General features: G+C 46.0%; 34 protein-coding genes and 2 pseudogenes (1 of these 36 running past the window's edge). 18 read left to right on the top strand and 18 right to left on the bottom strand.

The features are described 5' to 3' along the window. Together AACR11_RS03560 and AACR11_RS03555 are read left to right on the top strand one after the other, a co-directional pair. Window positions 1–1,224 carry the 3' portion of a fatty acid cis/trans isomerase gene (locus tag AACR11_RS03560; protein WP_029789917.1) on the top strand. It extends 1,134 nt beyond the left edge of the window, so only the last 1,224 of its 2,358 coding nucleotides appear in the window; its start codon lies beyond the left edge, outside the window; its stop codon occupies window positions 1,222–1,224. Between the two features lie 18 nt (window positions 1,225–1,242). Continuing rightward, window positions 1,243–1,434: a hypothetical protein gene (locus tag AACR11_RS03555; RefSeq protein ID WP_005447215.1), complete on the top strand. Its 192-nt coding sequence runs from the start codon at window positions 1,243–1,245 to the stop codon at window positions 1,432–1,434. Between the two features lie 98 nt (window positions 1,435–1,532). Here AACR11_RS03555 and torS read toward each other — a convergent pair whose 3' ends face one another. Then, on the bottom strand, window positions 1,533–4,496 hold the full coding sequence (torS, locus tag AACR11_RS03550; RefSeq protein ID WP_029789918.1) for a TMAO reductase system sensor histidine kinase/response regulator TorS: 2,964 nt from the start codon (window positions 4,494–4,496) through the stop codon (window positions 1,533–1,535). A 43-nt stretch (window positions 4,497–4,539) separates the two neighbouring features. Between torS and torT the strand changes: the two genes are divergently transcribed. Then, window positions 4,540–5,589 (top strand): TMAO reductase system periplasmic protein TorT, encoded by a 1,050-nt coding sequence (gene torT / locus AACR11_RS03545; RefSeq protein ID WP_079325537.1) that lies wholly within the window; start codon window positions 4,540–4,542, stop codon window positions 5,587–5,589. Between the two features lie 64 nt (window positions 5,590–5,653). After that, window positions 5,654–6,109: a methylglyoxal synthase gene (locus tag AACR11_RS03540; RefSeq protein WP_005447220.1), complete on the top strand. Its 456-nt coding sequence runs from the start codon at window positions 5,654–5,656 to the stop codon at window positions 6,107–6,109. Window positions 6,110–6,210: 101 nt separating this feature from the next. On the opposite strand, the gene helD is transcribed toward AACR11_RS03540, so the two are convergent. Then, the gene (gene helD / locus AACR11_RS03535) at window positions 6,211–8,280 is read right to left on the bottom strand and encodes a DNA helicase IV (protein ID WP_029789921.1); all 2,070 of its coding nucleotides are present in this window, start codon (window positions 8,278–8,280) and stop codon (window positions 6,211–6,213) included. 292 nt (window positions 8,281–8,572) lie between these two features. Between helD and yccS the strand changes: the two genes are divergently transcribed. The 3 genes from yccS (at window position 8,573) to AACR11_RS03520 (ending at window position 11,496) form a co-directional block, all read left to right on the top strand. Further along, window positions 8,573–10,726: a YccS family putative transporter gene (gene yccS, locus AACR11_RS03530; protein WP_017188884.1), complete on the top strand. Its 2,154-nt coding sequence runs from the start codon at window positions 8,573–8,575 to the stop codon at window positions 10,724–10,726. 230 nt (window positions 10,727–10,956) lie between these two features. Then, window positions 10,957–11,118 (top strand): hypothetical protein, encoded by a 162-nt coding sequence (locus AACR11_RS03525; RefSeq protein WP_009697258.1) that lies wholly within the window; start codon window positions 10,957–10,959, stop codon window positions 11,116–11,118. Window positions 11,119–11,232: 114 nt separating this feature from the next. Continuing rightward, the gene (locus AACR11_RS03520) at window positions 11,233–11,496 is read left to right on the top strand and encodes a hypothetical protein (RefSeq protein ID WP_005447226.1); all 264 of its coding nucleotides are present in this window, start codon (window positions 11,233–11,235) and stop codon (window positions 11,494–11,496) included. A 126-nt stretch (window positions 11,497–11,622) separates the two neighbouring features. On the opposite strand, the pseudogene AACR11_RS03515 reads toward AACR11_RS03520, so the two are convergent. The 3 genes and pseudogenes from AACR11_RS03515 to AACR11_RS03510 form a co-directional block, all read right to left on the bottom strand. Further along, window positions 11,623–26,364 (bottom strand): annotated as a pseudogene (locus AACR11_RS03515) (T1SS-143 repeat domain-containing protein). Continuing rightward, window positions 26,351–32,158 (bottom strand): retention module-containing protein, encoded by a 5,808-nt coding sequence (locus AACR11_RS29840; protein WP_416316089.1) that lies wholly within the window; start codon window positions 32,156–32,158, stop codon window positions 26,351–26,353. The pseudogene AACR11_RS03515 and the gene AACR11_RS29840 overlap by 14 nt, the downstream one beginning before the upstream one ends. A 281-nt stretch (window positions 32,159–32,439) precedes the next feature. Further along, window positions 32,440–32,703 (bottom strand): hypothetical protein, encoded by a 264-nt coding sequence (locus AACR11_RS03510; RefSeq protein WP_005453751.1) that lies wholly within the window; start codon window positions 32,701–32,703, stop codon window positions 32,440–32,442. A gap of 322 nt (window positions 32,704–33,025) precedes the next feature. Here AACR11_RS03510 and AACR11_RS03505 point away from each other — a divergent pair, with 322 nt between their 5' ends. Continuing rightward, window positions 33,026–33,274, top strand: coding sequence for a YgjV family protein (locus AACR11_RS03505; protein ID WP_009696088.1), 249 nt, complete (start codon window positions 33,026–33,028; stop codon window positions 33,272–33,274). A 127-nt stretch (window positions 33,275–33,401) separates the two neighbouring features. On the opposite strand, the gene AACR11_RS03500 is transcribed toward AACR11_RS03505, so the two are convergent. Genes AACR11_RS03500 through AACR11_RS03490 form a run of 3 tightly spaced genes read right to left on the bottom strand, consistent with a single transcriptional unit; the run spans window position 33,402 to window position 34,600 of the window. Beyond that, complete coding sequence (locus AACR11_RS03500) at window positions 33,402–33,644, bottom strand: hypothetical protein (protein WP_005453747.1); 243 nt, start codon at window positions 33,642–33,644, stop codon at window positions 33,402–33,404. Window positions 33,645–33,685: 41 nt separating this feature from the next. Beyond that, entirely contained in the window at window positions 33,686–33,901 is a 216-nt protein-coding gene (locus tag AACR11_RS03495; protein WP_005433583.1) for a DUF3820 family protein, read from the bottom strand. Between the two features lie 18 nt (window positions 33,902–33,919). Next, window positions 33,920–34,600, bottom strand: a complete 681-nt coding sequence (locus AACR11_RS03490) for a DUF3313 domain-containing protein (RefSeq protein WP_005442584.1) — start codon at window positions 34,598–34,600, stop codon at window positions 33,920–33,922. Between the two features lie 159 nt (window positions 34,601–34,759). Between AACR11_RS03490 and AACR11_RS03485 the strand changes: the two genes are divergently transcribed. Beyond that, the gene (locus AACR11_RS03485) at window positions 34,760–35,068 is read left to right on the top strand and encodes a cysteine-rich CWC family protein (protein ID WP_029789925.1); all 309 of its coding nucleotides are present in this window, start codon (window positions 34,760–34,762) and stop codon (window positions 35,066–35,068) included. Window positions 35,069–35,128: 60 nt separating this feature from the next. On the opposite strand, the gene AACR11_RS03480 is transcribed toward AACR11_RS03485, so the two are convergent. Continuing rightward, window positions 35,129–35,473: a HopJ type III effector protein gene (locus tag AACR11_RS03480; RefSeq protein ID WP_029789927.1), complete on the bottom strand. Its 345-nt coding sequence runs from the start codon at window positions 35,471–35,473 to the stop codon at window positions 35,129–35,131. Between the two features lie 232 nt (window positions 35,474–35,705). Between AACR11_RS03480 and AACR11_RS03475 the strand changes: the two genes are divergently transcribed. Next, window positions 35,706–37,475 (top strand): choice-of-anchor I family protein, encoded by a 1,770-nt coding sequence (locus AACR11_RS03475; protein WP_029789928.1) that lies wholly within the window; start codon window positions 35,706–35,708, stop codon window positions 37,473–37,475. Window positions 37,476–37,569: 94 nt separating this feature from the next. On the opposite strand, the gene AACR11_RS03470 is transcribed toward AACR11_RS03475, so the two are convergent. Continuing rightward, a complete protein-coding gene (locus AACR11_RS03470) occupies window positions 37,570–37,908 on the bottom strand; it encodes a 4a-hydroxytetrahydrobiopterin dehydratase (RefSeq protein WP_009704713.1) in 339 nt (112 codons plus the stop codon). Beyond that, entirely contained in the window at window positions 37,898–38,692 is a 795-nt protein-coding gene (gene phhA / locus AACR11_RS03465) for a phenylalanine 4-monooxygenase (RefSeq protein WP_029789929.1), read from the bottom strand. The genes AACR11_RS03470 and phhA overlap by 11 nt, the downstream gene beginning before the upstream one ends. A gap of 221 nt (window positions 38,693–38,913) precedes the next feature. Between phhA and AACR11_RS03460 the strand changes: the two genes are divergently transcribed. Beyond that, complete coding sequence (locus AACR11_RS03460; protein ID WP_079325535.1) at window positions 38,914–40,884, top strand: acetoacetate--CoA ligase; 1,971 nt, start codon at window positions 38,914–38,916, stop codon at window positions 40,882–40,884. Between the two features lie 65 nt (window positions 40,885–40,949). On the opposite strand, the gene AACR11_RS03455 is transcribed toward AACR11_RS03460, so the two are convergent. Continuing rightward, window positions 40,950–41,648, bottom strand: coding sequence for a class I SAM-dependent DNA methyltransferase (locus tag AACR11_RS03455; RefSeq protein WP_029789931.1), 699 nt, complete (start codon window positions 41,646–41,648; stop codon window positions 40,950–40,952). A gap of 49 nt (window positions 41,649–41,697) precedes the next feature. Here AACR11_RS03455 and AACR11_RS03450 point away from each other — a divergent pair, with 49 nt between their 5' ends. Both AACR11_RS03450 and AACR11_RS03445 read left to right on the top strand, forming a co-directional pair. Beyond that, the gene (locus AACR11_RS03450; protein ID WP_005453726.1) at window positions 41,698–42,576 is read left to right on the top strand and encodes a LysR family transcriptional regulator; all 879 of its coding nucleotides are present in this window, start codon (window positions 41,698–41,700) and stop codon (window positions 42,574–42,576) included. 175 nt (window positions 42,577–42,751) lie between these two features. Continuing rightward, on the top strand, window positions 42,752–43,645 hold the full coding sequence (locus AACR11_RS03445; RefSeq protein ID WP_020195313.1) for a cation diffusion facilitator family transporter: 894 nt from the start codon (window positions 42,752–42,754) through the stop codon (window positions 43,643–43,645). Window positions 43,646–43,766: 121 nt separating this feature from the next. Here AACR11_RS03445 and yddG read toward each other — a convergent pair whose 3' ends face one another. Then, complete coding sequence (gene yddG / locus AACR11_RS03440) at window positions 43,767–44,669, bottom strand: aromatic amino acid DMT transporter YddG (RefSeq protein ID WP_079325533.1); 903 nt, start codon at window positions 44,667–44,669, stop codon at window positions 43,767–43,769. Between the two features lie 129 nt (window positions 44,670–44,798). On the opposite strand from yddG, the gene AACR11_RS03435 reads away from it, so the two are divergent. From AACR11_RS03435 to AACR11_RS03420, 4 genes are all read left to right on the top strand, one after another. Next, window positions 44,799–44,945, top strand: coding sequence for a hypothetical protein (locus tag AACR11_RS03435; protein ID WP_005453721.1), 147 nt, complete (start codon window positions 44,799–44,801; stop codon window positions 44,943–44,945). Between the two features lie 12 nt (window positions 44,946–44,957). Then, a complete protein-coding gene (gene elbB / locus AACR11_RS03430) occupies window positions 44,958–45,608 on the top strand; it encodes an isoprenoid biosynthesis glyoxalase ElbB (RefSeq protein ID WP_005442612.1) in 651 nt (216 codons plus the stop codon). A 334-nt stretch (window positions 45,609–45,942) separates the two neighbouring features. After that, entirely contained in the window at window positions 45,943–47,091 is a 1,149-nt protein-coding gene (yiaY, locus tag AACR11_RS03425; protein WP_005442614.1) for an L-threonine dehydrogenase, read from the top strand. A gap of 149 nt (window positions 47,092–47,240) precedes the next feature. Next, the gene (locus AACR11_RS03420; RefSeq protein ID WP_029789933.1) at window positions 47,241–48,317 is read left to right on the top strand and encodes a PQQ-dependent sugar dehydrogenase; all 1,077 of its coding nucleotides are present in this window, start codon (window positions 47,241–47,243) and stop codon (window positions 48,315–48,317) included. Between the two features lie 27 nt (window positions 48,318–48,344). On the opposite strand, the gene AACR11_RS03415 is transcribed toward AACR11_RS03420, so the two are convergent. After that, the gene (locus tag AACR11_RS03415; RefSeq protein ID WP_029789934.1) at window positions 48,345–49,340 is read right to left on the bottom strand and encodes a S66 family peptidase; all 996 of its coding nucleotides are present in this window, start codon (window positions 49,338–49,340) and stop codon (window positions 48,345–48,347) included. A 124-nt stretch (window positions 49,341–49,464) separates the two neighbouring features. On the opposite strand from AACR11_RS03415, the gene AACR11_RS03410 reads away from it, so the two are divergent. Further along, the gene (locus AACR11_RS03410; RefSeq protein ID WP_005388252.1) at window positions 49,465–50,079 is read left to right on the top strand and encodes an HAD family hydrolase; all 615 of its coding nucleotides are present in this window, start codon (window positions 49,465–49,467) and stop codon (window positions 50,077–50,079) included. Between the two features lie 108 nt (window positions 50,080–50,187). Here AACR11_RS03410 and AACR11_RS03405 read toward each other — a convergent pair whose 3' ends face one another. The 4 genes and pseudogenes from AACR11_RS03405 to AACR11_RS03390 form a co-directional block, all read right to left on the bottom strand. Then, a complete protein-coding gene (locus AACR11_RS03405) occupies window positions 50,188–50,667 on the bottom strand; it encodes a Dps family protein (protein WP_005388254.1) in 480 nt (159 codons plus the stop codon). A 300-nt stretch (window positions 50,668–50,967) separates the two neighbouring features. Continuing rightward, complete coding sequence (locus tag AACR11_RS03400; protein ID WP_029789935.1) at window positions 50,968–52,968, bottom strand: HAMP domain-containing methyl-accepting chemotaxis protein; 2,001 nt, start codon at window positions 52,966–52,968, stop codon at window positions 50,968–50,970. A gap of 121 nt (window positions 52,969–53,089) precedes the next feature. Next, window positions 53,090–53,443, bottom strand: a complete 354-nt coding sequence (locus AACR11_RS03395; protein ID WP_005375589.1) for a hypothetical protein — start codon at window positions 53,441–53,443, stop codon at window positions 53,090–53,092. Window positions 53,444–53,609: 166 nt separating this feature from the next. Further along, window positions 53,610–57,671: pseudogene (locus AACR11_RS03390) on the bottom strand (tandem-95 repeat protein); the annotation flags it as partial.

Raw genomic sequence — 57,671 nt, 5'->3', positions numbered from 1 at the left:
ACCATTATGGCTTACATCAAAGGTCCGGTGTGTCGCGGTCAATTAGCATTGAATGTAATTAACGACCGTTTTTGGGTGTTCTTCCTCGATCCAGACAAAGCAGATATTCCCGAGGTGAATGAGTTTTATCGTTCACAAGCAGACAATTTGAAGCTTCCGGGCGAGTTAGAAAGCAATACCGTACCAGTAACAAACTGGGTGAAATACTCACGCCAGCAAGCTCGTTACCTAGAGGCTAAATCAGACTTCATCAACAAATGGTTCAAAAACGGCGAGCATCTTTCTACGGATGTGATTTGGGATGGTAACGGCACCAATCCGAATGCAGCGCTAACGGTATTCCGCCACTTTGACAGTGCATCTGTCGTGCAGGGTTTAGTCGGAGAACAACCAAAAACAGCTTGGGTGCTGGACTATGCCCTACTTGAGCGAATTCACTACCTTCTCGTTGCTGGGTTTGATGTTTACGGCAACTTTGGTCATCAGTTGATCACTCGTATGTTCATGGACTTCCTTCGTCTTGAAGGGGAGAGTAATTTTATTGCCCTATTGCCTGCCGATATGCGTCATCAAGAGCATTCAAGTTGGTACCAAGATCAACCGCGTCAGCTAAGCGACTTCTTGCAGCGTAATGTCGCACCATTTAGCCAACCGACTAGCGTTGTGTACCATACTGACGACCCGAAATCCGAACTGCTCGACATCTTGCGCAAGCAGGTTTCACCTATCCTGTTACCACGTTATGACATTGTAGATACCGCACTAACGGTGGAGAGTGAGCAGCAGTTGGCAAGCATCAACCAAGTTCGTGGAGAGGGACTCCAAACTGTGCCGCAAATCACCATGCTGATGGTGCGCAGTAATTCCGGTCAAGATGAGCTGTTTACCCTGCTGCATAATAACGCGCATATCAATATTTCTAGTTTGTTTGATGAAGAAAGTAACCGTGACTTCGCAAATGATGATATGACCATCGTTCGAGGTGTTGTTGGCAGTTACCCAGCTGCGTTTTTCTCAATTAACGAAAATCAGGTAAAAGAATTTGTCGATCAATTTAGTGCTCTAAAATCCGAGTCAGATTACGTTAAGTTACTGGATAATTTTGCGATTCGCCGAAGCTCAGAAAAGTTCTGGCCGTTTAGCGATCGTATCCACGATTGGTATCGTACAAATCAACCGATCGAATTTGGTTTACTTGACTATAATCGTTTTGAGAATCGATGATGATTTAAGGGGGTTCTCATGAGTATCCGAGACAACATTGCCGCTCTCGAGCAACAGATTTACGTTGCTTGCTCAGAGGGGGATTACGATACGGTCAACATGCTTGAGCACCAACTCGAATACTTGCGTGGCAGAATGGAGCATCCGTTCGAAGATGATCCTTATGCATTAGACACTCGGTTTGAGTGGGAAGATGATCTGACCGAATAGAAAAAAACCTCCGGCGTAAACCGGAGGTTTTTGTTTATCGGCATTGATCTGCTTGCTCGAATTTACCTTCTGGCTCAAGCAGGTAGCAAAATAGACGTTTATTCAGCCATCAGGTTATCAAGGGCATGAATCGACTCATCAACTTGCTCTTTTAGCGCACCTTGGTGTGTGGCGTACGCCTCCAATGGCTCAGCGGCAATTTCAACACATTGGCATGTATTCATTAGTGCCGTCAGACCTAAACTGCCTGCGCTGCCTTTCAATTTGTGGGCAAGATCTTTCACGCCTCGGCTGTCACCGCTTTCTGAAGACGTTTCCATTTGGCTTAGTACATCAGCGCTAGTTTGTCTGAACAAATCAATGATGTGCAGCATCTTTTCTCTGCCCAAAATCTTCATGTCTGACTGAATCACATTAGGGTTGATGATAACCATTGCTGGCTCCTCTGCTATCGTGTCTGTTGTGACCGCCGATTCGTTGTTGTCGGTCGTTGTTGTTATTTCATCATGTGGGATGCATTCCCCACTTTGAGGAAGCAGCAACTGTTTGCCATCCAACATATCTTGGATGAGCGCAGCAAGAGCTTCTTTTTCCATAGGTTTTGGTAAGTAGCCATCAAATCCCGCCGCCAAATAGCTTTCCACTTCTTCAGCAAATACATGAGCAGAAACCGCCACCATTGGTGTTGGTGCAAGTGCTTTATCCGCTGGTTTGTTGCGCTCTATGCGTTTAAGGCGGTGGATTAAATCAGCACCGTTACAATCTGGCAAGTTGATATCGACCAGTGCAATGTCGAAATCGTGCTTGTCAATGATCTGCTCCGCCTCTAAGCCATTTTCTGCCATAATAACTTGGTGTCCCATGCTCTCTAAGAAACCTTCCGCCACAACACGGTTTACAGGATTGTCTTCTACTAGCAGAACTTTCGCTTTCACTTTACAACGAGCGCTCGCGATGGAAACCGTCTCTACAGGCTCACTCTCTTCTAAAGGAATGGAGAACCAGAAACGGCTGCCATGTCCTTCGTCCGAATCCACATCCAAACGGCCCCCCATTGCTTGAATAATACGGCGGCTAATAGCAAGACCTAACCCGGTACCACCAGTTTGGTTCAAACCGCCTTCAGCTTGTGTAAAGGCATCGAATAAGGTTTTTTGGTCTTTCTTTGCAATGCCAATACCGGTATCCGAGACTTCGAACAGAACTTGCGATTCATCTTCTGGGTTCAAGCTGACATAGATGTCAATCTCACCTTGTTCGGTGAACTTAATCGCATTACCCACTAAGTTATTTAGAACTTGATTGATGCGCGTAACATCCCCTCTCCAGTATCGCCCTACATCACTTTCGATATGGTAAGAGAACAGCAGTTTTTTCTCTTGCGCTTTGCCGTTCATCAACTGGAATGTGTCTTCAATCATTTGGTGCAAGTCGAAACCTAAACTGCGGATCTCCAAATGTCCGGCTTCGATTTTCGAGTAATCCAGAACGTCATTCAAAATCGCCAGCAACGTTTTACCACTGCGGTTGATGATTTCTGCGTAACGCTTTTGAATTGGGTTCAGACCGGAATCAATCAGCAGACGTGCCGTACCAAGCACACCATTCATCGGCGTACGAATCTCATGACTCATAGTAGCAAGGAAGGCAGACTTCGCTCGGCTGGCTTGTTCTGCTTGCTTACGTGCTTTCGCGTGGTTCAACACCTCTTCATTCAAACGGCGGTTTGCTTGTTTCAGCTGAGAAGTTCGTTGCTCAACCAGCTCTTCGAGGTGCTCTTTATGCTCTTCCAATTCACGCTTGGCTTTCGCTTCGCCCTCAGCAACCACCTTGAGGGCTTGCGCCGTATTACGAGCAGTAATGATGGCTTGCCCCATATGCGCCAGCTCATCTTTTCCTTTCACTTCCAGCTCTACCGCTAGGTTGCCCTGCGCAACAGAAAGCAGCGCCGAAGAGTATTCTGTCAAGCGCTTCACGACCGACACGTAAACCACACGCCAAAGAATAAGCACAACAATGATCAAACCAATGATCGAAATGACCGTCAGCGACCACTGCGCAAATTTCAAGGTACTTGTCAGTTGTTCAACTGCAATACGGGTAGTCTGGTTAGAATCATCCACCAGCTTGTTTACGGTGCCGTTTAACTCAGAGAAAAGCTCAAGCGTTTTTTGCATTAGTTGCTGAGACTGCTCGTTGTTCTCATATTGTTGAAGCAAAATGGTGAAGACAACTTGACGTTTACCCAGTTCAGTAAGAAGTTGGCTCATTTGCTCTGAGCGCGTTGGGTCTTCTACCGCTAACACTCGGCGTTTCATGATTTTTAGGTTGTCTTCGAACGCTGTTTGGATCTGTTGGATACGGTCTACGTTAGTCAGTGTACGCGCTTCTTCAATTTGGTTGAGCATCTTGAAGGCGAGTAAATGCAGCTCGTGAAGTCGTTCGGTCAGGTCTAGGTCGACTTCCACTAACGCATCTAGCGCTTGATACACTTGATCTTTCTTGTTGGATTCAAGCAAATCATAAATATGCGTCACGTTCGCAACGGCAATGGTACTGGTGTTTTGTACTTGAGTACGCGTAAGTTGCTCCAACTCTTCACTCAATAAGCGCATTTCTTCTACACGCGTATCGATCTCTTTCGCTAGCCAAAGCTTGCGTTCTACCGTGACACCTAACTCCGCCAGGTTGTTAATGACGTTCTGGACGTTATTTTCCAATGCCTCTAGCAATTGTGAATCAAAAGACTCTCCACCCAGCTCTTTGATGTGAGTAAGTAAGGACTCAAGCTGATCAAATAAGACGCGCCCCGCCTCTTTACGCTCTTGTTCGTTTTGCGCATTGGACAACATTTGAACCGATGAAATGATGCGAGTACTGAGCTCTGACACTTGTCGAGCTTCAATCATTGCTGGTATGGCAGCATCTACCACGTTCCTTTCCGTTTTTGCCACCAGAGAAAACCCTGATACACCGATTAATGCTGATAACATCACCAACATTGCCATCGCAATGAAGGACAATAACAGTTTACGACCGATGCTTGCGGTAGCTAGCAACATATTTTCCTGACCTTAATATTCGTGTTCGGCGACATATTACGTTATATTTTGCAGTGTTTACTTAATCTATGCCAACGAACTTCATTTCATGGTTATAAATCAGCGTTCATTTCGCACAATTTTTAAACAATCTGCGCTAGCAATGACACTTTTCGCTTCAGTGCCGAGTTTTGCAGCAGAGAAAATCTGTGCCATTTACCCTCATTTAAAGGATTCATACTGGCTATCAGTAAACTATGGAATGGTTTCCGAAGCGGAAAAACTGGGTGTTAACCTGCGCGTACTTGAGGCAGGCGGTTATCCCAATAAAACGCGCCAAGAGCAACAATTGGCTTTGTGCACTCAATGGGGTGCCGATGCCATTATCCTTGGTACCGTTGATCCACAAGCTTATGAGCACAACCTGAGAAACTGGGTTGGTAATACGCCTGTATTTGCTACCGTAAATCAACTCGACCTTGATGCAGAGCAAGCCAAACTGCTTAAAGGCGTGGTTGGTGTGGACTGGTATTGGATGGGCTATGAAGCCGGCAAATACCTTGCAGAAAAGCACCCTAAAGGCTCGGGTAAAACCAATATTGCCCTACTGCTTGGTCCAAGAACGCGTGGTGGTACCAAACCGGTTACCGCAGGTTTCTACGAAGCAATAAAGAACAGCGATATTCACATCGTGGATTCTTACTGGGCAGATAATGACAAGGAGTTACAGCGTAACCTAGTTCAGCGTGTTATTGATATGGGCGATATCGACTACATTGTCGGTAGTGCCGTTGCGATCGAAGCCGCGATCAGTGAACTACGCAGTGCAAACAAAACCAAGGACATTGGTTTGGTTTCCGTGTATCTCAGTCATGGTGTGTATCGTGGACTATTGCGTCATAAGGTGTTATTCGCTCCAACCGATAAAATGGTAGAACAAGGCCGTTTGTCTGTCCTTCAAGCGACGCACTATTTGCGTCATCAACCGTATGAAAAACATGCGTCTCCACAGATCAAACCATTGACGCCAAAGACACTTCACGACGATACAATTGAAGAATCGTTATCTCCGTCAGAATATAGGCCGACATTCAGCGTTAAGGCTGTTGATTGATAGGCAAAAAGTGTGTTTTATTGAACCGTAACAACTTTAAAATCATAAAAACGGAAATAACTTGATGCAAAAAACAACTCGTACCATGCCTGCGCACAAACATGTGGCATTGGTTGCCCACGATAATTGCAAACCTGAACTGCTTCGTTGGGTAAAAGAGAACAAAGAAAAGCTACAAAGCCATTTCTTGTATGCGACTGGCACAACGGGTCACATGCTAAGCAAAGAAACGGGCTTAGCGATCAAGAGCATGATCAGTGGTCCAATGGGAGGCGACCAGCAACTTGGAGCGCTGATTTCTGAAGGCAATATCGATGTTCTTGTGTTCTTCTGGGATCCGCTAAATGCTGTACCACATGACCCAGATGTAAAGGCACTACTACGTATTGCAAGTGTTTGGAACATTCCTGTAGCAACGAACCGCGCGACAGCGAAGTTCCTATTCAACTCTCCACTGATCGACCAAGAAGTGGATATTGAAGTGCCAGACTACGACGCATATATAGCAGAGCGCACTTAATTCCTCTGAGCGGATCGACTCGTCACAAATAAAACTCATCACAAGTAAAACAAAGGCGATACTGAGTATCGCCTTTGTTGTAATCCGATAACAGGTATACCTTATCTTGACGTCACGATGGGATAATCACCATTTACCAGCTCTTGAACAAATGAGGACCCTGCTCCCGTGTGCGTGATCCACACTTTTTCCTTCGCACGCGTAATTGCCACATAGAATAAACGACGTTCTTCTGCGTATGGATACTTGTCTTTCGACTCACATAGCGCACCATCAATATGAGCTTGTTTTTTCTTCGCAGGGAATTGCCCTTCGTCCACAGATAGAATAATTACAAAGTCTGCTTCTCTACCCTTACTCGCGTGACAAGTCATAAAGCGAATATCCAAGTTCGGGAATCGCTTCAACCAGTCATCGTATAAGTCTGGTTTGTGGTAATGATTACGTCCTAACAACAACACAGATTTGGTTTTCTTCGCCTGTTGGTTAAGCTGGTCAAGAATCTTCTCAACTTGGTTGCTTGGTGCTGTGTGAACGCTTTTCTGCTTACGTTGTTTGTGACTGTTTAGTGTCTTCGGTAATTGCGACGGGTTTTCTTGCACAAAGGTATTTGCTACATCACCAATTTGATTGTTGAAGCGATACGTCGTATCCAAGTGATGCACCGTTGAATGAATGAATCTATCTTGGAATCCTGTCGTCAAATCCACATCTGCGCCCGCAAATTGGTAGATCGCTTGCCAGTCATCACCTACAGCAAACAAGGTTGCACCTGCTTGCTTCTCTGTGGATTCACATAGAGCCTCAATCAACGCCAAGCGATCAGGAGAAATATCTTGATATTCATCCACCATAATAAAACGCCAAGGTGAACTGAATTTCCCTTTCTTAACGTAATCGGTCGCACGATTGATCATGGTTGGGAAGTCCACTTGATTGGTCTCTTTGAGCATCTTTTGCCACGCACTAAAGCACGGCCAGCAAAGTGCCAACTCACTGTTTAAACGAGTGTAATCTTGGTGATTAACGAGCTTTTCTTGTACTTGTTTCTTGGTTAAACCAACCGATGCAAGTTGAGACAATTGGTTATCTAACCAAGCAATCAGTTTAGGATTTTCCGAGTGACTGCCGAGCTCATCGTCACCTTTCAAGTACGCAATCGGCCATTTATCTAGATGCTTTTGCCAACGCTTAAAGTTTGTTGGCGTCATCCAATGTTTCTTAAGCCAATCAATACACCAGGCTGAGCGCTGATTATCATCGAGCGCTAATGGGCTGATTTCGACGGGTTGAGTCTCAACTTGATTTAGGATGCGCAAACCAAGTTGATGGAATGTATTAACGCGAACACTTTCTGCCGCCAAGCCAACTTTTTCGACCAATCGCTCTTTCATCTCTTTGGCAGCGTCACGACCAAAGGCCAGCATCAGCAGCTCTTCTGCCTGCGCTTGATGGCTTTGTAGAAGGTACGCCACACGCGCTGTCAGCACACTAGTTTTACCTGAACCAGCTCCGGCTAGTACCAAGTTATGGTCATCGTTAAGGAGCACCGCATGCTGCTGAGAAAGGTTAAGCGGCGAAGATTCAATTCGGCTAAACAGCACTTCCCAGTTTGGGCGTTCGTTCTCTAACCATTCATGGTTACGCTCACTCAACGTCTGCGAGGTTTGTGCAAGCCATGGTTCAATCTCCGCCATACGTTTAGGCATGCGCATTTTCGCTTCTGCCAAACTGGTTTTGATTTCAATGAGCTCTTCGTTCAGTTGAGTCACCCAAGACTGCACTTTTGAGTGAGGTAAGTAGGCTGGAAGATGTTTGAGTTGATACAGCTCATCTTCCCACTTGGGTAGATATTCCGCGAGTTTACGACATTGGGTGTTATGCCAATCTTGATACTGACGCACGGCTTCGACCGCAAACTTACGACACTGCGGCCAAGGTAAACCTTGCACAAGCCAGCTTTGTTGCTTGCCATCTTGCTCATGAGCAAAAAACTGAAGTGAGCTCCAGAGAAGACCACGTTTCACGTTAACTTTGCCATTCCAAATCGTAAACGGGATGTGTTCTTCACTACCCACTGAGCTTAATAAAACACTGTTTTCTTTTATTTCGACTTGGTAATACTCATTTTGAATAAAAAACTGTGCTTTATTAGAGGCAGTAAGCTGCATGAAAGGTGCGCCTTTTGATATAGAAGTTCCCGTTTTATATCATTTTAGACCGCTAAATTGTAGCGATGGATGAAGCACAAATCGCCTTCTGTCTGTATTCTTAATTAAAATTCACATTACTGTTGAATTTGTGAACAACGGTATATTCTTTCATCCGTGTAGATTCGTTAAGTCAATGACAAATCTGTTGATTTCCTGAGCAAGTGACGATTTTTATTAAATTAGGTCATAAACGCGCTATAGTGAGTTTGTTAAACTTCTCTCGTTTTCCACCGGCAACGAAAGGCGCATCGTGCAAGCAGCTTTAAAATTCCGCCTCTTTTGGGCAAACAAAACTCTCAACTACAGCATTCTTATTCTGATCACTTTACTAGGCGTCGTGATCCCCGCATGGTACTTCCAGCAAAACACATTAATCACGCCCCTGATTCTAGGTGTCATTGCCGCTGCACTTGCAGAGAGTGATGACAGCTTTACAGGTAGGATAAAAGCCCTCTTTCTCACCTTTATCTGTTTTGCGGTCGCTGCTTTCTCAATAGAGATCTTATTTGATACGCCATGGGCATTTGCGATCGGTCTGTTTATCTCGACGTTCGGCTTCATCATGCTAGGAGCAATCGGACCTAAGTACGCCAGCATTGCATTTGGCTCATTGTTGATCGCCATCTACACCATGCTTGGGGCACATGAGAGTACCAATATTTGGTTCCAACCATTGCTGCTTTTAACGGGCGCTGCGTGGTATTACTTTATGTCGATGATTTGGCAGATGTTTTGGCCAATGCAGCCTGTTCAGCAAAGTCTGGCAACTGTGTTCCTGCAAATCGCCAATTACCTTGATGCGAAAGCCAAGCTGTTTCATCCAGTAACGAACTTAACCCCGCAGCCGATGCGGATTGAAGCAGCAAGATTAAACGCAGCCACCGTAAATGCATTGAATGCTTGTAAGGCAACCCTGCTTAGCCGCTCCAAACGCGGGCATATTGATGGTCCGAGTGACCGCTTTCTCAATATCTACTTTATTGCACAAGACATTCACGAGCGCGTGAGTTCCAGCCATTATCGCTATCAAGATTTGGCGACGGAATTCGAACGCTCTGACGTCTTATTCCGCTTTAAGTATTTGCTTGAGTCTCAAGCCCAAGCTTGCCGCGATATCGCTCATGCGATTCGGTTGGGAAACGAGTACACGCACACTGATCAATCCATATTGGCATTAGCGGAATTACAAAACTCATTGGGTTATTTAGAAGAACAACAGCAAAGTCACTGGAAGCGCTTATTGGCTCAGTTAACGTACCTGTTCAATAACCTTGCGACCGTGGAAAAGCAACTGAGTAACATCAACAACCCAGATGCTGAACGATTGGAAGAAGACGTACTGGATGACACCAATCCGCACACGCTTAAAGCAATGTGGCAACGCATTTCAGCTAACTTGAACAAGGATTCAATGTTGTTTCGTCATGCCTTACGCATGTCGATTGCGCTTACTGCAGGGTATGGGATCATTCAAGCGTTCGATATTGATCGTGGATACTGGATATTGCTGACCACGTTGTTTGTCTGCCAACCAAACTACAGTGCGACAAGACAGAAGCTTACTGCGCGCGTGATTGGCACGTTAGCGGGCTTGTTGATTGGCGTACCACTGCTCACCTTCTTTCCTTCCCAAGAAAGCCAGTTGGTCTTCATTGTGATATCCGGCGTGATGTTCTTTGCGTTTCGCATCAACAACTATGGTTATGCGACTGGCTTTATCACCTTACTCGTGCTGTTCCTATTTAACCAATTGGGCGAAGGCTACGCTGTGGTGCTCCCTCGCCTTGCAGATACCTTGATTGGCTGTGTATTAGCGGTTGGTGCTGTTATGGTGATTCTGCCTGATTGGCAATCAAAACGTCTACATAAAGTCATGTCGGATGCAATCGACGCCAACAAGCAATATCTTGGACAGATCATCGGTCAGTACCGAATTGGTAAGAAAGACAACTTGAGCTATCGAATTGCTCGTCGTCAGGCGCACAATACCGATGCCAACCTATCTTCAGCCATCAGCACTATGCTGGCGGAACCGGGTAAGTACCGTACAGCCGTGGATGAGAGTTTCCGATTCCTTACGCTAAACCACGCGATGTTGAGTTACATTTCAGCACTGGGCGCACACCGTACAAGAATTGAGGATGAGTCGATTCACCAACTCGTTCTGGATGCACACCGTTGTATTCACCAGCACCTAGACGTACTGCACCGACAACTGCATCAACATTGTGAAGAATGCGATTTGTCCTCGATCGATGACACGAATTTGGAACAACGATTAAATGAGTGGCGTGATGAAGATGATCATTCTGCACGAATGGTGCTTCAACAGCTTCACCTAATCTATCGCATGTTACCCGAGTTGCATTCACTGGCTTCTAAGTTTGCCGTGCGCGTAAACTGATTAAGAACACTGTTCCAGAGGAGTAGGTTATGATTCTACTCCTTTATGATTAGCAGACTTATTCATAAGAATATTCTTACATGTCATTTGACACCATCTGACATTTCTCGGACAAAAAATCACCACTCAAAATCTAATCTAACCATATTAGAACACTGTTTGATTGTGACCATGAGGGTCGCTGAGGTGGGTTGATGAAGGAGAAACCCAAGAAATGTGGGGAGGTCACGATGACTACTCAAGAATTTTATGAATTAAGAAAGAAGATTAATGAACTGACGGCTTCTCAGTTAAAGTCACTTCAAGGTGAAATTAATCTATCCCTTAATAAAAAAGAGAGTCCGCTTCTTTCTTCGGAAGAGCGTGATATGCTTTCAAAACTGTTTGCGTAATCAAACAGTTCAAATAAAGCACTTGCACGAATTATCAACACTTCCTATGCTAACAAAAGCATAACAAGTGAGAGAGTAACCATGCCAGTATCAGGAATACAGTCCGGATATAATATGATTCAGCTATCGCATAAGATGGCTGAAGGTGCTGCGCATGAAATTCAGCAAGACTTCATAAAAGAAAATGATCTCGCCTTCAATAAAGTCGATTTAGTAAAAGGCAACGAACTTGAGTTCAATAAGGCTTCTGATTTGCCTTCTAACCCAATCGAACCCTTGGTAAATCTCACCCAAGCCTCAACCTACAATCGCATTGGTGCTTCCGTTGTTGATAAAAACAACGAAGTCATCGGCAGCTTACTCGATATCCACGTTTAAGCCACTCCTAATTAATACCTGCGAGCAACGGTAATCTACCAGCAGTCAGCGGTCGAACAGCAACAAACTGAACACAAAAAAGCGCGATAACTCTATGAGCTATCGCGCTTTTGCTTTTACACTCGTTTAACCATTGGCAAGAACGTTATTATTCAACAATGACTCAACAATTTCATTAGAGGTTAACCCATTAAAATCAATTGAATCACCTAGATGTTCAACCACGATAGTTTGATGAACATTGGCATCGGTCGTGATGTTCAATGACACAGCCTCTGTTGACGCATCGTAGTCTGCAGAGATATGACTCAACAAATCATCCATATCGATCATTGGGCTACTTAGGTCAGAAATTACTTCGCGTAGGTCGATACTGTCTTCGTTAAGGGTGAAGTCCGTAATGGTATCAATCGCCCCCTCATCTACAGAATCGATTGTCCATTTAAAGATATCACTACCATCACCACCAGTGAGGATATCGGAACCCAAACCGCCGATAAGGACGTCATCGCCATCACCACCAACGATCAGGTCGTCACCGTCACCACCAGTTAAGCTAATGCCCGTATCGCCACCAGCGAGGTAACTGTCATCCGATGCGCTCGATTGATCAATGTCGTCTCCATCGCTGCTAACATCTAAACTAATTTGAACGGGTGATGATTGCGCTTCATCGCCATTAGATTCGGTTGATACCGCCGTTACGGAGATATCGTAACTACCCACATCAATACCGTTGTTTGTATCCGTTGCGACAATTTGCAGTGTATCAATCTCATCACTTGGAACCGTCCATGTTGTGCCATCAAACGTAATGTTTGACGGTGCAATACCACTGGTCACGTTCGCACTCGCGGGTACGCCGGTCAATTCAAGAGATAGCACTTCATCAATATCCGTCAGTGCCGCCATGATACCGACAATGGCTAAACCTTGAGCACTCGCCGTTTGGCTCGCCGCAATTTGACGAATGTAGTTAAACTGAGGGTCAATACCTAATGTCGGAGCGTCAGCTACCGGTGTCACGTTGATAGCAAAGTCCTGGTTTGCCTCCAGCGCTGTGCCCGCTGTATTCTCAAAGTAGACGCCATTATCTTCGACTTTGACAGACAACGAGATAGAAGCCGCGTTAACGTCTCCTGCATCCACAAATACGCCTTCAGCAGCATCCGTTGCCCCAAGAACGGCATTAATATTGTCAGGCGTCCCCATAAGAATAACTTCACCCGCCATCCCATTTCCAACAGTGACACCACTGCCCGCAGGTGGCTCAACACGAACATCGCCTTCGGTCAAGCTGAGTGTTACGGTCATAATTTCGTTCGCTTGTGCACCTGTAAAATCGATATCACTGACACTGATGCCTGTGATTTTCTGCCCATCTGCTTCATTAATGGTATCCGTAACCGATGTTGCCATAATTTGTGGTGCATCATTGGTAGCTTCAACATTAATCACTGCTGTGCCAGCGACCGTCATTGGGTCTGGTGAACCATTGGTCGTACCATCATCGGTGATTTCGTAGGTAAAATTCACATCTCCGAAGAAGTTTGAAGCAGGTTCAAACGTCCATTCCGTTACGCTCACTTGAGTTAAAACGCCGTCAGTAGGATTAGCAAGAGCAAGGTTACTAATGGTCAGGTTGTCCGATTCAGGATCCGTGGCATTACTTAACAATTCTGTCGCCGTAATTGTCACTGTCCCGCCATCTTCTTCCGCACTGCTCAGCGTCACTTCAGAAGTCACTGGTGCATCATTGACTTCCGTCACCTCAAAGGTTGCGGTTCCTGACGCAGTCTGTGGGTCAGAGGCGCCATTGGTTGTACCATCATCGGTAATGTCGTAAGTCAGATTTACTGTGCCGTTGTAACCTGGCGCTGGTGTAAAAGACCATGTACCCGTAATGCTATCAAAGGTGAGTGAGCCACTACTTGGATCAACCAATTGCACGTTACTTACAGTCAAGGTGTCGTTTTCAATGTCAGATGCGTTAACGAGCAGATCGGCTTGGGTAATTTCGACCGCCACACTGTCTTCAGCTATGTCAGAGAGCGCAACTTGTGATGTGGTTGGTGCATCATTCACTTCCGTTACATTAAATGAAGCGGTGCCATTTACCGACTTAGGATCCAATGCGCCGTCTGTTGTACCATCATCTGTTATCGTGTAGGTGAGCTCGACTGGACCGTTATAATCCGACGCTGGCGTGAACTCCCACTCTCCCGTCACATTGTTAAAATTCACGCTACCAGCGTTTGGATCCGTCACCTGCACATTACTTACTGTGAGGTTGTCGTTTTCAATATCCGTCGCGTTCGCAATTAGGTCTGCTTCAGAAATAGAGAATACGCCACTGTCTTCTTCGATATCCGTCAAGGTAACTGGTGTTGTCTCTGGTGTATCATTGACCTCAGTCACTTCGATATTAAAGCTAGTGCTGTTGGTATTGAGTGTGTCATCGACGCCACTGATCACTAGACCTTCGTTACCTTGGTCATCGACAGTAACGCCAACGGTAACGTCACCAAAGAAGTTCAAATCAGGGTTGAACTCTATCAAACCATTGGCAATAGCATTGTTGAGATCAGCCACTGCCCCTTTCAATTCAAGAGTATCAGAGCCATCACCTTGCACGGTTAAGTTGTAAGTAGTGACAAGCGCAGGGTCCAGAACCAACGTACCGCTATCGACCGTCACATCCAATACGTACTCAGCACTCGGATCATCCAGAACGGCATCAACATCCGAAACACTAAAGCCATCAAGGAGTAATGGTGTGTCTTCCGGCGTTTCAACATCTACGGTATTAACGAATTCAGGACGGTCGTTAATCGCCTCAACCTCAACATTCACATCAAATTGCTGTGGAGTGCCTAAGCTTTGGCTTCCATCTAGACCGGTATCCACGGCTTGAACTTTAAACTCAAGCGTACTATTCCAAGAGTTATCGTTGCGATCACCCGAATTGAAGACCACTTTATCCAAATCTTGTGCATCGATTTCTAGGACGAATACACCACTGCCTTGGTTCACAAACTGAGTACCATCTGCCAGTGCAATGGTTGCGCCATCTGGCACGTTTGAAATTTCGACGCGAAGTGTTTCTGGGTCATTTTCTTGATACGTTGCACCATCACCAATCGACTCTTTATTGTCGACCACTAGAGCATTTATGTTGATATCGATGTCTTCGCCTTCGTTACCTGACACAAGCGTATCTGGGTTAACGTCGACATCATCACCAATTGGGTCAATCACAACTTTGAAATTACCAGTATGTTCAGTAGGAACTTTAAGTAATTCTTCCTGCGTAAAGACTGTAATTCCGATCTCCGCTTCACCACTGAAGTTTTTCGGCGGTTGAATTTGAATAGCGCTGAGATCAACTGACGTTTGCGTCAAGTCTTTCAACTGAATACTCCACTCTCCGCCGCCATTGTTCTTCACGGTGTAATCCGGAGAATTTGAAGTGACGATAAAGTCAGTCGGTAAACCCGTCAGTTTCAGCGATACAAACTGTTCCGAACCATCATTGTCATTCAGGCTCACTGACACACCAGAGCCTGATTGCGCTAAGGAAATCAACGTATCTTCATCGCCCGTTACCACTATAGGCTGAGTAGGATCGGCACCGCTAATGGTGATGTCATCCACAACAGGAGTGATTTCAAATGACACACTGTCGGTGAAGTTGCGTACGTCCGCATCATCACCCGGGTTTGCCAATGTAGTCTGGTCAATAACTGCAGTATCGGTGATCTCGCCTTCAATATTGATTTGAACCGTATTTTGACCACCACCGACAGGGTAGTTTTCTTTCGGTTTAAACAACACCTCATCAAGTGCACCTGCCGCAATCTCAGCAGCATTAAACTCAATGCTTGTACCAAGTGGATTGCCATTTGCATCAACAAACTCACCCAGTGTTGTATCGGCAACCGTAAGCTTCACGTTAGTGAGCGTTTCTTGTCCTGCTTGAAGATTGTTACGGTCGTCAGCAAAATCAACGTTCAAATTCAACTGAATCAAGCCATCTTCGTAGCCAACACCATCGTTCGTTGGAACATCGCTATTGAGGTCATTAACCGGTTGTTTGTTAGCATCAAGACCAAGTGTGCCAGTGATGTCGACCGTCACATCCGGAGTGACGTCGCTATCAAGAGGTTGATCAACAGAGGACCCTGGTACGTCTGCTACGGGTAGGATCTGAACAGGAAGTGACTCAAGCGTTGAGTTTTCGTCACCGGACTGCGTGTCAGTCGTTACAAATAGTACTGGTAAGGTAAAGTCTCCCGCCCAGTCTTCTGCCACACGTAGAGTGAGACCGTCCAAACCAGTGATATTTCCACTTGCATCAACCGTCGCTTGGAACACATATTTGCCATTAACAAAGTCGACATCGGTACCACCAATAACAAGACCTGGCGGTACACTTGGGGATGTTGGGTCTATCACTAACGTCAGCACGTCTTCTACTGTATCGCCATTCATAGTGCTGACTTTCGATGCGAGCTGAGCACCTAAATCAATGACATTGTCTTCACTACCATCAATTTGGACCGTGTTATCAAGCTCTATATCAGCCGCTACACTAGTTTGAGGCGTGATATCAGTTGGGAATTCCAGTGTGATATCGGTTTGTCGCGTCACGGTTGCGTCGACTTCTGACGCATCTTCACCTAAATCGTTAACTTGAGCATAGATTGTAAGGCCAATCGAAGAGATACCACCGTTTGCTCCGTCATCCGTGTTGTCGTTTGGCGTCAAATCTAAACCAGCAGGCGCAATGATTGAGAAGTTCTCTTCATCGGTAATAGTCCAACGACCGCCGCCTTCGTTAGAAGCACCAATAATAACTAATTGATTCAAGATCTCTGGAGAAGTATTACTAAACTGCACCACAAGTTGGGTGACCACTTCATCTGAAGAGTTATCGAACTCCTGATACTTGATAATGTTTGCATCAGCAGAACCACCTGCCGCAGTATTAATAGTGAAATCAATTCGTCCCTGAGTATCGGACTGTACCGTATCAGTAACAGCACCGCCTGTACCTTCAACAAGAAGACGTGTTTGACCTGAAACTGGACCAGTTAAATCTTCTGGTTCAACCACTGGGTTAACTTGAACCTTGACCGTACCATTGATGACCGTTGATGCTATGCCCTCGCCCGGATTACCCGAATCTACGTACTCAGCATCAATTTCCTTCACCGTTACTTGCGTGCTCAAATCAAAGTCTAAACTAGAGTCTTGCTCCAATTGCACCTGAATATATCCGTCTTGGGTTATTCGCGCCGAGAAATCTTGCTCTGACTCATTGGTTCCCGGCGTCAACGTGATGCTGCCACCCGTTACCGTTTGAGCAACACCACCAACATATACGGTGCTGCCATTCGGGAAGCCACTGATGGTTAGTTCGGCAAAGAATTCGTCCGTATCCGGACTTTGTGTTGCAGTTGGCTCCCAATCGATATTGATACGAGTATCTTCATTACCTTCAGAGCTCACCACATAGTTGTCTTGAGCATCAATAACTGGTGCCACTTTAACGCGGATCTCACCCGCCACAGAGCGAGTATGACCATCGTTTTCTGTCACGATAGTGGTCGCCGTGATCGTGATATTTTCCGTAGATGAGGTTTCAGGTCGAATCACAATACCTGAATTCACATTTGCGTCCGTAATGTTCGCTTCGTAAATCGGTTCACCAGCACCGTCGTATCCAACAAACGTCAAATCGATGGATGAGCCATCACTATCAAACAGTTCAACACCGTCTGGAATGTTCGACAGAAGAACCGTAATGGTTTCTGAGCTGTCTGCAGGGTTATCCTTCAGTTCTCCGGAAACCACGCTAAATGCAAGATCGACTTGACCATTTTCGTCAATGGTTGCTTCGATACCACGAACGTTACCATCATCAAAAACATTCCAAACCCCAGTTTTATCGTTCAGTTCAATGTCCGGGATATCGGCAACACCTTTGACTGAAACGATCACTGACTGGGTACCTAATGAGCGGATGTCCTGCGCGGCGCCAGAAGAAAGTGATGCGTTGTCTTTCACAATGCCTTCGACATCGAAAGTGAAGTCTTCATTGCTGTGAATTGGAGGAAGCACCTCAACATCCGCTAGATTCGCTTCTGGAATTTCGTAATACAGAACATTGCCACCAGAGTCAGTAACAACGTTGATTTGGCTTGGGTTACCGCTATCAAGCCACACTAAGGTGACACCATCAATTGAGAAGTTATCGATGCGCACAAACAGCTCTTCCGAGCCATCTATATCTGCAGAAGGCGTCATCTTAATCACTTCACTGAGTTGAAGTGGATCATGATCTGTCACTGGGTCTACGGTGTCTTGCGTTCTCGCATTGTCCTCAAAAATATTAATGCGGTTAACAGTAAAACTACCGGCATCAGCAACCGGATTCACGTCAATCACAATTTCTTCTGTCACAGAGCGAGCGGTATCTTTACCAGCAAGCGGGTTATTCCCTTCCTTCGTAATCGCTGTCACATCGATTTTGATCTGACCGGAGAAGTTATCTGCAGGATCAACCTGGACTTCACCAATTCGGTTTGCGTCAACAAGATATTTACCACTCACTTCTGGGATAGCGGAACCATCTGAGTACACAAGTGTTGCGCTCGCACCACCTTCAGTAAATACAAACTCATAGGCTATTGCTTCCGGATTACTGTTATCTTGCGTTTCAGCTTCAATGTTTAATGAGACATTGTTAGCATCCTCATCAACCGTATACGCAAAGTCACTGGTCCCTTTCCACGTAGCAATATCCGCAACAGCATCCACCTCAATATCTAAACGACCATCAACAAAGTGATCTCTTACGCCGTTGTTGAGGATTTCAATACGAATACGAGGGTCAACACCTGCTGCATCTGTTGAAGCATGGCGGTCAGGAACGAAATATAGATTATCGAGTGACACAAGTTCGCCGTTGAACGACTGCTCGACATTCGCACCATCCAAAATAACATTGTTACCGCGAGTCGTTAGCGCCACATAGCTACCGGTAGCACTATCTAGGTAGAAGAAAGTACCTTCGTAACTGTTCGCGTCACGAATAATGATATCGCCTAAACTCTCATTACGATCGATATCATGCAGATCAATAACGAGGTCCACTTTTGCAGGAGTGATATCTAACGTTGACAGGTTGTCTTGTGTATTCGCTGAATCAACACCAGCGACAACACCACCGCGCCCTTGGTCCTCAAACGCGGTTACTGTCGACGTTTTAATTTCAGCATTTCTATCTCTTACCGAAATATCTACATCTGCATCACTTGTATCACCATCACCATCGGTAGCAACAACGTTGACAGTGAAATCAATAGAATCTGTTTCGGTATGATCTAAGTCGTCGTTAGGGCGGAATGTCACACGACCATTAGTGCGAACAATCAAAACACCGATTTCGGCATCGACACCATCTAATACTTTATGGACTGAGACGGTTTGATTGCTGCCATTGAGATCAACTGAGCTGGAGTCAACACCATTCTGCTTGAAGTAAATTCCGGAATTGTCAGCTGAGAAAGAGGTAATTTGCGCACCATCGGCGCCAAGATCATCGTCGCCTTCTACTGGGTCTCTAAACAAGCGAACCGTGCGTCCACTTTGACCTTCAACACGTGAAATCGATGCGTCATATAACGTTGGGACGTCATCGGTTATGGTTACAGGTAAATTAATGCCCGCAGTATCTCCATCCACGTCTGTAGCAAAGACAGGCAGGTCGAGGATTAAAGTGTCTTCACCCTGCACAGAATGGTCAAGGACACCTTCAAGCGTAAACTTGTAAGAGCCGTCTGCATTGAGTACCAAGGTGAACACGGAGCTGCCATTTGGCGTTTGTCCTTGATAGGTGTAGTTATTATTGCTTACCCCAGTTTGTACCAGAGTCACCGCTAACCCACCCGAAGTGACACCAGGAATAGGATTCGAAGTCAGATCAAGCTGATAAGAAACAACCGTATCTGCCCCTTCAACCGTATCAAAATTGCCAGTTGCTTCTAAGCTATCTTTACCCGTTGCTTGAGAGCCATTGGCTAAGTCGTCTTCATCCACGGCAAGCGCATCCGCCGATTTAATTTCTGGAATATCATCCACTATGGTGATCGGTAGATTAAGTGAAGCAGACGTATCACCGTCATAATCGGTGACCGTGATTGGAATATCGATCGTTAGCGTGTTCTCACCTTGAACCACCGCATGATCGAGCGGACCCAATAACTCAAATTGATAACTGTCGTTATTCGCATCGAGTGTCAGCGTGAAGATTTGCGTTGAAGTTCCCGCAATGACGGCTTCATAACCTGTCACACCACCGGCAGAAGGCAATGGCTTCAGCTCAAGATCTAAACCGTTCGAAGTTAGTCCAGATACCACCGCATCTAGATCAGAGATTTGATAACTAACAATCTCATCCGCACCGTCAACAACCTCAAAACCCCCACTAAGTACGCGAGAATCACCACTAGTAGTATCCGAGCCTCCTGGCAAGTCATCTTCATCCACTGTTTGTTCGCTTGTGTCCGCGACTTTGATAATCGCTGGGACATCATCCACAACGGCGATCGGTAAGGTAATGTTGTTTGAGACATCACCATCAAAATCGGTCGCATTGACAGGGAAGTTAATCACTAGCGAGTTTTGGTCGCTGCCTGATGGATGGTCCAAAGCCCCCAATAACTCGAATTCATAACTGTCTGCAGAGCCATTAAGCGTCAGTTTAAATACTGTGTCGGTTGTCCCTTGGACGTAAGCACGATACTCAACGACACCGTTAGCATTAGAGAATTCAACCAACTCAAGGGATTGACCTCCTGATTTTAGTCCTGAAACAGGCGATGTTAAGCTATCTAATTGGAAACTCACGATAGAGTCAGCGCCGTCAGTAACATCGAAGTTACCGCCAATAACATTGGATTCAGGCGTGGTATCTGAGCCTTCACTCGGGATGTCATCTTCATCCACTGACAAGATGCTACCAGGACGAATGGCATCAATCGTTGGCTTATCATCCACAACGGTAACAGGCAACGTTGCTGTAATTGTATCGTTATCGCCATCTGTAATTTGAACAGGAAGATTCAATAGTATTTGGTCTGAGTTAACCGCATGATCAAGTTGACCAGACAGTTCGAAGTCGTATTTACCATCTTGGTGGAGTGTTAAGGTAAAGACCGTTGCTCCACTCGCAGTTTGACCAATGTAGACAAGTGCATCTGCCGTTGACGCGCTTGCATCCGGTGAAATGGTGACATCCTCCCCACCCGATTTCAGGTTTGGAACTGGATTCGTGCTCAGATCCAAAACAAACGAATCAATACCATCGGCACTGGTTACTTCAAACTCACCGGATACGGTCAGAGGCTCTTTCGACGAATCTGAACCCAAAGGAAGGTCATCTTCGTCAACTTGCAAGCTATCAATTTGCGTAACGACTGGAACATCATCCACTACCGTAATCGGCAACGTAAACACTGGTGACGTATCGCCATCGTTGTCTGTCGCTGTAACAGGAAGGTCAATAACAATGGTGTTTTGCTGATTAGCATCTGGATGATCAAGTGTTTTTTGTAGGTCAAACTCATAAGAGTTATCTGTCGCATCTAACGTCAGCTCAAATACCACCTCTGCTGGGTTACCAGCAATGCCTTGGTAAACATTGACCCCATTGAGACTTGAACTCAACACAAGAGAGATAGGCTGACCATCAGACATTAATGATGCAACCGGCGTGGTCAAATCGCTAAGCTGGATAGAGGCAACTTGATCTGCGCCTTCATTGATATCCAGCGTGCCTGTGATGACAGTATCTTCGGCACTTGCCGCGTCAGTGCCTGCCGGCAAGTCATCTTCATCCACGATCTGCTCGCTGCTAGCCACTACGCCATCAATGATTGGAACATCATCGACAACCGTAATCGGTAGCAGTTGCGTATTAGAAACATCACCATCAAAGTCGGTCGCTTGGATAGGTAAATTGATGACGAGCTGGTTTTCTCCGTCCGCATCAGGATGGTCTAGCGCACCAAGCAAATCAAACTGATAGCTGTCATCCGATGCATCAAGCGTAACGCGGAAAATTGGTGTCGTGGTCCCATCAATACGCGCTTCATAAACAGAAACACCGCCTGAATTAGAGACTTCAACCATCACTAGGTCTTGCCCTCCAGACTGCAAACCTTGAACTGGAGAATTTAGATCGGACACCTCATACTCAACGATACTGTCAGAACCATCATTCGTGATAAAGTTACCCGTAATGCTATTCGATTGAGCACCATCAGATCCTATCGTTGGAATGTCATCTTCATCCACTGTTTGCGTGCTGGTATCAATAATACCGCCAAGTGTCGGTTTATCGTCCACAATCGTGACAGGAAGCGTTTCAGATGATGTATCACCATCAAAGTCGGTCGCAATGATCGGGAAGTCAATCTGCAAACTATCACTGTTGGTCGCATGGTCAAGTGGACCTTGCAAGGTGAACGTATAGCTACCGTCAGGCTTAACAACTAATTCAAATACAGCACTACCATTAGCCGTGGCTGTATAGGTATAACTGCCATCAAGATTAGCGGTCTCAGCAAGTGTTACGTCATTACCTTGAGATTTCAGCCCTGCAACCGGATCTGCCGTCGTATCTAATTGATACTTCACTACGCCGTCAGAACCTTCTGTGGTCGTGAACATGCCTGACATAAAGGCGTCATCGTTTTGGTCAGAACCAATGGTTGTGATGTCATCTTCATCGACAGTGAGTGCATCAACATCAGTAACGGTTGGCTTGTCGTCCACAATCGTAACAGGAATGGTTGCCGTTGAAGTATCGCCGTCAAAATCCGTAGCGACGATTGGGAAATTGAGGATCAATTCATCACTATTCGGCGCATGGTCAATCGGACCTTGCAACGTGAAGTTATAGCTGCCATCAGTATTAACCGTTAGCGTAAATACTGCATTCACCCCAGCTGTCGCCACATAAGTGAAGCTGCCATCAGGGTTAGCGGTTTCATTGAGAGTAACGTCAACACCTTGCGATTTCAGTCCAGCGACAGGGGTTGCAGAACCATCTAATTGATAGCTCACCACACTATCTGAGCCTTGAGTCGTCGTAAAGTTGCCATCAATGGAAACCGGATTACTTTGGTCTGAACCGATACTCGCTAAGTCATCTTCGTCCACACTGATTGCATCTACGTCAGTTATGGTTGGTTTGTCATCCACAATCGTAACAGGGATCGTTGCTGTCGAAGTATCGCCATCAAAATCTGTCGCAATGATTGGGAAATTGAGGATCAACTCATCACTGTTTGGCGCATGGTCAATCGGTCCCTGCAACGTAAAGTTATAGCTGCCGTCAGCATTAACGGTAAGCGTAAATACCGCGTTAGCGCCTGCTGTCGCTTCATACGTAAAGCTACCATCTGGGTTTGCAGTTTCCGCTAGTGTCACGTCGACACCTTGCGATTTCAGTCCAGCGACAGGGTTTGCAGAACCATCTAATTGATAGCTCACCACACCATCTGAGCCTTGCGTCGTCGTAAAGTTACCATTGATTGAAACTGGGTCTGAACCATCCGAACCAACACTCGCCAAATCGTCTTCATCGACAGAAATCACATCAACATCAGTGATGGTTGGCTTATCATCGACGATGGTGACTGGGATACTTACCGTTGACGTATCGCCATCAAAATCGGTCGCAATGATTGGGAAATTGAGGAGCAACTCATCACTGTTTGGTGCATGGTCGATTGGACCTTGCAGCGTAAAGTTATAGCTGCCGTCGGTATTAACGGTAAGCGTGAATACCGCGTTAGCACCAGCTGTCGCTTCATAGGTAAAGCTGCCATCTGGGTTTGCAGTTTCCGCTAGTGTCACGTCGACACCTTGCGATTTTAAACCATCAACTGGTGTTGCAGAGCCATCAAGCTGATAGCTCACCACACCGTCTGAGCCTTGCGTCGTCGTGAAGTTGCCACCAATTGAAATTGGGTCTGAACCATCCGAGCCAATGCTCGCCAAATCGTCTTCATCCACCGAAATCGCATCTACGTCAGTGATGATTGGCTTATCATCGACGATGGTGACTGGGATACTTACCGTTGAGGTATCACCATCAAAATCGGTCGCAATGATTGGGAAATTGAGGAGCAACTCATCACTGTTTGGCGCATGATCGATTGGACCTTGCAGCGTAAAGTTATAGCTGCCATCTGTATTAACGGTAAGCGTGAATACCGCGTTAGCGCCTGCTGTCGCCTCATAGTGGGTTTGCAGTTTCCGCTAGTGTCACGTCGACACCTTGCGATTTCAGACCATCAACCGGTGTTGCAGAGCTGTCTAGTTGGTAACTCACTACTCGGTCTGAGCCTTGCGTCGTCGTAAAGTTGCCATCAATAGAAACCGGATTACTTTGGTCTGAGCCAATACTCGCTAAATCGTCCTCGTCCACGCTGATTGCGTCAACGTCAGTAATGGTTGGCTTATCATCCACAATCGTGACTGGAATGGTTGCCGTTGTGCTATCACCGTCAAAATCAGTAACGATGATTGGGAAATTGAGGATCAATTCATCACTGTTTGGCGCGTGGTCAATTGGGCCTTGTAGCGTGAAGTTATAGCTGCCATCGGTGTTGACCGTTAACGTAAAGACCGCACTGGTCCCTGCTGTCGCTTCATACGTAAAGCTGCCATCTGGGTTTGCGGTTTCCGCTAATGTCACGTCGACACCTTGCGATTTCAAACCATCAACTGGCGTTGCAGAGCCATCAAGCTGATAGCTCACCACTCGGTCTGAGCCTTGCGTCGTCGTAAAGTTACCACGTGAAGTTATAGCTGCCATCGGTGTTGACCGTTAACGTAAAGACCGCATTGCTCCCAGCGGTCGCTTCATACGTGAAGCTACCATCAGGGTTTGCAGTCTCGTTCAGAACGACGTCGACACCTTGTGATTTCAAACCATCAACTGGTGTTGCAGAGCTGTCTAGTTGGTAACTCACCACGCGATCTGAACCTTGCGTCGTCGTGAAGTTACCATCAATGGAAACCGGATTACTTTGGTCTGAACCGATAGTCGCTAAATCGTCCTCATCCACGCTGATTGCGTCTACATCAGCAATCGTTGGCTTGTCGTCAACAATCGTAACCGGAATCGTTGCCGTTGTGCTATCACCATCAAAATCGGTCGCGATAATTGGGAAATTGAGGATCAACTCATCACTGTTTGCAGCATGGTCAATCGGACCTTGTAACGTGAAGTTATAGCTGCCATCTGGGTTCACCGTCAGAGTGAATACGGGATTTGCCCCTGCTGTCGCTTCATAAGTGAAGCTACCGTCTGGGTTAGCCGTTTCGTTTAGACTAACGGCGACTCCTTGCGACTTCAAACCATCGACTGGCGTTGCAGCGCCCTCAAGCTGATAGCTCACCACTCGGTCAGAGCCCTGCGTCGTCGTAAAGTTACCATTGATTGAAATTGGATCTGAACCATCCGAACCAACGCTCGCCAAATCGTCTTCATCGAGAAATCGCATCGACATCAGTAATGACCGGCTTGTCGTCCACAATCGTGACAGGAATCGTTGCCGTTGTTATATCGCCGTCAAAATCGGTCGCAATAATCGGGAAATTAAGGATCAACTCATCGCTGTTTGGAGCGTGATCGATTGGGCCTTGCAGCGTGAAATTGTAGCTGCCATCGGTGCTGACCTTCAGCGTAAAGACTGCATTTGCGCCTGCTGTCGCTTCATAAGTGAAGCTACCATCTGGGTTTGCCGTTTCATTCAGAACGACGTCGACACCTTGCGATTTCAAACCACCAACTGGTGTTGCAGAGCTATCTAGTTGGTAGCTCACCACTCGGTCAGAGCCTTGTGTCGTCGTAAAGTTACCATCAATGGAAACCGGATTGCTTTGGTCTGAGCCAATAGCCGCTAAATCGTCCTCGTCCACGCTGATTGCGTCAACATCGGTAATGGTTGGCTTATCATCAACAATCGTGACTGGGATGCTGACTGTTGACGTATCCCCATCAAAATCTGTTGCTGTAATTGGGAAGTTAAGAACCAACTCATCACTGTTTAATGCATGGTCGATCGGACCTTGCAGCGTAAAGTTGTAGCTGCCATCTGGGTTCACCGTCAGAGTGAATACGGGATTTGCCCCAGCTGTCGCTTCATAAGTAAAGCTACCGTCTGGGTTTGCCGTTTCATTCAGAACGACGTCGACACCTTGCGATTTCAAACCATCAACTGGTGTTGCAGAGCTATCTAACTGGTAACTCACTACTCGGTCTGAGCCTTGCGTCGTCGTAAAGTTACCATTAATGGAAACCGGATTGCTTTGGTCCGAGCCAATACTCGCTAAATCATCTTCATCGACAGAGATCGCATCAACATCAGTAATGGTTGGCTTATCATCAACAATCGTGACTGGGATGCTGACTGTTGACGTATCCCCATCAAAATCTGTTGCTGTAATTGGGAAATTAAGGATCAACTCATCACTGTTTGGTGCATGGTCGATCGGACCTTGCAGCGTAAAGTTGTAGCTGCCATCGGTATTGACCGTTAACGTAAACACCGAGTTAGCACCCGCTGTTGCCTCATAAGTAAAGCTACCATCTGGGTTTGCAGTTTCATTCAGAACGACGTCGATACCTTGTGATTTCAAACCATCAACTGGTGTTGCAGAGCTTTCTAGTTGGTAGCTCACTACTCGGTCTGAGCCCTGTGTGGTAGTGAAGTTTCCGTCAATTGAAACCGGGGCAGAGCCATCTGAACCGATCGGCGCTAAATCATCTTCATCAAGAAATCGCATCGACATCAGTAATGACCGGCTTGTCGTCCACAATCGTAACTGGGATAGTCGCGATTGTTGTATCACCGTCAAAGTCTGTCGCTATGATTGGAAAGTTGAGGATCAACTCGTCACTGTTTGGAGCGTGATCAATTGGACCTTGCAGGGTGAAGTTGTAGCTACCGTCAGTGTTTACCGTCAGCGTAAAGACCGCGTTAGTGCCTGCTGTCGCTTCATAAGTGAAACTACCGTCTGGATTTGCGGTTTCCGCCAATGTGACATCGACACCTTGCGATTTCAGACCATCGACAGGAGTTGCAGAACCGTCTAACTGGTAGCTCACCACCCGGTCAGAGCCTTGCGTCGTCGTGAAGTTGCCATCAATTGAAACTGGGTCTGTGCCATCTGAACCAATCGTCGCTAAATCATCTTCATCAACAGAAATCGCATCTAAGTCAGTAATGGTTGGCTTGTCGTCTACAATCGTGACAGGAATCGTTGCCGTTGTACTATCACCGTCAAAGTCTGTCGCAATGATTGGGAAGTTGAGGATCAATTCATCGCTGTTTGGCGCATGATCGATTGGTCCCTGCAAGGTAAAGTTATAGCTACCATCGGTATTAACGGTAAGCGTGAATACCGCATTTGCACCCGCTGTCGCTTCATAAGTGAAACTACCATCTGGATTTGCGGTTTCCGCCAATGTTACATCGACACCTTGCGATTTCAGACCATCGACAGGTGTTGCAGAACCGTCAAGCTGGTAGCTCACCACGCGGTCAGAACCTTGTGTCGTCGTGAAGTTACCATCAATTGAAACTGGCTCGGAGCCATCTGAACCAGTACTGGCTAAATCATCTTCGTCAACAGATATCGCATCGGCATCAGTAATGGTTGGCTTGTCATCTACGATGCTAACTGGAATCGTGGCTGTCGAGGTATCGCCGTCAAAATCGGTCGCAATAATTGGAAAATTGAGAGTCAACTCATCACTGTTTGCAGCATGGTCAATCGGACCTTGCAATGTGAAGTTATAGCTGCCATCGGTATTAACGGTAAGCGTGAATACTGCATTTGCACCCGCAGTTGCCTCATAAGTAAAGCTACCATCTGGGTTTGCAGTTTCCGCCAATGTTACATCGATACCTTGCGATTTCAGACCATCAACTGGCGTGGCAGAACCATCAAGCTGGTAGCTCACCACTCGGTCGGAGCCTTGTGTCGTCGTGAAGTTACCATCAATTGAAACTGGTTCGGAGCCATCTGAGCCGATACTTGCTAGGTCATCTTCGTCAACAGAAATCGCATCAACATCAGTAATGGTTGGCTTATCATCCACAATCGTGACTGGGATGCTTACCGTTGACGTATCACCATCAAAATCGGTCGCCGTAATTGGGAAATTGAGAACCAACTCATCGCTGTTTGCAGCATGGTCAATCGGACCTTGCAGGGTGAAGTTATAACTGCCATCGGTCTTAACGGTAAGCGTGAATACTGCATTTGCACCCGCTGTCGCCTCGTATGTGAAGCTGCCATCTGGGTTCGCAGTTTCCACCAATGTCACGTCGACACCTTGCGATTTCAGACCGTCAACTGGCGTTGCAGAACCATCAAGCTGGTAGCTAACCACTCGGTCGGAACCTTGTGTCGTCGTGAAGTTACCATCAATTGAAACTGGTTCGGAGCCATCTGAACCAATACTTACTAAGTCATCTTCGTCAACAGAGAGCGCATCAACGTCAGTAATAGTCGGCTTATCATCCACAATCGTGACTGGGATGCTTAAGGTAGAAGCATCCCCATCAAAATCGGTCGCAATGATTGGGAAGTTAAGGAGTAATTCATCACCGTTTGGCGCGTGATCAATTGGACCTTGCAGGGTGAAGTTATAGCTGCCATCGGTGTTCACCGTCAGCGTAAAGACCGCGTTAGTGCCTGCTGTCGCTTCATAAGTGAAACTACCATCTGGATTTGCGGTTTCCGCCAATGTTACATCGACACCTTGCGATTTCAGACCATCGACAGGAGTTGCAGAACCGTCTAACTGATAGCTCACCACGCGGTCAGAGCCTTGTGTCGTCGTGAAGTTACCATCAATTGAAACTGGTTCGGAGCCATCTGAGCCGATACTTGCTAGGTCATCTTCATCGACAGAAATCGCATCTACGTCTGTGATTATTGGTTTATCATCGATGATAGTCACTGGAATGCTTACGGTTGACGTATCACCATCAAAATCGGTCGCCGTAATTGGGAAATTGAGAACCAACTCATCGCCATTTGGCGCGCGGTCAATTGGACCTTGTAGCGTAAAATTGTAGCTGCCATCTGGGTTCACCGTCAGAGTGAATACGGGATTTGCCCCAGCTGTCGCTTCATAAGTAAAGCTACCGTCTGGATTAGCCGTTTCGTTTAGACTGACGTCGACTCCTTGCGACTTCAAACCATCGACTGGCGTTGCAGCACTATCTAATTGATAACTTACTACTCGGTCGGAACCTTGTGTTGTCGTAAAGTTACCATCAATTGAAACTGGATTGCTTTGGTCTGAGCCGGTACTCGCTAAATCATCTTCATCGACAGAGATCGCATCTACATCAGTAATCGTCGGCTTGTCATCCACAATCGTTACTGGAATGGTTGCCGTTGTACTATCACCGTCAAAGTCTGTCGCAATGATTGGGAAATTGAGAACCAACTCATCGCTATTTGGCGCGTGGTCAATTGGACCTTGTAGCGTAAAATTGTAGCTGCCATCTGTATTAACGGTAAGCGTGAATACCACGTTAGCACCTGCTGTCGCTTCATACGTAAAGCTACCATCTGGGTTTGCTGTTTCATTCAGAGTGACGTCAACACCTTGCGACTTCAAACCATCAACTGGCGTTGCAGCGCTATCTAATTGATAACTTACTACTCGGTCAGAACCTTGTGTCGTCGTGAAATTGCCATCAATGGAAATTGGATTGCTTTGGTCTGAGCCGATACTCGCTAGGTCATCTTCATCGACAGAAAGCGCAACGACGTCGGCAATGGTCGGCTGATCATCTACGATGGTAACCGGAATTGTTGCTGTAGAGGTATCGCCATCGAAGTCTGTCGCAATGATTGGGAAATTGAGGATCAACTCATCACTGTTCGGAGCATGATCAATTGGACCTTGCAGCGTGAAGTTGTAGCTACCATCGGTGTTCACCATCAGCGTAAAGACCGCATTTGCACCCGCTGTCGCTTCATAAGTGAAACTACCATCTGGGTTTGCTGTTTCCGCTAACGTCACATCAACGCCTTGTGATTTCAAACCATCGACTGGCGTTGCAGAATTATCGAGCTGGTAACTCACCACTCGGTCTGAGCCTTGCGTCGTCGTGAAGTTGCCATCGATAGAAACCGGATTACTTTGGTCTGAGCCAATACTTGCTAAATCATCTTCATCGACAGAGATGGCATCGACATCAGTAATCGTTGGCTTGTCGTCTACAATCGTGACAGGAATCGTTGCCGTCGAGGTATCGCCATCAAAATCTGTCGCTATAACTGGGAAATTGAGGAGCAATTCATCACTGTTTGGCGCGTGGTCAATTGGACCTTGTAGCGTGAAGTTATAACTGCCATCGGTGTTGACCGTTAACGTAAAGACCGCATTGGTCCCTGCGGTCGCTTCATACGTGAAGCTGCCATCAGGGTTGGCAGTCTCGTTCAGAACGACGTCGACACCTTGTGATTTCAAACCATCAACTGGCGTCGCAGATTGGTAGCTCACCACTCGGTCGGAGCCTTGTGTCGTCGTGAAGTTACCACCAACTGAAATTGGTTCGGAGCCATCTGAACCAATTGACGCTAAATCATCTTCATCAACTGACAAGGCAACTACATCATCAATCGTAGGTGTGTCATCTTGGACTTGAATGACAATCTGAGCAGCTTCAGGTGTATTCGAGCCAGCGGTAATAGATGAGCGGTCTCCGTCGGCGTCCACTGCATAGACTGGCAAAGAAAACGTTAGAGAATCATTATTACTACCAGTGTGATCCAACTGTTCATATAGATTAAACTGGTATTCACCAAGATCCGGAGAGTCAACCGTCACATCAAAGACCGTGATGCGATTGCCACCCAGTTCGATATACCCTTCATAAGTACGAACGCCATTGCTCTCGGAGGTTTGTTCCAGTTGAACAACTTGCCCTTGAGATTGCAGCTCTCCAGAGTTATTAAATTCGCTCGGTTCTAACTCATAATGGTCGACAATGTCACTGCCAACAGAAGTCGTAATAGATCCAGCACCACTGGTAATCACAGCCCCTTCTTGAGAGCCTTGATCTACGCCCGCTTCGTCTAAAGATAGCCCTGTCACGTTTTCGATAACTGGATTGTTGCCATCAGAAATGGTCAGGCTGAACGTATTAGCAGTGATGTCCTGGTCAAAATCAACAATAGTGGTAGGCAGGGAAAGCACAATGGTATCGTCGGCATTACTCTGCTCTAGCGGTTTGAACTGCTCGAATTGATACGTACCATCTGTGTTGAGGCTTATCGATAAAACCGTTTCGTTGGAACCGGCGATAGATAAAATAATGGTGCTGCCGTCATCGGATAGTGTTGCTTCTGTTGCTTGGTTGTCACTAAGCAAACCATTAAACTGGCTCAAGCCTTCTTGGTTAAAAGAGACAGAAGATAGCTGATCACTGCCAATATCGACAAAGCTCCCTGTAATAGGTGTTGAAGAAGACTCAACATTTTCAAACGCGATGTCTTGCGAATTTGGGTTATCACCATCAATCACAGTGGTTGTAAAATCCACTGGAGCTAGAATACTGTTACCACCTACATCTGCACCCGTAATATCAAATGCAATGCTAATTTGGTCGCCAGTGATGGAGACTTGTCCATCCGCTATCGAAGGTAAATGATCAATACCTTGGCTAATTGTCGTGGTGACTTCAAGTTCTGCATCTAAACCTAACGACGTTGCATCAATTTCAATACGAAGAACTTCGTTACTACCTTGAGTACCGATGATCGCATTTTGGTTTTCATCATAGACAAATGAAACGGCAACACCACCGGAGGTGATATCCGCGTTTAACTCTGCCAGTAAAGATGCCAGAGATGCGGCTTCAGGTACAAAGGAGTCTGTATCAAGTGCGAGATCAGCGGCGCCAACCACCACAGTTGAAGAAATAGTTTGAGGGTAAGTAGAGAGAGAAATAGAGCCTTCTGTTACTTGAGAAGACAGCGTTTGACCGCCATCAGCAAAGATGGTGACATTAATGCCATCCAAATCTTCATCAGTTTCAGTGTCGGTTGTTGGAGCGGAGGTTTCAAAAAAGGTCGAAGCAAGAATTTCAGGGTTATTGTATTCAATGGTGACAAAACCCGCATTTGCCGATCCCGCACCGCCACCGCCACCTGGACCAGCAGCAGTAGCTTCAAGAATAGCCGTTGGGTCGGCGCCTTCTAAAATAGCTTGTTGAATCGCAGCGACATCTTCTTCACCGAATTCAGCATCACCAGTTGCGGTTGGGTCAACGTTAACCTTGCCATCAACAGGCGCAACGACAAGCGCATCACTAGAGTCTTGTTCAGGACTTGAGGTTGGTATGCAAGCAACACAATTCTCATCAACGAGATAAAGTGCCCCCTCAGCAATAACCTCCAGAGCAGCACCATTTTCCGTGATGACCACCTCATCAGGAAATAAAATATCCCCAACTTTTACTTCTCTAACATTCCCTTCTGGGGTTAAAGCGTAAACACTACCTTTGACAGCATCAACAACTACTTCCTGCGGCACAGTTTGTGTACTCATCTGACCCCCGCTCATTGCCTAACGTCTTTACGAAAGACCTTTATAAATTATTTTAGTTTATCGAAATGTGATGCGCATTAGCTCACAACGCTGATTTAACTAACAATCAACTCAATAAACAATCAAATTTTGAACATTCAATACGCTTTAGACATGTTATCTGTGTTTCATCACAACAATGGCATTTGTCACCATGGCGATACATTACATAACCATATGAAAATATAAGCCTATTAATTAAAGCTTAGACCTTAATTGTAAAAAGTAGAAACCAGTAGATTTTAAGCGGTAAACATCATCCCGCCAGTACCGATAAGAAGCGGTAAAAAGGCAAATAAGATGTCATAAGAAGAGGAGCGTTTTGCAAGTCGAATAAGGAATGGAGAAGAGAAAAACATCACCATAAGGTATTGGACAACATAGTCAGAAGGGATAAGAAGTAGCATCAACACATGTGTTAAAACGTGAAGAATCACGCCCCATGTATGAGGTTTAGTACGCATCATTAGAGCAAACGAAAACAAGAAACTGATGGCTACTGGCATAATATCGACTTAATTGTAAATAATTCTCATTTGCAATAGTATGCGATAATTCTTATTTCTTCAACTTTGTTTTATCTATTGGTGACATCGTTATTATCAATCAACATAATAAGTAAAATTATCAATGATTTTTTTCCTAAACGTTTGCGTAATCGCTAACCTTCTCTTAACCTTGATTTGAGGCTTTCATCACGGTTTTTCCATTGCTATAGTTCACCCATCAAAACGAACAAGACCATTCGAGGCATGGAGCTTCCTCGTTAATCTCAAGATGAGAAGAAGTGGTACCGACAGAATTCGGCAGATTTAAGAGGGTCAAATAATGGAAATGAATATGGTTGAGATTCTAGGCTACGCGGCTTCAATCATGGTTGCAATCTCACTAACTATGAAAGATATCGTTAAGCTTCGTATCCTTAACTTTATCGGCTGTGCGCTTTTCACAGCTTACGGTTTGATGATTGATTCATGGCCAGTAGTACTAACAAACGGCTTTATTGCATGTGTTAACGTGTACTTCCTTGCGAAAATGCAACAGGAAAAAAAAAGCCTAGCGCCTGAAAAAGCCTAGTTAAAACGAATTAAGAAAGCCCGTAAGCGTGATGCTACGGGCTTTTTTGTGCGTTCTAGATCGCGAAAAAGTATCAAAACCACTAAGCCATTAAGCCAGACATAAAAAGCCCTGCTCCATTCGCTTATTACTTGGGCTGGAGCCCCGTCTTCTGCGCAAACTCTTGCATTGCCTCAGCAAACGTTGTGGTTCCGCCTTTAGCTTGGACCTGAATCACCTTATACCCCATCTTTTCCAACGCTTGGCGTTCTGCCAAAACCGCTTTGTCATCTTGCTGACTGCCCTTTGCAGGTTGATGAAGGTAGCACCCTTCTAGTTGACCATCTTCGACCAGTTGGTGGTGTTTCAGTGCATTAATATCAAAATTCATGGTAATTCTTTAAATCAAAAATAGGGAGTTTCTGCGGCAGGTTACATGCGCTTTAAAGGCTTAACAACACTGTCCAAGCCTTCAATTTTAAGTGCGAGGCAGAGCTTTAGCAGTTCACCTAGCTCCCCTTCAGGAAAGCCTTTTTTATCAAACCAGAGTAGGTATTCTTCTGGAAGATCAATAAGAACACGCCCAGCGTATTTGCCAAACGGCATTTGCATTCGAGCGAGTTTGATTAAATTTTCTTTTTCTAACATGGCGTTTTGTCTAACGACCTAGATTTGGGTAACTTGGTTGTCGAAAGTAACAAATAATCGATTAACCCACCAGTCGATTGCGTCTTTCGCTCCACTTAACCCGTCAACAATGTTATCCAAATCTTTATCGCCAACATGTCGGTCTATCACCGCAAAGATAGGCTCCGCCGTTTTAGAGTCGCTTACCAGTAATTCAATGGTCGCCTCTCCCACATTGGTGTGCTCGCCCGTTGTTAGCTTGGATATTGTAGAAACACCAATACCAAAAGGCAGCACAGAGCTTGTTACCGCTAAGATCGGATTGGGCGTTTCCACATTACTGATCGCGATACTCAAACGCAGTGTTGAGTCACTTGGCTCATCCACAATGCGTTTATTGGTCGAGATCTTCTCTTTGAGCCTCATCACCATGTAATCAGACAATTCATTAATGCTCTCATCATCCAACTCAGCATCTTTCACAACCACAAAGACACGATCCACTAGTACGCTATCATATTTATCAAGAACGGCTTTTAATGTTTGCGCATCTTTAATGTCATCTCTTGCCCACACTAAATCGACTCTGCCTTCAGGACCCGGTCGAAAATCCTCATACGAAGTAAATTTCGTCTCATCGACTTGTGGACCTCTGGCACAACCAGCCAAAAGAACGATAAAAACAGACAAGGTGATGCACTTAAAATACGGTTTAAACATGACGCCTCCTATAATTGAATATACAGTTTATCATTCCATATAAATTTAACCAGTATTTATTCACCTAATGGATATTTTGTTGAATCAAGTATTGAGCTTCCCGCTGCACAATTTCATGTTAAAGTACGCCGCTTACTGGAAAGCATAACGAGAAAAATAATGAAGTCACCTTGCCGCGCAGCCTGTAAAAACAACGGCGGAATCTGTTCTGGCTGTCACCGAACCATGGAAGAAATCGTGCAGTGGAAAGATAAGTCTGATACTCAACGAGACGCGATCATCGAGCAATTGGTTGGAAATGATTCAACCCACTCTTGCCCTGAGTGTGGCACGAACGCGCACTGCGATATTGCTGCGGGGAAAGAGACGTGCTGGTGCTTTGATATTGAGACCAGAGATTTACCAAAACCAGATGCGGGGCAGCTTTGTTTGTGTCGTAAATGTTTGGAGAAAAAGCCAGTCGCCTAGCCTATCGAATATAGGGCATAACGGACTGGCTATCATTGAAATGAAGGTGAGGTCTGCGAACTATTTCTGCGCTAACGCTTGGGATTCAAACTTCACACCATCCCAACCTGTCACCATAAAGTTACGAATGTTTTGATGGTCGCTGTTCTCTGGATGTGCCAATACATCTTCACGGTAGAAGCGACCAAAACACGCCAACGTTGCTTCTTTGCTTAGGTTGTTCAATTGACCAAAAGCGAAGATCTTGCACGAGCCGTTGTTCTCACCTGCATTATTCTGCGTTTCACCATTCACAAAAGCCGCTGGCGTAAAAGCGTAGTTTGCCTCAATGGCTGCCATTGTCGTTTCAAATTCTACTGTCTCAGGTGATGCCGCTAGCGCATCCAAAAATTCTTTAAGTTCCATTATTTCTAGTTCCTAGTGTCTTTTCATCTTAAGTGTTCGACATACGTTCAGATTAAAACTGACACATTTGTTTCATCAAAAGCCAATATAAGAGTCATAAATCATAAATATATTCAGAGCCTTATTTAATAACACATCAATCAATGCACTATTCCTCACTGTTGTCGTGAATGAATAGATATCTAATTTAGGTGCATTGAGCAACATTGTATCTGCTTAATAAGGAAATATCATGACCACCCCATTTAAGGCAATAGGCGTATTGGCATTATCTTCACTTGCCATCGCATGTTCATCTCAACCTGACGATTCTCTCTCTTCGTTTGCAGCCCAATGTAAAGCATCGGTAGCACCTGTTGCTGGGGAGACATCCATCCAAGGTTTGACCTTTATGGGAACGTCTATCGCTGACGCACCATTCGATACATCGGCAGCAGAAATCGTTCAATATGATGCGTGTACTGACAAGCTTTACGTGGTCAACGCTCAAGCAAAACGTGTCGATGTGCTTTCTATGGATGACAACGGCGCACCAACACAAACTGCATTCATAGATCTCAACAGCGCAGGCGAAGCGGCAGGCGTTGAAATTGGTGCGGCAAACAGCGTTGCAGTCTTTAATGGTTTAGTCGCTGTAGCGATTGAAAACAGCAATAAGCAGTCGAATGGCATTGTTGGCTTGTACCGCTCAGATGATTTGTCGCTGATCACCACCTTCCCTACCGGCGCACTGCCAGACATGGTTGGCTTCTCAAAAGATGGCAGATACATTGCGACAGCAAACGAAGGTGAACCAAATGGTGACTACAGTATCGATCCAGAAGGCAGCATCACGCTGATCGACTTGAGCCAAGGCGCAAAACAAGCAGAAGTCACGCAGATTGGTTTCAATGAGTTTGATGGTGCACGTAAGCCTGAGTTACCTGCTGATGTTCGAATCTCAGGTCCAAATGCCACGGTGGCGCAAGATCTAGAACCGGAATACCTCACCTTTGCTGACAACGGAAAAATCTACGTTGCACTGCAAGAGAACAATGCAATGGCAATCGTAAACCCAGAAAGCAAATCGGTAGAGAAGATTGTGAGTCTGGGTGAGAAATCTTGGTCTGATTCAAAACTGGATGCTTCGAACAAAGACAAAATCATTGGCAACTTTAAGAGCTACCCACAGCTGGTTGGTCTGTACATGCCAGATACCCTCGACAGCTACTCGGTAAACGGTAAAACGTACATACTCTCTGCCAACGAAGGTGACGGTCGTGAATATGGCTTCAAAACAACACAAGCTCTATGTGACCAAGCGGGCTTTAAGTGGGGTGAAGACGATTACCTAGGTACAGATGAATATACTTCTGAACAAGGCACCTGTTTAAGCCATGTCGACGAAGTGCGCGGTAAGAAGCTAAAAGTCGCAGCAGACCACCCGCTAGCAGAGGCACTAAAAGACAACAAACAACTCGCGCGTCTAAAAGTGATTAAGCCTGAACACACGCTTTCTGCACAAGACAATGTTCAAGCCTTTGGTGCCCGTTCATTCTCTATTTGGGATGAAAACGGTGAGTTGGTTTTCGATAGTGGTGACGATTTCACGACCATCGCACTAATGAATGAAGGTAAGAACTTCAACAGCACCAACGATAGCAATGACAGTGGCGATGACCGCAGCGACGACAAAGGCATTGAACCAGAAGCGATTGAAGTAGCACAAATCAATGGTCGCCATTACGCGTTCATCGGCTTGGAGCGTCAAGGCGGCATCATGATTTATGACATCACAGACCCGAAGCAAGCGCAGTTCCTGCATTACGTAAACCGTCGTGATTATAACCAGCCAGTTTGTACAGAAGTGGAAGACGGCGAATGCGCGAACGACACTTACAATCCAAAAGCCGGTGATTTGGCGCCAGAGTCAATCAAATACTTTGCTCGTAACGGGCAACACTTTATCGCGGTTGGTAATGAAGTGTCAGGTACGACGTCTGTGTTTCGAATTGAGCTTTAATTCTCGCTCTTCAAGAGAACAAAATTAAAAGTAAAGCGCCCGAACTTCAGTCCGGGCGCTTTTGTTTATAATGAGTGAGCATAATCACTCAGCTTTACTCTTCAATAACCAATGCGTCGCACTTAGAAGCACAGATAAAGTCGTTCTTATGCAGACCTTTAATAGAGTGGCTCCACCACGTGATGGTCACTTTGCCCCACTCCAGCAAGATAGATGGGTGGTGGAATTCATCTTCTGCAAGCTCGGCAATCTTGTTGCTAAACGCCCACGCTTGTTTGAAGTTCTTAAACTTGTAGACCTTCTCAAGTTGAGGAATCTCATCTCTCTCAATGATCTGCCAATCAGACAATTGCAGCAGCAAAGACTGTTGTTCCTCTTTACTAAGTGCAATGGCATCGATACTACAAGCTTCGCATTTTTGTTCATTCAACATGAGCAGGTTCCTTTGGTTCAAAAAGTGGTGGAAGCAATCCGGCTTCAATCGCTAGATCGGCTTGTTTCAATAAATTCAGTTGGCTAATTTGGAAAAGCTGGGACAAATCTTCAATCACGTAGTATTTCGGCTGCATGATATCGATGCGATAAGGGGTTCTTAGCACAGTTTGCAGGTCAAACTCGTCTCTAATCGCTATGTCGCTTTCCAATGAATAGATGGTTTCTCCCGGAGATGAAAGGATACCGCCACCGTAGATCTTGGTTTTGTTACCCTCTTGAACCAAGCCGAACTCGACTGTAAACCAATATAGACGCGCAAGGTACCCTCGCTGCTTCGGTGTCGCGGCTTGTCCAAGCTGTCCGTAATGCTCGGTAAAGGCGGCAAAATCAGGGTTGGTGAGCATGGCACAATGACCAAAAATCTCATGAAAGAAATCCGGCTCTTGTAGGTAATCAAACTCTTCTCGCGTTCTCAAAAATGTCGCAACAGGGAAGCGTTTATTGCCAAGCAAATTGAAGAAACGATCAAAGTCGATCAATGCAGGTACTGGCTCCACTTGCCAGCCCGTTGTTTCCATCAAGACACGATTGATTTCGGGCAGTTGTGGCACGCGGTCATGAGGTAAATCGAGTAGCTTGAGTCCATGCAGATAGGCGCTACATGCACGGTCTTGAATCACGCTCATTTGTCTTGTTACCAAGTCGCGCCAAATGGCATCCTCTTCATGGCTCCATTCTACCCTTCCATCCTGATCGACGGGTTTTGAATGATACTGAGTCATTGCACATCTCCGTTAACAAATCCTTTACATTAAGCCTATCTACACTCTTTTGTCCTTCCAATCCCCTGGCCATTTTCCACTCAAAACTTAGGTGTAACATTTTCTTTACATCAACACCTAAGACATTGATATACATAAGGAGCTAGTTTCTCCAACGAGTTTGACTTTATTTCTGGTTCACCTCAGACTGAAAACGTTAAAACTTTGTTATAGAGGGAGCTATGCGCGAGAGCAACAAAGTCTGGCAGCCGACGGAAGATCGAATCGAGCAAGCCAATATCACGCAGTTTATCGAGCACATTAATCGGCAGGGTTTCGAGCTCAAAAACTACTCTGATTTGCACCAATGGTCTTTGGAGCATAACGAGCATTTCTGGAAAGAGGTTTGGCAGTTCTGCGACCTAATTGGCACGCAAGGCGATACCGTAAAAGCACAAGGTGAAAGCCGTTGGCAATCACCAATGCAAAATCGAGATGCCGTGTGGTTCCCTCAAGCTCAAGTTAACTACGCAGAGAACCTGCTCAGTTTGGCAGAGCAACAAGCGGATGAACTGGCGATTTGGTTTGAAAACGAGCGCGGCGACAAACAGACTTACAAATGGAAACAGCTTTGTGATGAGGTCTCGAGCGTTCAGCAATGGTTAGTCGAATGTGGCATCAAGCAAGGCGATGTGGTTGCAGGTTATTTACCACATATGCCACAAACCGTTATTGCAATGCTTGCTACCACCAGCTTAGGCGCGACTTGGACATCTACCTCCCCTGACTTTGGGGTAGAAAGCGTCATCGAGCGCTTCGGACAAGTGAAACCAAAGGTTCTCTTCACCTGCGATGGTTATGCCTTCAACGGCAAAACTTTTGATATGTCGGAGAAGAACCACCACATCGCGGATCATCTTGATGGACTGAAACAAGTATGCCAGATCGGTTACCTCAAACCACATGTGTTCGAATGCGATGTTTGTACTCACGATTGGCAAAACATCATTAATCAGTATTCCCCTGCTCCGTTGCATTACACTCGCGTGGAATTCAATAGTCCGCTGTTTGTGCTTTATTCCTCTGGCACGACTGGCAAGCCTAAGTGCATCGTGCATTCTGTTGGCGGTACGATTCTCAATCATCTTAAAGAGCATCAACTTCATTCAGACATTCAGCCTAAAGATCGCGTCTTTTATTACACAACTTGTGGTTGGATGATGTGGAACTGGCACGTATCTGCTCTTGCGAGTGGTGCGTGCTTGGTGATTTTCGATGGTAGCCCGGTTTATCCAACAACTGGTGTGCTGTGGGATTTTGCTCAGCGCGCCGAGGTGAGTATCTTTGGTACTGCCGCCAAGTACCTAGAGGCGATAGAAAAAGCCGGACTGTCGCCAATCCAAGATTACTCTCTCCCTGCTTTAAGAACTTTGTGCTCTACGGGCTCAGTGCTTTATCCAGAGCAGTTTGATTACGTGTATCAACACATCAAGCAAGATCTGCACTTGGCTTCTATTTCAGGCGGAACAGACATCTGTGGCTGCTTTGTATTAGGCAACCCTATCTCGCCTGTTTATCGTGGTGAATGTCAGTACGCTGGTTTGGGTATTGATGTTCAAGTGTTCGACTCACAAGGTCAAAGCGTGAGTGAACAACGTGGTGAGCTCGTCTGCACCAACTCCATACCCAACTTTCCTGTCGGCTTTTGGAACGATACAGGGGAACGCTACCACAACGCTTACTGGGACAAGTTCGATGATATCTGGCATCACGGTGATGATGTCGAACGCAGCACCAAAGGTGGGTTTGTTTTCTACGGTCGTAGCGATGCATTGTTGAATCCTGGCGGTGTGCGCATCGGCACAGCGGAGATTTATCAGCAAGTAAACGCTATTGAAGGTATCGTCGATTCTATCGCTGTAGGTAAAGAGGTCGATCGCAATGAGCAAATCTGGCTGTTTGTGCAGACCGCTTCTGGTGTCACTTTAGATGACAGATTAGTAGCAGAGATTAAGTCGCGCCTCAAAACATCCTGCTCGCCAAGGCACGTGCCAAGCCAAATATTCGCCATCAGCGACATTCCTAAAACGCGCTCGGGAAAGTTGGTAGAACTTGCGGTCAAACAAGTCATAAATGGTAAGGAAGTTGAGAACTTAGGTGCGATTGCGAATCCAGGCGTTCTAAAGGAAATTCGACAACTCACGTTTGCCTAGCAAATCAAAGGAAACAAAAAAGCGAGCTATAAATAGCTCGCTTTTCTTATGTTCTTTGTCGGGGATTAACGGCGACCTACGCCCATTAATACTGACATTGTGTGACCGTCTGATGTGATTTCGAAGACCTTCTTCGTTTCTACCTCAGTAAAGCCGGCTTTGATAAGTGCGTTCTCTGATTTCGCTAGCGTGAAGCCTTCTTTTTCTGAATCTGCAATCCAATCAAAATGAACGAAGTGACCACCAGCGTTGAGTAACGAGTGAGCAATCTCTAGAGACGTTTCGTAGTCTTCGATAAAAGCCAGAACTGAAGAAGCAACGACTAAGTCAAACTGACCACGGAATGCTGGGTGCTGAGCAACTAGACCACGCGTCAATGCGTCAACAACTGGTTCTACATTCTCTAACTCTTTCTTATCAAGCTCTTCAATCATGGCTTCAGATGCATCCAGCGCCACAATCTCTTTTGCGGATGGCGACAATAGTTGGCTTAACTGCCCTGTCCCACATCCAAAATCCAATACTTTAATGCCATCAAGCTGAGTAAGCTGTTGTAACTGTGCAAACACCGACTGAGCAAATTGATCTGTTGCTGGGTTAGATTCCCAATTCTTTGCTAAGCCGTCCCAATCTTGTGCCATCGTGGCCTCCATGTTCACTTCTTGTAACCCCCATAGATTACCGCAAAAACGCCAAAACACCATAGACTTATCTGGCGAATCCGTGTTTTTTTCGATAATCTTTCTAAGCGTCAGTACGCTCATTCATCTACGTTATCGATTCTCATCTTTTTAGTTTAGGTCTTTTTTAATCATGAACTTAACTCAAGTCGAAGCTTTTTGTACCATCGCCGAATATGGCTCCGTATCGGAGGCTGCGCGTCAACTCGATTGCAACCGCACCAAACTCAGTATGGCAATTAAAGCGCTTGAGAAAGACTTAGACGTCGAGCTATTCACTCGCACAGGCAATCAACTAACGCTCTCGGAAGCGGGGAAAGCCATCTTCAAAGACTGCGAAAACCTGCTCGTAACCGCACAACGAATCAAAAAGACCTGCGCTCAAGTTTCTGACGGCTTCAACGCTGAGGTCTGGGTGGCACGTGATGACTCGCTGCCAGACGAACTTTGGCAAGAGCTCTCGCATACTCTAAACAATCGCTTCCCTTCCACCACATTCAACCTGATTCTCGCTTCCAGTGGTGACTTAGCTAATTTGGTCAGTACTCAACAGGTCGATTTTGCATTTGGTGTTGATTACGAGCGCGTGGATGACCCACACATCGTTTACAATCCACTTGGTAAAATTCGTATGATGTCGGTCTGTAGCTTCGATCACCAACTCAGCAAAATGCGTCGCGTCACCGATGAAGATTTGCGTAACCAGATGCAAGCTTTGATGGTGTATTTGAATGAGAAAGACAACCCCGAGCTACAACCCTTTTCTACTCGATACATTGGCTTCTCCAGTTTTGACTACATGCTGAACACTATTTTAGAAGAAGATGCATGGGGCGTATTACCTGAGCCATTGATCCGACATTACTTGAGACATCAGAAACTTGCGGTGATCAAACACACCTATGGTTTGACGCAAGAAGACTACTGTATGTTCGTACCAAATGGACAAACAGAACACCCTGCAATGAGTTGGTTGGCCGATAAATTAAGCGAGTATTTATTCGACTTCTAAACATATTGCAGTGAGCGTCAATTATATTGACAGCAAAATTTAATGTTAAATCATTGAAAAATAAAAGCATAATTCAAAAACAACATTTTATCGTTTAAATGTCACACAGTTTTCATTTGCTTAAATTTGCCCTAAGGAGAAGAATGTAAGGGTGTAATAATTTAAGGCATCTTTTATGTGTGACAGGACAAGCAAAAACGAAAACCGTATCCTAACCTTCTCAGCCCTTTTAGCATCTGGGTTTGCAATTGGAGGGATGGTACTTGGCTTGCTTGTTGGGTCGATCGTCATCGTTTTTGACGGTGTTTATTCTCTAGTCAGTCTGCTGTTAACTTTATTGTCACTGGCAGCTTCTTACTACATCAGCAAGCCATCAAAATCTATTTTTCCTTTCGGCAAAGCTGTACTTGAACCTATCGTTATCGCTATTAAAGCCGCTGTTATTTTAGTGGTGGTTTCTTTCTCATTATTTTCAGCGGTAACCGCGTTGATGACAGGCGGTCGTGAGGTAGACGCTTCCATCGCAACCATCTTCGGTGTCGTTAACGTGATTGGTTGTGGTTACGCTTGGTGGTTTATGGCGAAGAAAAGTCGTCGTTTCTCATCAGGTTTGATCGAAGCCGAGAAAAAACAATGGCAAATGGATACGTTGTTAAGCGTGGCAGTAACGGTTGGTTTTATCGCTGCATGGCTAGTATCGCTAACACCATACGCACACTACGCGGTCTATGCAGACCCTATGATGATGGTCTTGATGGGCTTCTACTTCCTTAAAGTACCATTTGATATGCTAGTTGGTGCCCTACGCGAACTGTTAATGATGACACCAAGCAAAGAGTTGTGTCAGAGCGTTGGTAAAGACGTTCTTGAGATTGAAAAAGTGACTGAGCACCAATTGAAACTGGCTGGCGTAACTAAAGTTGGTCAAGAACTGCGAGTAAATGTGGACGTGCATGTGGATGACGACACGCTAGAGCTTGATACGCTAGAACACACTCGTAAGCAGCTTACTAAGCGACTATCGAAGCACAGATTCAAGCTTCAACTGCACTTGAACGTCGCTTATTAGAGCGCCACCAAACAATCATTAGAACTCAAAAGAAAAGCTCCCAATCTCGGGAGCTTTTTTCTTGCTTTGATTTGAACCTGAAAGACACTCAAGCGTGCTCTACATATTTCTATACCAGCGTTCATCCCGCCGCTTCGCGCTTCTCTTTGGTAATCAGCCAACACATCAGCGAACCAACCGTTACCATTACGACTCCTTGCCAGAAGCTGTGGCTTAGAGTGACGCCTAGAATAAGAGAGGAAAACAGAGCAGAAAAAATCGGCGTAAAGTAAGACAAGGTTGCGAGAAACACCATATTGCCGCCCACAATCGCGATGTTCCACAATCCGTAACCACCCGCCATTAAAGCTGCAGAAGCCACTAAGTACCCCATCGCTTGCCAGCTGAATGCCATTGGCGGCTCATCAGTAAAGGCGTATTTGATCCACAAAGAGATGGCTGTCGCGATAAAAAACAAAGTAATCGCGTTGTGCTTCGATTGTTGTCTTTGAGTCAGATTGCAATACACAGCCCAGATGACTGCGCCTGCAAATGCCATGAAGTAAACAATCGGATTGCTACTGATGTTCGCCACTAACTGCGTCGGTGATAAACCGCTATCACCACTGACCGTCCACGCGACACCAATGAATGCCAACATAACTGCCGGGTACAGTAACCAGTTCGGCTTTTTGTTACTGCCCAATACCGCAAACAACACAGTTAGTGCTGGCCATAGATAATTGACGATGGAAACTTCAATCGCTTGAGAACGAGAATTGGAGTAGCCCAATGCCAGCGCAAGGAAGATCTCGTAGCAAACAAACATCGCTCCACCCAAAACTAAATACTTGGGTGAGAAATATGACAGTTTTGGGATGCCAACCACAATCAACAGAAAAATGGAGCTCAGAGAATACAGCATGGCTGATCCACCCACGGGTCCCAAACTTTCTGTCACCAATCTTGCGATGCCTAACAAACAGCTCCAAGAGAGAATGGCGATACAACCATAAAGGGTGAAACGAAACTGATAGGATTGCATGTTATCTATGTGACCTACTGCTCATGAATGCCAAAGGAAACTGCAGCTTAACTCAAAAATGATCCGCTTCAACGTACTCTTTTTCCAAAATCGGTATAAAAACCACTCTATTACGCGGTTGGAGTCGATATGAAACATTTTCTGCCTTCGAGTGTCATGCTGACACCGTTTGTTGTGCGCTACTATGAGGAAGACGACGAAAGTGAAAACGTTGAAACACATTCGGAAACGCATGGTCTAGATAGTGAAGAACAATCTAAGGAACGTTCAGAGTAAAGGAATCCAATCATGAAAAAAGTCGCAGTCATTTTAAGTGGTTCAGGCGTTTACGACGGCTCTGAGATCCACGAAGCCGTATTGGCGCTCTACGCCATCGAGAAAGCAGGTGCAACTTGGCACTGCTTTGCACCTAACATTGACCAACTCCACGTCATCAACCACCTAACTGGTGACGAAATGGATGAAACACGTAACGTCTTAATCGAATCTGCTCGTATTGCACGCGGAAATATTGACGATGTCGCCAAACTTAACGTTGATGAATACGATGCCCTACTACTTCCTGGTGGATTTGGTGCCGCGAAAAACTTAACCGACTTCGCTGTTTCGGGTGCGGAGTGTTCGATTAATACTCACGTCGCCCAAGCGTGTCGTGCGTTCGCTCAAGCGGGCAAACCTGCAGGATATCTATGCATCGCACCAACCATTATCCCGATGATTTATGATCAAGGTGTAAAAGGCACCATTGGTAACGATGAAGCCACTGCAGCAGCATTCGGTCATATGGGGGGCGAGCATGTCAATTGCCAGGTGGATGAAATCCATTTCGATGAAAAACACAACGTGCTTTCAACACCAGCTTATATGTTAGCGGAGAATATCTCCCAAGCCGCGTCAGGCATTGAAAAACTAGTAGATAAGTTAGTTAAAATCGCCTAAATCGAAAACGTTTGCTTAAAACACACCATACTAATCCCCATTGATAGACTACATATTAATGGGGATTTTTTATACTTTAGTCGAATTGAGAGATAAACCGTACGAATCTTGTTATTTTTGCCAATCGTTTGCGTGATAAATGAGATATTTCAGCTACGTTAAGTAGGTGTTGCACCATCTCACTGTGCAACAAGACTGTCATCACACTTTCAGCCCTCAAGATACCCCTAAGGGGTTAAACTTGTCCTAGATCAATCTAAATCAAGAACGGGGTATGCAAGAGTAAATGACAGATTAAGAAAGATTATTAAAAATAACGACGGAGCAATCCAATATGACAAGTGCATTTTTTATCCCTACCGTAAACCTAATGGGCGCTGGTTGTCTGAAAGACGCAGCAGACAGCATCCAATCTCAAGGCTTTAAAAAAGGTTTGATTGTTACGGATAAGATTCTTAACCAAATCGGTGTAGTAAAACAGGTTCAAGATCTACTAACAGAACGCGACGTAGCAACTGTTGTGTTCGATGGCACTCAACCAAACCCTACTATCAGCAACGTTAACGACGGCTTGGCACTTCTTACTGATAACGAATGTGACTTCGTTATCTCTCTAGGTGGCGGTTCACCACACGACTGTGCGAAAGGTATCGCGCTTGTTGCTTCTAACGGCGGCAAAATCGCAGATTACGAAGGCGTAGACCAATCTGCAAAACCAATGATGCCACTTATCGCGATCAACACGACTGCGGGTACGGCATCTGAAATGACGCGTTTCTGCATCATCACTGACGAAGAGCGTCACATCAAGATGGCTATCGTTGATAAGCACACAACACCGCTTATCTCTGTAAACGATCCAGAGCTAATGCTAGCTAAACCTGCTTCGCTAACTGCGGCAACAGGTATGGATGCCCTAACTCACGCGATTGAAGCTTACGTATCTATCGCGGCAACGCCAATCACTGATGCGGTAGCAATCAAAGCTATTGAGCTTATCCAAGCTTACCTACGCACAGCAGTGAAAAACGGTGAAGATCTAGAAGCTCGTGAACAAATGGCATACGCACAGTTCATGGCGGGTATGGCGTTCAACAACGCGTCTCTAGGCTACGTACACGCAATGGCACACCAGCTAGGTGGTTTCTACGACCTTCCACACGGTGTTTGTAACGCGATTCTTCTACCTCACGTACAGCGCTACAACGCGCAAGTATGTCCTGAGCGTCTACGTGACGTAGCGAAAGCAATGGGCGTAAACGTAGAAGGCATGTCTGCTGAAGCAGGCGCAGCGGCAGCAATCGACGCTATCGTAACTCTAGCGAAAGATGTGGGTATCCCAGCGGGTATTAAAGAGCTTGGTGCGAAACTAGAAGACATCCCAACGCTAGCAGACAACGCACTTAAAGACGCTTGTGGTTTCACTAACCCTAAACAAGCAACTCACGAAGAAATCTCTAAGATCTTCGAAGAAGCGATGTAATCTCGCTACATAAACAATTCTCTAGCCTTAATTCAATCCCCGATCTCGTATCGGGGATTTTTTACATTCTTATACAATCCATGCTCTGCAAAACGTTCTCTTTTAGTGTTAGCTTTTAAGCATTAATACGATTCATATTGGAAGGAACCATGAGAACGATTGCTGCTGCCCTACTCGCTTGTTTATCCTTTTCTGCCAACGCTGCCGAATACCGCGCTAACGAAGTGGCGAATGGATTTCAGATCCCTTGGGGGATCGAGTTCTTAGATAGCCAACGCGTTATCGTCAATGAAAAGAACGGTACGGTTTCGTTGCTGGATATCACCACAGGCAAACCTCAAAAGCTGTTTAACGTTCCCGATGTGAACACCAGTGGACAAGCCGGCTTATTGGATATTGCGCTCGCACCGAATGCCGATAAGCAAAACCCGCAACTCTTCTTTACCTACAGCAAGCGCACGAGCAAAGGCAATACGGTGGCGTTAGCGACGGCGCAATTGCAAAACAATCAGCTTGTGGGTTGGAAAGATCTCTTTGTTGCTGATGCCATCACCGACACAGGGCGTCACTACGGCAGTCGAATTTCATTTGTAGACGACAAAGTTTATTTCTCAATCGGCGACCGTGGTGAACGTGATAATGGGCAAGACACTCAAACCCATGCTGGCAGTATTCTGCGGCTTAACCTTGATGCTTCGGTTCCACAAGACAACCCATTCAAACCTTCCGAAGCTCGCCCTGAGATATGGAGTTACGGGCACCGCAACCCACAAGGTATGTTTTACGACGAAGCAACAAAACAGCTGTGGTCGATTGAGCATGGACCACGCGGCGGCGATGAAATTAACCTAATCAAGAGAGGCGCGAACTACGGCTGGGCTAAAGTCTCTCATGGTAAAGAATATTGGGGTCCGTTGGACGTCGGGGAAGCTAAGTCGTTACCGGGAATGGAAGATCCAAAGTTGGTATACATCCCTTCTATCGCACCCAGCAATATGATTTTGTACCGTGGCGATAAATACCCAGAGTTGGACGGAAAAATCCTCGCCGGTGCATTGAAACTGGCGCACATCAACGTGGTTTCTATTGAGAATGGCAAGCTTACCGAATCAAAAAGATTGATGGAGAATCTTGGTGAGCGAGTAAGAGATATAACCATCAGCCCCGATGGCTATATCTATTTTTCTACCGACAGCGGCAAAATCTTTCGTCTTGAGGAGAAATAGTTTTCTCTGACGAACGAGTCAAAAAAGCTAGCTCTTTAAACTCACTGCCACCGTTTCATTGTCAAAATCGAGCGTCATGGTCGAGCCCAATGGAACGGTGAGCATTGGGTGGGTATGACAGCTGTCAAAGTCATACAAAATTGGCAGTGGTTGACCGTTAAGTACTTCTAGTAACACGTCTATAGGTGCTCGTCCTGTGCCTTTATCATTGAACTTTTCATGCTTGCCGAGCACAACCGCACCAACTTTATCAAACACACCAGAGAGCTTGAGCAGCGCAAAAGAACGTTCGACCGTTTCAATGCCCTGCAAACAATCTTCCACTAGCAAAATATCGCCTTGTTCGATACTCGGCATAAACTCACTTGCCCAAATACCCGTCATGGTATTAAGGTTGCCGCCAATCAAACGCCCTGTGATCTTGCCTTCACCTTTGAAGTGCCAATGGTTTCGCAAGGTTTGCTTTGCGCGGTCTTGCTCGCCCCACTCTATCCATTCATCTGTCCACCCTAGTGGCATTGTGTATTGATGATCCAAGCCGACTAATGTATTCACTATCGATTCGAACGAAGCGAAGGTCTCGTCCACCAATGGCGGGAATTCACCCAGAGATGCCACCAAAGCTGGACCATAGAAAGTAACGATGCCGGTTTGTGCGTAAATGCCCATAAGCAAAGCTGTCACATCCGAATAGCCAACAATGATCTTGGGATCTTTCTTCAATGCCTCGAAATCAATGTAAGGTAGCAATGAGTTACTGTTGGAACCACCTATGGTCGACATAATACAGCGCACTTCAGGGTCACGAATCAGCGCATTCAATTCTTCTACTCGATCTTGAATCGAACCCGAGCGGTATTGGTCAGTTTTGCCCGTTAAGCTGCCTGCTTTTAGCTGGTAACCATGAGATTCCACGTACGCTTTAGCACGCTCAAAACGCGCTGGTGCAAATACCGTGGCTGGGGAGGATGGCGAGAAAAAGCCGATGGTGTCGCCTTTTTGTAATGGTTTAGGAATGATCATGCGCGTCCTTGTTTTGTGATACATGGTTGATTTATTTTCGTACAATCTAAGCAGAAGAATCTAAACTTAACAATAACCTTTTGTTTTTTAAAACGATAGTTCGGTTAAGTTGTACGAGGTCATTATGATTCCATTCCCTTTACAGCTCGATAAAATTAAAGCCGTGGTGTTTGATTTAGACAACACCTTGGTGAGTTCTGATATGAACTTCGGCGAATTGCGACAACAGCTAGGTTGTCCGCAGAGTGAAGATCTATTGGATTTTGTCGACGCACTTGAGCATCCTCACCATAGAGAGCACGCTCATAACGTGATATTTGATTACGAGATTTCTGATGCTGAGCAGTCTGCTCCAATGATTGGCTGCCATGAGTTGCTCGCCCACTTGCATCAAAATGAAATCAAAACCGCTATCGTGACGCGCAACTGTCAAATCGCCACGCAGCGCAAACTAGAACACAACCAAATCTCAGTGGAACGAGTCATCACTCGTGAATGCTTCCCGCCCAAGCCAGACCCATTGTCTTTGCAGGTGTTGGCGAAAGAGTGGCGTTTGATGCCTGATGAAGTGCTTTATGTCGGCGATTACCTTTACGACTTACAGGCAGCGTATAACGCTCAGATGCCGTCTTGTCTTGTGCATCATGGTAATCAAGAAACCTTCAATGACTCAGCCTCGTTGGCGCTTAATGAACTCAGTGATTTATTGAGCCGTTTCGAATCCTTACCACGCAAATAAAGCACACATATAAAATACGCAAACAAAAAAAGGGGCACCAACGTGCCCCTTATGACTTATTCCCGATTGTTTCATGCGTTCCCAAGGATTGCTTGGGTGATGCGCTGCTTAGCCTTGTAGGTAAGCGTTAAGCATCCACATTAATTTTTCTTGCTCACGGATGTAGTCACCCATCAATGCCGCTGTACCTTCGTCATCTGCTTCACCCGCGTTTTGTAGAATCTCACGCTGTTTTAGAAGTAGAACGCTAAAGCCTTGAACCAGACCTTGTACACACTCCTCACCAGAAGTCGCGTTTTGATGTTCTTTAATTTCACTTGCTTCCAAGTAGTTGCTGAATGCGTGCGCTGGCGTGTGACCCAAAGTTAGAATACGCTCTGCAAGCTCATCGATTTTTGTTTGTAGATCAGTGTAGATCTCTTCAAATTTTACGTGCAGTTCGAAGAATTGCGCACCTTTAATGTTCCAGTGGTAACCGCGAGAGTTCATGTACAACACTTGGTAATGCGCTAGCAGTTGATTTAGCTGTTGAGCTAGTTGTGCTGATTGTTCGCTGTCTAGACCAATTAGGCTTACTTGTTTGTTCATAATCTTGCTCCTAGAAGGATGATACCAATCGTAGTAACGAACGATTCTCTTACCGGGATTGGTATAAAGTTTAAAAATTCTTTTGCAGTATTTGCTGCCGATGGAGTCATATTACGGCTCCGGCTCGGCGAAGAGAATTTGGTTTTAGCTATGATTTAAATAGCCAAATCCAATGAGCAAGTAGACGAATATCGGCGTATCATCTAACAAAAAGCTCCAACCCTTTTTGTGTAAAAAGGGTTGGGGCTTTTTTACTATTTGGTTAACGTTCAAAAGTATATGAACAGACGTAAACCTTATCTACGCCGTTTTAAAAGTTGCCATCTGTTGATTCAGTTCGGTAACTTGCTCTTTTACTTGCAATGATGTCTCTGATGCACGTTGGCTGTTATTCGAAACCTCATCCACTGATTGAGTAATACCGGACATCAATCCAGTGATCGAGTTGGTCGCATGAGATTGCTGCTCTGCCGCTGCCGCAAGTTCTGCCATTTGTTCATTCAAAGAACCAATTTGTTCAGTAGTGACAAGCAAACGAGTTACCGCTTTTTCAATGTGCTCAGCGCCCTGCTCCGCAAGTGATTGACTGTGTTCAATCTCCTCAACCACCGAATTGGTCGAGCGTTGAATCGCATTAATGATGCCGTTGATTTCTGTCGTCGATTGAGTAGTGCGCGTCGCTAACATGCGTACTTCGTCCGCCACAACCGCAAAGCCTCGTCCTTGGTCACCCGCACGCGCTGCTTCTATCGCGGCATTCAGTGCCAGTAAGTTAGTTTGTTCTGCCAAACCTTCAATCACTTCCGTCACTCGACCAATGGCTTCGCTCTCTTTGCTTAGCTGTGTGACTTGCGTACTCGCGGTTTCAATGCTGCCGTGCAAGCTTTCCATGGTGACTTTGTTTTGCTCTAAAGCATCACGACCTTGTTCAATCTCGCCTTTTGAGTCAGAAAGCTTCTGCACCGATTGATTGGCTTGATCTAGGGTGTTACGCGCGGCTAAAGCGATTTCATCCAATTGGCTTCCCATTTCAACAATGCTGGTTTGTTGCTGTTCTACATTCGATGAGGTGACTTGCGCCGATTCCAACAAAGCCCCCATACTAGTATCCACTTGGTGCGCTTTTTCACTCACCCCTGCCACAATGCTCGCTAACGATTGGTTCATGCGGTTAATCGAATCGGTAAGGTCAGCCAATTCATCTTTCCCAACAACAGTTAACGAAGGCTGAGAAACGTCCCCTGAAGCGATCGTCTTTGCACGCTCCGATAAGTTTTTCACTCGGCGACCAATGGTATTGCCCATGTATTTTGAAATCGCTACTGCGGCAAACAAAACCAATGCCGCAGCAATCAACATAGTGGTGAGTACGTTTTTGATCGACTGATTAATGCCCTGTCCACTTTGATCAGCACGACTTTGCTGAGCCAATACGATCGTTTCTAAACTTTGGTCTAGTGCATCCGCTGCTGGCAACAGTTCATTCGCCATTAACAAGTTTGATTCGTTCCATTCTGGTGACTGACGTAATGCAATCACCTGCTCTGCTAAAGGAAAGTACAGTTGCTGCATTTCTTTAAACAGTGACCACAATGATTGGTCGTTATCAGTAAGCCTGTCGAGTTTGCTGTCGATTTCCGCCACGGACTGATTATGGTACTTAATCAAGTCGTGGTATTTGTCCAAATGATCTTGCTGCCCGTACAACAGGAAATCTCGCAGAGCAGACAGTGCATTGGCCAGCGAGGTATAGCTATCCGCGTAAACTTTAAACAGACGCTTTCTGTCTCCACCAAATGGGTTTCCTGACTCTTCATTGATTAAGCTTTGAAGCTGATCAAGTGCCACTTCTGCAATGGGTGCCGCTTCGTTAATAAAGAGGTTATGCGCGGGTAAGTTCTCATCACTGTGACTGAGCTCAATCAACTTGTTTAGAGAGACTTTTACCGCATCCCACTGACTTTGAATCGCTTGAAAATCCTGTTCAGAGATCAAAGCCTGCAACGTTGGAAGCGACTCGTCTGTAGATGCCATGATATTGCGTACGTCCTCACTCAGACGTGCGCTCGCCTCTTCATCGCCACCTAGCAACATGTAGGCTCGAATAGAAGACAGCGACGCTTGAACGGACTGTTGGATACCGCGACTGGTGTCGACGGTCGGTAAATCGGATTTAAGTAACGAAGAGGCGTATTGCTCTACGGTGGTGACGTTGCGATACGTAAATACCGCTGATGCCATAAAAAGTACGGCTAGCAGCACAAAACTGAGCTGCAACTTCCCTGATATCGTAAGGTTCATCCATAAACTCCTGACAACGATGAGCCTTAAATATAACGATGTTTACAAAAATGTTAAATACAGGTATCAAAAGTTACTAAGAAAACCATGTAAACCACTATTTCAAGCCAAGAAATGGGACTTATTCGAAGTATGGTATGCGCTCACTACGTAAAATCAGATAATTAACGTAAGTGGTTTCTAAGCAGTCTTGCTCCCACAACGAAAGAATCCGCTTGGTGGCGAAGTAGTAATCTTTGTTACGCAGTAGCACGCCCACCGTACGGCTGAGCTGCTCAAAGCGCTGCTGCTCATTAGCAGAAATGTAATTGTCTTCATTCTGAATGATGGGCGCCAATCCATCGGCAAACCAATTGTTCAGAATTTCACGCATCTCTAGTTCTGACTCCGGCACATCGATACTCGACAACTCACGATGCTGTGGTGGTGGCACTATGTACTTCGATGCTTTTGGCGAACTGACATAACGGTACATATCGCTCCTCCTTGTAACTCACTCTTTAACTAGCTAAGAATACTTTTTTCAATTTCCAAGTTTTTTCTACAGCTCATAGAAAGAAGCCCAACAAAAAAGCCATGCAAAGTAGGCTCTGCATGGCTTTGGTTCGGGCAGCAATGACACTGCCCTTGTCTAGGACTGGTTACATTGAGCTTTGATCGAAATCGTTGCCTTGGTCAGTACCCGTTTGAGTATCCGAGTCGAAGCTGCCAGAGTCATCCGTGAAGTAGACACCTTGATCTTGACCTCCCGCACTTGTCCAGTCGCTGCCGCCAGATTCCATACCCGCCATGTCTGGTTGCTGATCTTGAGCAGAACCTTGCATGGTGTATTGATCATCGACTTCAACTTCAACTGTGCCACTCGCACCTTCTACTGCGCTGCCCAATTCGTCGTAACCTTGGAATTGGATTTCGCTCGTACCTTCGTAACCTTCTGGTAGGTCAACCGATACTGGTTGGTTCAGGTTGCCACTTAATGTGAAGCTACCATCGCCATTATCCAGTGCGTTGCTTACCGATGCACCATCAGGTAGACCGGACATTTCTGCATAATCCACCGATTCGTTACCACTGACCTCATCTGGAACCGAGATAGAAATGGTATCGCCTGGTGCTGCCGTCACATCAGCGGCACTCTCCTCTTCACTGTCTGCGCCGTTTGCTGCTTGCTCTTCAGGCTGTTGCGCTTCGCCGACTTGCTGCTCTGATGATGCTTGAGCAGTTTGGATTTGTGGCTCGTCGCTTTGCGCTGAGTCGTCCGCAACTTGGATGCTCAGATTCTGAGTCGATACTTCACCATTGTCGTTGACCTGAACATCCATAGCCAAATTGCCATCGAAGTCATCGTTCGGCCAGTATGTCCACTCTTCATCACCTGATTTCGCGAAGAAACCAGCATCGTTTGCATCGGCGACATCCAACACTTCTGCTGAAGGGCTAATGCCAAGTTCATCAATCAACTGTGCTTCCGTTAGTGTTAGTGAACCATCATCAGCCAGTGCGTAGCCTTCGCTGGTTGTGGTTTCACCTTCACCTTGGATGTCGACATTAAAGAAGCTCTCAATGCGGTTTTCACCGTCAGTTGCAATGAAGCCAACTTGAACATCTCCGGTGTAGCCTTCTGCTGGTGTGAATTGGTAGTTACCTTGGTTATCGGTCTCTATCACACCTTGACCTTCCATTAGGCTCACTGACTCAATGCTCAAGCTGTCGCCTTCTGCATCGCTCAAGGTCGATAGCATGTCATCATTGGTGAACGACAAGGTGCCATCCGCTGCCATTTCTGTGGTAGAAATGCTGTCGATTTCTGGTGAAGCATTCTCTTGTGGTGCGTCTTCTTTCACGACCACGCCTGTTTGCTCATCATGAAGCACACCGTCTTTATCAATCACATAAGCGATATCCGCTTCACCAGTAAAGCCTGGTGCTGGATTGAATGTCCATGTGCCATCACCGTTATCGACAATCTCACCTTGGCTGCGATCAGCTAGGTGAACGAATTTCACTTCATCACCCGCGTCAGCGTCTACGTTTTCTGCCAATCCGATTAGGTCATCAGCGGTTAGGATAACGGGCTCACCCGCTAGGGTTTCGAAGTCACCTGAATCGATGCCATCTTCGAACTCTTCTGGCTCGTCACCATAATCCACCGTTGTTGCGGTCACGGTTACGAAGAACTCGCCATTAAAGTCAGCCGGAGGCGTCATTTGCAGGTCTGAAATATCCCACTCGTTCAAGTCGATGTATTGACCCGGTTCCGTAATGGTAATGGTGTTCACACCATCCGTAACTTCGAAGCCAACAGGGAAACCAGTCATCACTAGGTTACTTAGCGTTTCTGAATCGTCGATTAGACCGACATTCAAGCCTAGGTGACCTGTTTCGTCTTCACCGAAGACTAATGGACCATCATGGTCGGTTGTGATGACCGCGCCGTCCGCAACTGGGCGAACAAACACTGGCACATCAAGTACTGTTTCAAACTCACCGTCACTTACCACAACTTGCAAGTCAGAAACCCCTGCAAAATCGCCAGTTGGTGTGAATGTCCAAGTACCGTCACCGTTGTCTGTTACCTCACCACCATCTTCACCTTCTGCGGTGATAATGCGTGATACGACTAGGTTTTCAGTATCGATATCGCCGAACAAGTTCATCAGGTCGCCAGCGTCGAAGGTGAATGCGCCATCCTCGTCGGTTGCCATAAAGGCATTACCCACATTGAATGGAGCGTCGTTGACTGGAATGACATCCACATTCAACGAGCCTTCAACCACTTCTTCACCATCTGTCGCGGTGTAGCCCAGTTCTACCAAACCATTGAAGTCTTGAGTGGTTACCAAGTGGTACATACCATCTGGCTGCTGAGTTAATGTCGCGTTTGCAGGCGCACGAACCGTGATGCTTTCTACGCTGATTTCGTCACCATCAAGATCCGTAACTTGATCAGCGATGTAAGCTGGGTCAATCACCATAACCACATCTTCTTCGCCTTGCATCTGGATGGTTGGCGCTTCTGGTGCATCGTTAACCGCTTCGATGTTTAGATTGCCTTCAACCGGCGTCACTAAATCACCATCGCTGACACCGAACGACATTGGCACATCACCATTGAAGTTCTCAGCCGGAGTGAATGACCAAGTGCCATCACCGTTGTCTAGCAAGTCACCGTATTGCTCATCAATCACTAGGTCGACAGCAGACAGTTCGTCGTAGGTGTTATCGATGTCTGTCGCGTTAGCAAGCAACATGTCTTGCGTGATAAGAATGGTGGTATCTTCGGTACCAGCAATATTCACTGGCGTTGATTGCGGCGCATCGTTAATTGGGTTCACCGTTAGGTCAACGCCCACTTCCACGCTCGCACCATCGTTATCAATCAAGTCGAAGCTTAGGTCGATATCGCCATTGAAGTTCGCATCAGGCGTAATCGTAAAGCTACCATCTTGGTTCTCAACAACGGTTGCATTGGCTACCGCGGTTAAGTTCACTGCTTCTAGATTATCGCTGTCGACGTCACCCGCTTGAGCCAGTAACTGCTCTTGACTCAATGTGATTGAACCGTCTTCATCGACGCTGTAAGCCAAGTCGCCAGATACCGGAGCATCGTTGACTGGCAATACATCAATGTTCGCGTTGGTTGTCGCAGTTGCACCGTCTTCATCAGCGACGACTACGTCTAGGCTTACGCCACCGTTGAAGTTTTCATTTGGTGCGAAGCTGTAAGTGCCATCGTCATTCGCCGTTAGAATGCCGTCGCTACCACTGTAAGAGACGCTTTCTAGGCTCACGTCACCTTCCACATCGCTTGATTGCGCTAGCAGTTGCTCTTCCGTGAAGATAATGACTTCGTCTTCATTGACAGAGTAACTTGTCGCACCTGCGATTGGTGGATCGTTCACCTCAAGAACGGTAATACCCGCAGTGGTTGAGTCTGTCGCACCCTCTTCATCGACAACCACAACGTCTAGGCTGACCTCGCCATTGAAGTTCTCATTTGGAGAGAAGGTATATGTACCATCACCATTGTCTTGGAAGACGCCATCGTTGCCACTGTAAGTCACACTACTGATGTCTACGTCGCCTTCAATATCCGACGAATTAGCCAGTAGTTGCTCGTCACTGATGGTGATCGAGTTGTCTTCATGTACGGTGTAAGACGTGCTGCCTGCAACCGGAGGATCGTTCTCTGGCGTCACACTCACATCAATGTTGGCAGAGGTCGTATCCGTACCGTCTGACACATCGAACGTAAAGTTCACATCGCCATTGAAGTTCTCGTTCGGCGCGAAGCTGTACGTGCCATCGCCATTGTCGGTTAGGACACCGTCCGTGCCAGTGTAAGTCACACTCTGGAGCGTCATTGACTGGTGTTACTGTTAAGTCGAGACCAGCCGCAACCACTTCTTCGCCATCCGTGACATCGTAACTAAACTCAATGTCGCCGTAGAAGTTCTCGCTTGGAGTAATGGTGAAGCTGCCATCCTCGTTCATTTCAACCGTTGCATTTTCATCATTGGTGCTCAGGTTGATTGCACTTAGGTCGTCACCATCGATATCAACGGCATGCAACGGTTAGGTTGTCACCTTCTACATCCGTCGCGCCTGTTAACAAGTCTGCGTCTGTGAAGGTAAGAAGACCGTCCTCACCCACGGTGAACGCTTGATCTTGTGGCTCTGGAGCGTCATTGACTGGTGTTACT

It is taken from the genome of Vibrio sp. L85 (assembly GCF_963871815.1).
GTDB classification, from domain to species: domain Bacteria; phylum Pseudomonadota; class Gammaproteobacteria; order Enterobacterales; family Vibrionaceae; genus Vibrio; species Vibrio harveyi.
Note: the sequence above shows the minus strand (reverse complement) of the source record. Positions and strands in the feature narration are given on the sequence as shown.

Bases quoted from the DNA above. Each gene is read 5' to 3' on its own strand.
- AACR11_RS03555 (WP_005447215.1), top strand. From the start codon at position 1,243: ATGAGTATCCGAGACAACATTGCCGCTCTCGAGCAACAGATTTACGTT.
- torS (WP_029789918.1), bottom strand. From the start codon at position 4,496: ATGTTGCTAGCTACCGCAAGCATCGGTCGTAAACTGTTATTGTCCTTC.
- AACR11_RS03540 (WP_005447220.1), top strand. From the start codon at position 5,654: ATGCAAAAAACAACTCGTACCATGCCTGCGCACAAACATGTGGCATTG.
- helD (WP_029789921.1), bottom strand. From the start codon at position 8,280: ATGCAGCTTACTGCCTCTAATAAAGCACAGTTTTTTATTCAAAATGAG.
- AACR11_RS03525 (WP_009697258.1), top strand. From the start codon at position 10,957: ATGACTACTCAAGAATTTTATGAATTAAGAAAGAAGATTAATGAACTG.
- AACR11_RS03520 (WP_005447226.1), top strand. From the start codon at position 11,233: ATGATTCAGCTATCGCATAAGATGGCTGAAGGTGCTGCGCATGAAATT.
- AACR11_RS29840 (WP_416316089.1), bottom strand. From the start codon at position 32,158: ATGAGTACACAAACTGTGCCGCAGGAAGTAGTTGTTGATGCTGTCAAA.
- AACR11_RS03510 (WP_005453751.1), bottom strand. From the start codon at position 32,703: ATGCCAGTAGCCATCAGTTTCTTGTTTTCGTTTGCTCTAATGATGCGT.
- AACR11_RS03505 (WP_009696088.1), top strand. From the start codon at position 33,026: ATGGAAATGAATATGGTTGAGATTCTAGGCTACGCGGCTTCAATCATG.
- AACR11_RS03500 (WP_005453747.1), bottom strand. From the start codon at position 33,644: ATGAATTTTGATATTAATGCACTGAAACACCACCAACTGGTCGAAGAT.
- AACR11_RS03495 (WP_005433583.1), bottom strand. From the start codon at position 33,901: ATGTTAGAAAAAGAAAATTTAATCAAACTCGCTCGAATGCAAATGCCG.
- AACR11_RS03490 (WP_005442584.1), bottom strand. From the start codon at position 34,600: ATGTTTAAACCGTATTTTAAGTGCATCACCTTGTCTGTTTTTATCGTT.
- AACR11_RS03485 (WP_029789925.1), top strand. From the start codon at position 34,760: ATGAAGTCACCTTGCCGCGCAGCCTGTAAAAACAACGGCGGAATCTGT.
- AACR11_RS03480 (WP_029789927.1), bottom strand. From the start codon at position 35,473: ATGGAACTTAAAGAATTTTTGGATGCGCTAGCGGCATCACCTGAGACA.
- AACR11_RS03475 (WP_029789928.1), top strand. From the start codon at position 35,706: ATGACCACCCCATTTAAGGCAATAGGCGTATTGGCATTATCTTCACTT.
- AACR11_RS03470 (WP_009704713.1), bottom strand. From the start codon at position 37,908: ATGTTGAATGAACAAAAATGCGAAGCTTGTAGTATCGATGCCATTGCA.
- phhA (WP_029789929.1), bottom strand. From the start codon at position 38,692: ATGACTCAGTATCATTCAAAACCCGTCGATCAGGATGGAAGGGTAGAA.
- AACR11_RS03460 (WP_079325535.1), top strand. From the start codon at position 38,914: ATGCGCGAGAGCAACAAAGTCTGGCAGCCGACGGAAGATCGAATCGAG.
- AACR11_RS03455 (WP_029789931.1), bottom strand. From the start codon at position 41,648: ATGAGCGTACTGACGCTTAGAAAGATTATCGAAAAAAACACGGATTCG.
- AACR11_RS03450 (WP_005453726.1), top strand. From the start codon at position 41,698: ATGAACTTAACTCAAGTCGAAGCTTTTTGTACCATCGCCGAATATGGC.
- AACR11_RS03445 (WP_020195313.1), top strand. From the start codon at position 42,752: ATGTGTGACAGGACAAGCAAAAACGAAAACCGTATCCTAACCTTCTCA.
- yddG (WP_079325533.1), bottom strand. From the start codon at position 44,669: ATGCAATCCTATCAGTTTCGTTTCACCCTTTATGGTTGTATCGCCATT.
- AACR11_RS03435 (WP_005453721.1), top strand. From the start codon at position 44,799: ATGAAACATTTTCTGCCTTCGAGTGTCATGCTGACACCGTTTGTTGTG.
- elbB (WP_005442612.1), top strand. From the start codon at position 44,958: ATGAAAAAAGTCGCAGTCATTTTAAGTGGTTCAGGCGTTTACGACGGC.
- yiaY (WP_005442614.1), top strand. From the start codon at position 45,943: ATGACAAGTGCATTTTTTATCCCTACCGTAAACCTAATGGGCGCTGGT.
- AACR11_RS03420 (WP_029789933.1), top strand. From the start codon at position 47,241: ATGAGAACGATTGCTGCTGCCCTACTCGCTTGTTTATCCTTTTCTGCC.
- AACR11_RS03415 (WP_029789934.1), bottom strand. From the start codon at position 49,340: ATGATCATTCCTAAACCATTACAAAAAGGCGACACCATCGGCTTTTTC.
- AACR11_RS03410 (WP_005388252.1), top strand. From the start codon at position 49,465: ATGATTCCATTCCCTTTACAGCTCGATAAAATTAAAGCCGTGGTGTTT.
- AACR11_RS03405 (WP_005388254.1), bottom strand. From the start codon at position 50,667: ATGAACAAACAAGTAAGCCTAATTGGTCTAGACAGCGAACAATCAGCA.
- AACR11_RS03400 (WP_029789935.1), bottom strand. From the start codon at position 52,968: ATGAACCTTACGATATCAGGGAAGTTGCAGCTCAGTTTTGTGCTGCTA.
- AACR11_RS03395 (WP_005375589.1), bottom strand. From the start codon at position 53,443: ATGTACCGTTATGTCAGTTCGCCAAAAGCATCGAAGTACATAGTGCCA.